This is a genomic window from Brevundimonas fluminis, assembly GCF_003934285.1.
In the GTDB taxonomy this organism is placed as follows: domain Bacteria; phylum Pseudomonadota; class Alphaproteobacteria; order Caulobacterales; family Caulobacteraceae; genus Brevundimonas; species Brevundimonas fluminis.
The window spans coordinates 53,289-106,549 of the sequence record NZ_RQWJ01000004.1 but is presented as its reverse complement, the minus strand read 5'-3'; the positions used below and the strand labels follow the sequence as shown (position 1 = coordinate 106,549).

Below are 53,261 nucleotides of genomic sequence, written 5' to 3'. Positions count from 1 at the left end.
GGAAGCGGCGAACCCTTTCAGGGCCGCGCCGTGCCGGTGCAGCTGGCCCGTTCGCGGTCGGGCGGGCTGGAGACGGTCTATCTGGACTTCATCTACCAGCCTCTTCGGGACATGGACGGCTCCGTCGCCGGCGTGTTCGTCCAGGGCCACGACGTGACCGACGCCGTGCTTGCGGACAGACGGCAACGGCTGATGATCGACGAGCTGAACCACCGGGTGAAGAACACTCTCGCCACGGTGCAGTCCATCGCCATGCAGACGGCGCGATCGCACGCCCAGCCGGAACGGTTCGCCGAAAGCTTCCAGGCGCGCCTGCTGGCCTTGTCGCACACGCACGACCTCCTGACCCGGAGCCATTGGGAAGGGGCCGACCTGCATGAGGTGCTCGAGCACGAGACCGAGGCGCACGGCCGGACGCGCGTGCTGCTGAACGGTCCGCACGTCGCGCTGAAGCCGTCGGCGGCCCTTTCGCTCGGCATGGTGTTCCACGAACTGGCGACCAACGCCGCCAAGTACGGCGCCCTTTCGGCGCCCGACGGGCGGGTCACGGTCGACTGGAGTCTGGACGAGGACGGACGGATGCGCGTCGTCTGGCGCGAGGGAGGCGGGCCGCCGGCGTCTCCTCCGGAACGCCGGGGCTTCGGCAGCCGCCTGATCGAGCGCTCCGTGCGTCACGATCTGGGCGGGAACATCACCATGGACTATGGCGAGGAAGGTCTGACCGCGGTCATGATCTTTCCAGTGAACTCGGGGCGGAACTGATGACGGCGTTGACGGGACGGCGCGTGCTGATCGTCGAGGACGAATCCCTCGTGGCCATGCTGCTGGAAACGATGCTGGAAGACCTCGGCTGCGTGGCCGTGGGCCCCGCCTCCTCGGTGGACGAGGGGCTGCGGCTGGCCAAGGAGGATGGCGTCGACGTCGCCCTGCTGGACGTCAACGTCGCCGGAACCCAGGTGTTTCCGGTGGCCGAGGCGCTGGAGGCGAAAGGCGTGCCGCTGGTCTTCTCCACAGGCTATGGCGAGGGCGGTCTGCCCGAGCACTGGCGCGGACGGCCGACCGTGCAGAAGCCCTTCACCGAGGCGGTGATCCGCGACGCCCTGATGAAGGCGCTGGGCGTCGCGAACGCCTGACTCCGCGCTCAGGGGTTGGGCAGGTCCTCGCCGAGGATCGCCATCTCGAACATGAAGGAGCCGTCGCCGTCCTCGTCCTCGAAGACGACGCCGACGAATTCGTCGTCGACGTAGACCTCGGCCGAATCCGCCTGCTTGCGCGCGCGGACCTGGATCCCGCCGTGGTTGAACGTGCGCTTCAGGTGCGTTTCCAGACGCTTGATGTCGGTGTCTTTCACGGGCGGTCGCCTTCTTCGGAAATCAGGGGTGCGATTGGCCGCGGACCCTAGAGAAAGGCGTCGGGCGGCGAAACCCCGTCAGATCACGAAGTCGTAGACGACGTCCGCCAGCGTGTGGTCCATGGTGCGCGCGGGGGCGGCCTCGGTCGGGCAGTTGACCAGCCGCGCGGGGACGCCGGCGACCGTGCAGCCAGCGGGCACCGGCTTCAGAACCACCGAGCCCGAGGCGACTTTGGCGTAGTCGCCGACGGTGATGTTTCCCAGCACCTTGGCCCCCGCGCCCAGCAGAACCCCCTTGCCGATCTTGGGATGGCGGTCGCCGCGCTGGGCGCCGGTGCCGCCCAGCGTCACGGCGTGCAGCATGGAGACGTCGTCCCCGACCACGGCGGTCTCGCCGATCACCACGCCGGTGCCGTGGTCGATGAAGATGCCCCGGCCCATCCGCGCGGCCGGATGAACGTCGACCTGGAACAGCTCGGACATGCGGCTCTGGATGTGGAAGGCCAGCGTCGTGCGGTCCTGGCTCCACAGCCAGTTGGCCACGCGCCAGGCCTGCAGAGCCTGATAGCCCTTGAAGTACAGGAACGGCTGCAGCAGCGAACGGATGGCGGGATCGCGCTCCTCCACCGCCAGCAGGTCGGCCTCGGCGGCGTCGACCAGATCGGGGCGGTCGGCGTAGGCGGCGAGACAGACCTCGCGCACCGTCATGGCGTTAAGTTCCTGATCGCCCAGCTTGCGCGCCACCTGGAAGCTCAGCGCGCCCGCCAGATCCTCGTGCGACAGGACGACGGCGTTCATCTGGGACGCGAGCCCGGGTTCCCGCCGGGCCGCCTCGGACGCGGCGTCGCGCAACCGGGCCCACACTCCGGGAGCGGCGGGGACGACTTCCAGCTTGGCCATGACGTCCTCCCTGACGCTCATCGCGGTCGGCCCAGCATGACGTGCGACAGCCAGCCGGGCAATTGCGAGGTGACGGCCATATGGTGGGCCCGCAGGGCCGTCGCCACCGTGAAGGCGTCGCGCACCGCTCCCATGCCGACGGCGTCGATCAGGTCGAGGAACGGCACGCGCGCGACCCGGAAGGCCTCCGTCGGGTCCGGCGCGGTCGGCGCCGGGTCCAGGTCCCAGGCCAGGAAGGCGACCGCCCGCTCGTCGGTGACGCTGTTGGACATGTCCATGCGCAGAACCTCGCGCCACGACCGTGCGGCGAGCCCCGCCTCCTCGGCCAGCTCGCGGGCGGCGGCGGCCTGCGGATCCTCGTCCGGACGGGCGCCGCCCTCCGGCATCTCCCACGACCAGTTCATCAGGACGAAACGGTGCTGGCCGACGAGGGTCACCGTGCCGTCGCCATGCAGCGGCAGCACGCCGACGGCCAGCGAGGCGGGACGCATGACGACGTAATCGGCGGGCGCGCCCGTCGGCGCCGTCGCCCTGTGCTCGGTCAGCCGCATCCACGGGTTCTCGAAGAGCAGGCGCTCGCCGTGGTCCTGCCACGCGGGCGGCCGACCGGAGCCGTCGTCCCAAAGGGGATCGGGTCGCACGTCGTCTTCGCGGCCGCTCATGGGGCCGGTATGGCGGATCGCGCGCCCGGCGACTAGGTGAGGCGCATGACAGACCTCGGGACCCCCCTGCCCCACCCGACCCGCGACGACGCCCTGATCGAGCGCCTGCGCGACCGTCGCTCCGCGCCCGCGCAGGGCCTGGCCGGGCCGGGGCCGTCCGCGACGGAGCTGGAGACCATTCTGGAGATCGGCCTGCGGTCGCCGGACCATGGCAAGCTGTTCCCGTGGCGCGTCGTGGTGATCGGCCCGGAAACGCGGTCGCGCTGGGTCGCACGACTGGAAGCGATGGCGGCCTCGGACAGGGACCGCGCGGCGTTGCGCAAGCTGGCGTCGCCGCCGGTGACGGCGATGGTGATCTCGGCGCCGGTCGAGAGCCCGAAGGCGCCCCTGTGGGAGCAGCAGCTGTCGGCGGGCGCGGTCTGCATGAACCTGGCGCACGCGGCGAACGCGCACGGCTATGCGGCCAGCTGGATCACCGACTGGTACGCCTACGATCGTCGCGCCCGCGCGCTGATGGGCGTCGCCGAGGGCGAGACGGTCGCGGGCTTCATCCACATGGGCACGGCGGCCGAGCCGCTGCTGGAACGGCCGAGGCCGGACATGGCCGACAAGGTGGAGCGCCTGCCCTAGGCCTCCCGCTCGGGCGGGCGGACGAACGCCACCAGCGCCACGCTGACCAGCATGAGCAGGTACCAGCTGCCCAGCTTCTGCAGAGACACCATGCGCCAGACGCCGTCCTGATCGGGATAGGTCCAGGCGCGGGCGAAGGTGCCGAGGTTCTCGGCGAACCAGATGAACAGGGCGACCAGCAGCCAGCCGAGCAGCAGCGGCAGGCGCCGGCGCATGCGGTCGGCGACGAAGCTGAAGCTGCCCGGCGCGAACATCACGGCGCTGGCAGCGAACAGGGCGAGCCGCACGTCGGGCAGCCAGTGGTGGGCGAAGAAGTTGACGTAGATCGCCGCCGCCAGCAGCCACAAGCTCCACAGCGGCGGAAAGCGCCGCACCCGGATGTGGAAGATGCGCTGCACCCGAGCGATGTAGCTGCCCACCGCCGCGTACATGAAGCCCGAGAACAGGGGCACGTCGCCGATGCGCAACAGGCTTGGCTCCGGGTAGATCCAGCTGCCCTGCGCCGTCTTGAACAGTTCCATCACCGTTCCGGCGAGGTGGAACAGGAAGATCACGCGCGCCTCGGCCCAGGTCTCCAGCCTGAAGGCCAGCATGGCGGCCTGGATGGTCAGGGCGCCGAGCACGAGAAAATCATAGCGGGCGATCGCCGCGTCGGCGGGCCACAGGAGGTGCGTCGCGAGGATCAGCGCCAGCAGCAGTCCGCCGAACAGGCAGGCCCAGCCCTGCTTGAGACCGAACCAGAGAAACTCGAAGGCGGCGGCGCGCCATGGCCTCCGGTCGGCCCACGCCTGCGCCTCGGTCAGCCAGCGACGGCCGAGGGATTCGAGCGGGAGCGGGCGCGCGTCGGTCATGCGCCGAGCTCAGCAGGCGGAACGGATCAACTCATGAGCCGAGCATGAGGAAACGGCGAAAAGCGCCCCTACCCCCGCCCGCGGTAGGTCGGCACGCCGGGGTCGGGGAGCCACAGGCCCTCGGGCGGGAGGCCCGACTGCCAGAAGACGTCGATGGGGATGCCGCCGCGCGGATACCAGTATCCGCCGATGCGCAGCCAGCGCGGCTGGAGCAGGGCGTTCAGGCGCAGGCCGATGGAGACGGTGCAGTCCTCGTGGAAGGCGCCGTGGTTGCGGAAGCTGGTCAGGTAGAGCTTCAGCGACTTCGACTCCACCAGCCAGTCCTTGGGCGCGTAGTCGATGACGAGGTGGGCGAAGTCCGGCTGGCCGGTGACGGGGCACAGGCTGGTGAACTCCGGCGCCGTGAAGCGGGCCAGATACAGGGCGTCCGGATGCGGATTGGGCACCCGCTCCAAGGCCGCCTGTTCGGGCGAAGCGGGGATGGGCGTGCGCGCGCCCAGCTGGGAGAGGCCGGAGACGTCGGTGGTCATGGTGGTGTAGGCTTTCGCGGTTCGCAGCGGAGATACGGTCATGCGGTGGAAAGTCCAAGGTCTGGCGCTCCTTGCCATGATTTCCGCAGGTGGGACGGTTGAGGCCCAAGAAGCGGGCGGCCAACCGATGCTCTATGACGACAGCGGAGCGCTGATCGATGAACTCCCGCGACACTGGGAGGTGCGCCCTACACCGAGGACATCGGATTTCACCCGCGAGTTTCTGTCATCAGGCTGGCCGGGATCGGCGCGTCTGGCGTGCGCTGTGCAGGCCGATGGCTCGCTGACGCAGTGCCGCGCTGAGGCACAGTCTCCGCGCGGTTACGGCGTAGGACGGTCAGCGGCGACGATCGCGCAGCGCGGCAGACTTGTGGGCTCTTTCGCGGCGACCACCGACGGCAAGCGCCCGATCGTACGCTTCACAATCAACTTCCCTGTGGCGCGATGACCTACAGCGCACGCCGCCATTTGCCTTCCGCAGCGGCGCCGTCCTATCCGTAGCGAAACGCAACGGGGTGAACGTCCATGGCCATTCCTGAGAGCCTGAAGTCCGGGCTGACGCTGCCGGTGATCGCGGCGCCGATGTTTCTCGTCAGCGGGCCGGACCTGGTGGTGGAGTGCTGCAACGCGGGGGTGATCGGCACCTTCCCCTCGTTGAACCAGCGCACGACCGAGGGCTATCGGGAGTGGCTGCTCGAGATCAAGGCGCGGCGGAAGCCGGGCGCGGCCGCCTTCGGCGTCAACCACATCGTGCACCCGACCAATCCGCGCCTGATGGCCGACATGATGGTGTCGGTCGAGGAGAAGGTGCCGCTGATCATCACCAGCCTGGGCGCCGTGCGCGACGTGGTCGACGCGGTGCACGGCTACGGCGGGGTCGTGTTCCATGACATCGCCAACATCCGCCATGCGCGGAAGGCGGCGGAAGCCGGCGTCGACGGCCTGATCCTGGTCGCCGGCGGCGCGGGCGGGCACGCGGGCGTCATTCATCCCTTCGCCCTGGTGGAGGAGGTGCGCAGCTTCTTCTCCGGCACGATCATCCTGTCGGGCTGCATCTCGACCGGACGGGACGTGGCCGCGACGCGCGCGCTGGGCGCGGACTTCGCCTACATGGGCACGCGCTTCATCGCCACGACCGAGAGCGCGGCGCAGAGCGAATACAAGCAGATGATCGTCGACGCGGGCGCGACCGACGTGACCTACACGCCGGCGGTGTCGGGCATCCCGGCCAATTTCCTGACGAAGTCCCTGGTCGCCAACGGCATCGATCCCAAATCCCTGCCCGAGCACAAACTGGACATGGGCGAGGAGGCCAGGGCCTGGAAGACCGTCTGGTCGGCCGGTCACGGCTCGGGCGCCATCCATGACGTGATCCCGACCGCCGATCTGGTCGCCCGTCTGCAGACGGAGTATCGACAGGCCGTCGCCGGCTTCGCCGAGGAGCCGTGGCGCGCCGGCTGAGCCGGAGACTTCATTTCGCCGCCGACGTGGGCTAGGAGAGCCGCGCCTTTCCTCCGCCCACGGACCGTCATGACCCTGCGCCCGCTCGCCCTCGCCCTGCTCGCCTCGACGTCCGCGCTTCCCGCGCTCGCCCAGGAAGCCGACCCGATGACCGATCAGGTCGTGCAGGCGCCCCGCGGCAGCTGGAGCTTCGGCGCCGGGGTCGACTCCGACAACCGGTCGAAGAACGTGTCCAAGTCGGGCGGCGACGCCTCGGTCTGGGCGCTGGCGGAATACAGCAGCGCGGACGGCGCCTTCTATTTCGGCCCGGCCGCCGAGACGGTGAAGTCGAACGGTTCGGAGCTCGAGGTTTCGCTGGTCGCCGGCTGGCGTCCGCAGGTCATGGGCTTCGATCTGGACCTTTCCGCCGAGCACAAGTGGCTGGTCGACGCCGACCTGACCGACGACGCCGGCGCGTGGGAGTTCACCGCCGACCTGATCCGCTCCATCGGTCCCGTCGAGGGCAAGCTGCGCCTTCAGCACACGCCGGACGGCATCGGCTCGACCGAGGCCTGGACCTGGTACGAGGCGCGCGCCAGCTGGGACCAGTCGCCGACCCTGAGCTGGTCTGCGGGCGTCGGCCAGCGCGAGCAGGAAGTCGGCGTCGACTACGTCGGATGGGACGTCGGCGCGACGTGGCAGCTCACCGATCGGCTGGAGCTGGACGCCCGCTGGCACGACACCGACGCGGACGGTCCGGCCGTGGTCGGCACGGACATCTACGACGGCAAGTTCGTGGTGGGCCTCGCCACCTATTTCTGAGAGCGCACGGGGGTGCGACGCCTGCGGCGGGGCGTCGCTGGGTGCGGCCGGAGGACCGGCGGCGCCGTATCCGGAACGGGTCGACGATGACCCGTCTCAGGAAACAAGAGGCCTCCCCATGAAGAAGACCCCGATGATGCTGAGCGTCGCCGCCGCCCTGGCCGTGGCCGGCGTGACCCCGACCGTCGCCCGTGACTTCGCCGATCCGATCGTCCAGCCCGCCCAGGCGAAGACGGTCGTGGACGTGGCCGTCGGCTCGCCGGACCACACCACTCTGGTGTCGGCCGTGCAGGCCGCCGGTCTGGTCGAGACCCTGTCGGGTCCGGGCCCGTTCACCGTCTTCGCGCCGACCAACGCGGCCTTCGCCAGGGTGCCGGCGGAGACGCTGCAGGCCGCCCTGCGCCCGGAGAACCGCGCCCTGCTGACGGGCGTGCTGACCTATCACGTGGTGCCGGGCAAGGTTCTGGCGGCCGATCTGATCAAGCTGATCCAGGACGGCGGCGGCCAGGCGACGGTCACGACCGTGCAGGGCGCCGCCCTGACGGCCCGCGTCGTGGGCGGCGGCGTGGTGCTGACCGACGGGACCGGCGCCCAGATCCGCGTCACGGCGACCGACCTGACGGCCGACAACGGCGTGGTGCACGTCGTCGACGGCGTGCTGATGCCGAACTGAGGCGAAGGGTCGGGCGGCCGGCCACGGCCGCCCGACGGTCTTTATCCGACGCCCGGCCTTGCCTTGAGGCTTCAAAGCGCCCAATTGATCCTTCGTCGACATCTCGTTTGCGAAACGCTGCTGCCCCTTTGCATCGCGCACCGAGGTTACGCCGATCCCATCCCAGACCCGACAGGCCACCGGAGAATCCTCTTCGTGGCCAATGCCTTATCGGAGGTCATGATATGGCGACCGGCACTGTGAAATGGTACAACTCCACCAAGGGCTACGGCTTCATCCAGCCTGACGACGGCGGCAAGGACGTGTTCGTCCACGCCTCGGCGGTCGAGGTTTCCGACCTGGGCAGCCTGAACGAGAACCAGAAGATCTCGTACGAAGTCGAGCGCGACGCCCGTTCCGGCAAGGAATCGGCGGGACGTCTGAAGGCGGCCGAGTAGGCCGTCTTGCCCGTCGATCCGGGCCGTCCCTCTCCGGCCGGCGCCCCGCGGCCCATCGCCTTCGAAGGCGACGTCGTGGGACTTCTGCCTCTGGGACTGCGCCGGGTCCGCCTGACCAACGGCCACGTCGTCACGGCCCTGCCCGCCCGCGGGAAGGCCGAGGCGCCGTCGCTGGTCGGGGACCGGGTGACCATCGAGATCGCCTTCAATCAGCTGAAGGGCTGGCGTCTTTCCGGACGCCGGCCCTGAGGCCGCCACCTAACAGGAGCTGCCCATGACCCCGCTGAGCGAACGCGTTCCTCTGATGAACGACGACGACCTGAAGATCCTGCGCGCCAACGCCGAACGACTGATCGCGCACGGAACGGGAACCCAGATGACCGCGGCGGCGGAGCTTCTTCCCGTGATCGACGAAGAGCGCGCGCGTCGGGCCGCACTGCCCCCCGTGCCGGTCGTGCGCAAGGCGCCGGTGCGCAAGAAGAAGGAACTGCCGGCGACCGGGCATCAGACCGCTTTGCCGGGCTGACGCCTCAGCCCAGCGCCTGGTCCAGATCGGCGATCAGGTCCTCGACGTCCTCCACGCCGACCGACAGGCGGATCAGATTTTCGGTGACGCCGCCGGCCTCGCGCAGCTCCTTCGGCACGCTGGCGTGGGTCATGATGGCGGGGTGGTTGACCAGGCTTTCGACGCCGCCCAGCGATTCCGCCAGGGTGAAGACCTGCACCCGCTCCAGCACCTGACGCGTGCGGGCCAGGTCGCCGTCGATGATCGCCGTGACCATGCCGCCGAAGCGGCCGTTCATCTGCCGCGCCGCCAGATCGTGCTGGGGGTGGGAGATCAGACCCGGATAGACGACCCGGGCCACGCCCTTGCGGTCTTCCAGCCAGCGGGCGACGGCCAGGGCGTTCTCGTTGTGCGCCTTCATCCGCACGCCCAGGGTCTTCAGACCACGGTTGGCAAGGAAGGCGTCGAACGGCCCCATCACGCCGCCGACGGAATTCTGCAGGAACTTGAGCTGCGTCGCGAGTTCGGCGTTCGCCGTCACCAGGGCCCCGCCGATGACGTCGGAGTGGCCGTTCAGGTATTTGGTCGCCGAGTGCATGACCACGTCGGCGCCCAGCGACAACGGCTGCTGGCTCCACGGCGTGGCGAATGTGTTGTCGACCACCAGGATCAGGCCGTGGGCCCTGGCGATCCTCGACAGGCCCTGAATGTCCGCCAGCTTCATCAGCGGATTGGTCGGCGTCTCGGCCCAGATCATCCTCGTCTTCGGCGTGATGGCGGCTTCGACGGCCGACAGGTCGCTGAAGTCGACGTAGGCGAAGTCCAGCCCCGCCGAGCGCCGCCGCACCCGTTCGAACAGCCGCCAGGAGCCGCCGTACAGGTCGTCGCCGGTGACGATGTGCGAGCCGGCGTCCAGCAACTCCAGCGCCGTGGAGGTCGCCGCCATCCCGGAGGCGAAGCCGAAGGCGTGCGTGCCCCCCTCCAGGTCAGCCAGACAGGCCTCGAACGCCTCGCGCGTCGGGTTCTTGCCGCGCGCGTACTCATAGCCCTTGTTCACGCCCGGACTTTCCTGGGCGTAGGTCGAGGTCGCGTAGATCGGCGTCATGACCGCGCCGGTCGTTGGGTCGGGCCTCTGACCCGCGTGGATGGCGCGGGTCGAAAAGCCCTGACGGTTGCGGATGGTCATCGAATCTCCCGGCCGACGTTCGAGGCGTAGAACTGGGCCGAGACCTGGAAGATTTCCACCCATTCCTGCGGCCGGAACAGGTGACCCGCCCCCACGATCGTGTGTTCGCGCACCGGGACGTCGCGATCGCGGAGGAAGTCGATCCACGCGTCGGTGTTGCGCGGCAGGACATGGGTGTCGTTCTGGGCACGGATCATCAGCACCGGAATCCGCCGACGCGGGGCCCGCGGCGTATAGACGTCGACGCCGCCCGCCAGCCCTATCGCGGCCGCCGCGCGGCTGTTGCCCAGCGCCCCGTCGACGGCGACGTAGGACCCCAGCGAATAGCCGAACATGGCCGTGCGCCGCCGGTCGATCCCGCGGGCGATGAACCAGTCGACCGCGTGCTCGCCGACGTCGCGCCACGCCTCCATCATGGCCGGCGGGCGTATCCCGTCATCCGGCCAGGCGTCGGTGTAGAGCGGCGTCAGGACCTCGTAGCCGTCGCCCGCGAACTGCATGGCCAGATCGTGCCATGGCCCGTCGTTGCGGATGCGGCCGCCCGAGCCGTGCATCATGACGATGGCCGACTTCCGCTCGGCGCCCAGCGGGCGATAGTGGATGGCGCGGATGTCCTTGCCGTGGCTGCGGAAGGTCATCCCCGCATAGGTCAGCAGCGGCTCCTGCGCCGCCGCCGGCGCCGCGCCCAGCGCGACCAGCCCGCCCAGCACGGCGCGTCGTCTCATCGGGGCCTCCTTCAGGCGAGGTGTGGCCGGGCGAAGCGTTCCGCGCGCCCGAAGATCTCGCTCCACTCCGAAGGCTCGAACACATGGTTGCCGGAGTCCAGCACGTGGGTCTCGACGCGGACGCCCGCGTCGCGCATCCGGCGCTGCCAGGCCCGGGTCGAGGCGGGCGGCACGACGGGATCGGCGTCGGCGTAGATCAGCAGCACCGGCGGCCGGTGCGTGATCGCCTCGACCGGCAGGTCCCCGCCCGAGGCGATGCCCACGGCGCAGCGGAAGCCGGGTCGGGTCAGGGCGGTCTCCGTCGCCAGCCAGCCCCCCCGGGAGAACCCCATCAGGGCCACCCTGCCCGCGCCGACGCCGTGCGCGGCGGCCAGCCAGTCGGCGCAGTCGGCGACCAGTTCGGCCCATCGCGCCCGGTTTCGCGGGCTCGGCTCGGGCGTCGCGCCCAGATAGTTGGGCATGACGACGACGTAGCCGCGCTCGGTCATGCGCACGGCGTCGCGCCAGAAGCGCGGCAGGTCGTTGTTCGTGCCGCCGCCGCCGTTCAGCAGGATCACGCCCGCCCCGCGCATGGCCCCGCCGGGCCGGGTCGGGGTGAAGAGGACGGCCGCCACCTCCTGGCCCGCGCTGACGAAGGCGGTCAGCGCCACGCCGGGCGCCATCTCCTGCGCGCGGGCGGAAGCGGTCCCCGGCAGTGCGGCGGCCAGCGGCAGGCCCGCAAGCACCTCACGGCGGTTCGGCATCATGGCGCGGCGTCCGGCATGGCGGCGTCCAGAAAAGCGGTCGTCTCCGAGAAGATGCCGCACCACGTCGCCCTGTCAAAGAAATGGCCCGACCAGACCAGTTCGTGCACCCGCACGGCGGCGCCCCGCCGCTCCAGCCCGCCCGCCCACTGCCGCGTCGACACCGGCGAGATCACGGGATCCCGCTCGGCGTGAATGAGAAGCAGCGGCGTCCCGCGCCGGTCGCGCAGGGGCTCGCCCACGTCCAGGCCCGCCGCCACGGCGATCCCGGCCGACCAGACCGGCTCCTCCATCGCCGCCTCGACCGCCAGAAAACCCCCGAGGGAGTAGCCCATGACCGCGACCCGGCCCGCCTCCATGCCCGGCCGCCGCCGCAGCCAGCCGGCGCCGTCGTGCGCCACGCGCCGCCAGACCCGCAGATCGCGGCTGGTCCGGCGTTCGGGCGGGTCCAGCGCGTCGTAATAGGCCGGAGCCAGCACGTGCCAGCCTCGCGCCGCCAGCTGCAGGAGATGCGGATCGAACACCGGCGCGTCCTGACGCAGTCCGCCCGCGCCGTGCAGCAGGACCAGCGCCCGGCCGTTCGGCCGGCCGGGGACATAGTGCAGGGCCCGGATCGCGCGCCCGCCGCTGACGTACTCGACCGTCGCCCGCGTCGCGGGACCGGCCATGTCGCCGGGGCAGGAGTCGACCTGGGCGACGGCGGGCGCGGTCCCCACGGCGGTCGTCAGCAGAGCCAGGGCGACCAGCCGGGCCTTCATGGCGCGGTCAGGCCGACGGCGCCGGTAGGAAGTGGGTTTCCAGGAACCGCCGCGTGCGCCCGAAGACGTGGCACCAGGTCGGGGCGTCCAGCTCATGCTGCTGGCGGTCCAGAAGCTCGGTCTCCACCGTCGCCCCGCGCACCGAGAGATTCCTGCCCAGCGCCTCCATGGAGCGGACGCTGACCGACCGGTCCGATCGCCCGTGCATCAGCAGGATCGGGATCGGCCGCGAGCCGCGGGAGGCGTGCTCGAAGATGTCCGTTCCCGCCGAAACCCCGATGGCCCCCGCCGCCGCGCCGTAGTCGGTCAGCGAGCCGTCGGTGGCCAGGTAGCCGCCCAGCGAATACCCCCACAGGACGACCTTCTGCGGATCGACGCCGGGCTGCGACGCCAGGAAGCGGACGGCCTCGCCCGAGGCCTGGGACCACTCCTTCATGTCGTCCCCGTTGAACCGCTGTCGCCAGGGTCGGGCGTCGAAGTAGCTGGGCATCAGAACGGTGTAGCCGCGCGAGGCCAGCTGGATGGCGTGGGGGTCGAACAGCGGTCCGTGCCCGCCCAGACCCATGAAGCCGTGCAGCAGCACGATGCCGACGCCGTTCTCCGTCCCAGGACGCGGCTTGTAGAAGAGGGCCGGGATGGCCTTGCCCCGATACTGGTAGGTGATGGAGTCGCGGGTCGCATTGTGCCGGACGTCGTCGGCGCAACCGGCCATGGACGCGGGCGCCTGGGCCAAGGCCGCGCCGGCGCCGAAGAGCGCCGCCGCAGCGGCGAAGGATGCGAGAAAACGGGAAGTCGTCATGTCGGCCTGCCCCACCATTCACGAAAGGCCGACAGGCTTCACCACAATTTCGCCCTAGTCCAGCAAGTTCGCCGCAAAGTCGCCACGAATGGCGACGGCGGTCGTGTCAGTCGCCGGCCGAGAGGCGCGATCTGTCGAAATGGGCACGCGAATGGTCGAAGACCGCGCACCATTCCGCCCCGGCCCAGCTTTCCCACGGAACTCCAATGCGGATTTCCTCGACCACGCCCCCGTCCTCACGGATCGCATCGGCCATGGCCCGCCCCTGCGCGGCCGGAAACAGGGCGTCAGGCGCGTAGATCAGAAGGAAGGGGCGGCCCAGACCTTCAGCGGAATCCTGCGGCCTGCCGCCGATCTGGACGGCGATCGCCCCGCCGACCGGGCTGCCCCGTTCCAGCGCCGCGGCGACCGCGACGCCGCCCCCTCGCGTGTGTCCCCAAAGATGCACCTGACGCTGGGACACGCCCCGCTCCGCCGCCAGAGCCTCGGCGGCGTCCAGCGCCACCCGTCGCCACGTCCGATGCGCCGCCCGGGCTCGAGCCGGCTCGGGGTCCCGTCCATCGTCGGCCGCCAGATAGAAGGGCAGCAGCACCGAGACGCCCCGGGACGCCAACTGGAGGGCGTGATCGTCCAGATAGATCATCTCGCCCGCGACGTCGCGGCCATGAAGGATGACCACCGCCGTCGAGGCGTGCGGCACGCCCTGCGGCTCGTACAGGATCGCCGGAATGTCCTTGCCGCCGCTGGCGAAGGTGATGCTCGCGCGCGTGGCGGCCAGAGGCACGTCCTGACCGCAGCCGGGCATACCGACCGGGGTCGTCCGCGTCGGCGGGATCGACTGGGCGTGCGCGGGGGCCGCCAGGTGCAGAGCCGCGGTCGCGGCGAAGAATGCGAGGAAACGGGAAGTCGTCATGTCGGCCTGCCCCACCGTTCAGGAGAGGGGGACAGGCTTCACCGCAATTTCGCCCCAGTCCAGCCGGTTCGCCGCAAGGTCGCCACGAATGGCGACGGGTTCCGGCTCATCGGTTCAGGCTGAGGTGGTTGATGAGATCCGTGCGGGTGATCAGGCCGACGAACCGCTCGCCATCCAGCACGATGGCCACGCGGTCCCGATCGAACAGGGGGATCAGGGCGTCCAGCGGCTCATTGACCTGAACCGTGTCCAGATCTCGGGTCATGGCCGAGGAGACGGGCTTGGCGAAACGCTCCTTGCGCGTGATCTCGTCCGTGTCGAGCACGTGGACGATGTCGCTCTCGTCCAGGATGCCGACCAGCCGTCCGTCCTGAAGCACGGGCAGCTGCGACACGTCCGAGCCGCGCATGCGCTTGAACGCGGTGTCCAGCGTGTCGTCGGGACCGACCACGACCACTCCGCCCTCCTCCGGCCGCCGGGTGATCAGGTCGCTGAGGTCGCCGTGGATCGGCCGGTCGGTCAGCCCCTGATCGGCCAGCCAGGCGTCGTTGTAGACCTTGGAAAGGTATTTGGCGCCGGTATCGCAGACGAAGGTGACGCACGTCTTCGGCTCGGTCTGTTCGCGGCACCAGCGCAGGGCCGCGGCGATCAGCGTGCCCGACGACGAGCCCGCCAGGATGCCTTCCTTCAGCAGCAGTTCGCGCACGGTGGCGATCGCCTCGGCGTCCGGGATGGAATAGGCCTTGTCGATCAGGGTGACGTCCGCCGTGTCGGGGACGAAGTTCTGGCCGATGCCCTCGACCGTGTAGCTGCCCTCAGGCCCGGGCACCCCCTCGTTGACGATCCCGGCCAGGGTTGAGCCGACGGGGTCGGCGAGGATGATCTCCGCGTCCGAGCCCACCGACTTCAGATAGCGGGCGATGCCGGTGATGGTGCCGCCGGAGCCGATGCCGGCCACCAGCGCGCCGACGTCACCGCCCGTCTGGGCCCAGATCTCGGGGCCCGTGGTCTCGAAATGGGCGGCGGAGTTGGCGTCGTTGGCGAACTGGTTGACGTAGAAGCCGCCGGGAATCTGCTGGGCCAGCCGTTCGGCCATGTCGGTGTAGTATTCCGGGTGCCCGTGCGGCACGTCCGAGCGGGTCAGCCGCACGTCGGCGCCCATGGCGCGCAGGTGCTGGATCTTCTCCTTCGACATCTTGTCGGGGATGACCAGCAGGACCTTGTAGCCCTTGGCCTGCCCCACCAGCGCAAGCGCCAGGCCGGTGTTGCCGGCGGTCGCCTCGACAATCGTGCCGCCGGGCTTCAGGAAGCCTTCGCGCTCGGCCGCGGCGATCATCGACAGGGCGATGCGGTCCTTGATCGAGCCGCCCGGGTTCTGGGATTCCAGCTTCAGGAACAGGCGGCATTTGCCCGTGTCCAGCCGCGTCGCCTCGACCATGGGCGTGGCGCCGATGAGGTCGAGCAGCGAGCCGGACGGCGCGCTGACGGTCGGGGCGGCGGTGGGCATGGGACGGGCGACTCCGGTTGACGAACGCGCGCGAGGCTGGGCGCGCGCCGTCCCGGGGTCAAGCCGCCGGGCGGGTCAGATGGCGCTCATGTAGCGCTGCAGGCAGGGATCGAGCTCGCGACCCACGACGGCCTCGGAGTCGGGCAGGCTGGCCTCCAGCCAGACGTTCAGAGCCTGTCCGCTGGCGTCGACCGCGATTCCCTCGCGGCGCGCGGCGGCCAGCCGATCGTCGTCGGCGGCCTTCATCAGGCGCCCGGCGGCGGCGGCGGTCTCCTGGTTCTCGGGGGTGGGATCCGCCTCGGCCGCCTGGGTCATCAGGATGTTGGCGAACAGGAAGACGCCCGTGCAGGTCACGGCCTGCTCGTGCGTCACGGGATCCTGCGGCGCCAGCAGGGCGGCGGTCAGGGCGAGGGCGACTAAGGACATGACGGGCTCCGGATGACGTCGGAGCAGGATGGCCAAGTCGGCCCTTCGCCACAATCCGATCAAAGCTGACGACGCGGACGGCCGAAGCGCGTTATGTCGGGACGATGAGCAAACCCCCGAAACGCCCCGCCGCCGGACTGCCGGACAAGGAGACGCTGCTGGCCTTCCTGCGCGAGGCGGGGTCGGCCGAGAGGACGGACATCGCGAAGCATTTCGGCCTGAAGGGCGGCGAACGGCGGGCCCTGCGCGAGATGATCCGCGAGCTGGAGGCCGAAGGTGCGCTGGGCAAGCGCGGCCGCAAGGGATTCTCGCCCGCCGGCGACCTGCCCCCCGTGGGCGTCGCCGACGTGGTCGAGCGCGACGTGGACGGCGAGTTCTACGTACGGCTGGTCGACGCGTCCGACGACGCGCCGCGCGCGCTCCTGATGCCCGACAGGACGGGCAAGACCGGCCCGGCGCCCGGCATGGGCGACCGGCTGCTGGTCCGGTTCTCAAGGGCGGAGGACGGCTGGGAGGCGCGGCTGATCAAGCGCCTGGACTCCGGAGCCAACAAGGTCTTGGGCGTGGTCCGCAAGTCGAACCGCGAGGTGCGGGTCGAGCCGGTGGACCGGCGGTCGAAGGACGTCCTGCTCATCCCGCCCCTGCTGGCCGAGGGGCTGAAGGACGGCGATCTGGTCGTGGCCGCCATCGAGAAGGGCGAGCACCGCTATGGCCCGAAGCGCGGCAAGGTGCTGGAGACCATCGGCCGCGAGGACGATCCCCGCGCCGCCAGCCTCATCGCCATCGCCGCCCACAACGTGCCGATGGGCTTCTCCGAAGCGGTCGAGCGCGAGGCGGAAGATCAGGAGCTGCCCTCCCTGAAGGGCCGCGAGGACCTGCGCGAGCTGCCTCTGATCACCATTGATCCGGTGGACGCCCGCGACCATGACGACGCCGTCTACGCTCACCGCGACGAGGATCCGAAGAATCCCAACGGCTGGGTCGTCTGGGTCGCCATCGCCGACGTCGCCGCCTACGTCCGGCCCGGCTCGGCGCTGGACCGGGAGGCGCGCGACAAGGGCAATTCGACCTATTTCCCGGACCGCGTCGAGCCGATGCTCCCGGAGGTGCTGTCGAACGGCCTGTGCAGCCTCAAGGCCGGCGAGAACCGCGCCTGCATGGCGGTGCGCATGGTCTTCGACGAAAACGGCCGGAAGACCGGCCATCGCTTCGTCCGCGGACTGATGAGATCGCACGCCAAGCTGTCTTACGAGCAGGCGCAGGCGGCCATCGACGGGCAGACGGACGACGCGACCGGCCCGATCATGGAGGCGATCCTCTACCCGCTGTGGAACGCCTATCGCTGCATGCTGAGGGGCCGGCTGAAGCGCAGCCCGCTGCAGATCGAGAGTCAGGAGCGGCGCATCCGCATGGCCCCCGACGGCGGCATCGCCTCCATCGAGGCGCGGGTGTCGCTGGAGGCGCACCGGCTGATCGAGGAGATGATGGTGCAGGCCAACGTCTGCGCCGCCGAGACGCTGGAGCAGAAGAAGACGCCGCTGATCTATCGCGTCCACGACGCGCCCAGCCAGGAGAAGCTGTTCAACCTGGCCGACTTCCTGCAGACCCTGGGCATCCCCTGGACCAAGGGCGAGCCGGCGACGACCAGACGGTTCAACAAGCTGCTGGACCAGACGCGCGAGGGGCCGCATGCGGAGGTCGTCAACGAGGTGGTGCTGCGCACCCAGATGCAGGCGATCTATTCGCCCGAGAACGTGGGCCATTTCGGTCTGAACCTCGATCGCTACGCCCACTTCACCTCGCCGATCCGGCGCTACTCCGACCTGATCGTGCATCGGGGACTGATCCGCGCGCTGGGCTTCGGCAAGGACGGGCTGACGGACCGCGAGATCGCCGAGCTGGCGTCGATCGCCGAGCAGGTGACCACGACCGAGCGCCGCTCGATGGCGGCCGAGCGCGACGCCATGGACCGCTACGTCGCCGCCTTCCTGCAGGATCGGGTCGGCTCGATGTTCCGTGGGCGGATCACCGGGGTGACGCGCTTCGGCCTGTTCGTGCGCCTGGAGGAGACGGGCGCCGACGGACTGGTGCCCGTGTCGTCGCTGGGCGGGGAGTACTTCACCCACGACGACCGAACCCATGCCCTGGTCGGCGGCCGGACCGGGGTGCGCTGGACGCTGGGCAAGCCGGTCGAGGTCAGGCTGGTGGAGGCCACGCCGGTGACGGGCGGGCTGCTGTTCGAGATGCTGTCCGACCCCGACCCCCGCGATCCCAATGCGCCCGCTCCGCGACTGGGCATGAGGGGCCGGGGCGGGGACGGCCCGCCGACGCGCGGCAAGGGACGGCCGGGCGGACCCAAACCGCGCGCGGGCGGCAGGCCGTCAGGCGGGCTGAAGGGGGTTCGCAAGGGCAAGCGGCGGTGACGCAGCCCTTCGACGCCGATCAGGATCTGAGAGACGCGCCACGGACGGGCGGACGGATGCGGCCGCGAGACGCGGCGACGCTGATCCTGACGCGTGGCACCGGCGTCCGGGCCGAGGTGCTTATGGGTCGCCGCGCGGCCGGCCACGTCTTCATGGCCGGCAAATGGGTGTTCCCCGGCGGGCGGGTGGACCGGGCCGACGGACGCGCCGCGTCGGCGTCCGATCCGACCGGCGAGACGCGGGCGCGGCTGGAGACGGAGGTCGGCGCGTACCGGGCGCGGGCCCTGATGCTGGCCGCCGTGCGCGAGACCTTCGAGGAGACGGGACTGAGGCTGGCCCGGCCCGCGCCGCCAGCCGGCGTCGCCGGCCCCTGGCGGGAGTTCCGGGCCGGCGGCGCCCTGCCCGACCTCGCGGCCATGAGCTACGTCGCCCGGGCCATCACCCCGCCGGGACGCAGCCGTCGCTTCGACGCCCGGTTCTTCCGTGCCGACGCTTCGGCGCTGATGGACGATCGCCCGCGCCCTGCGGCGGACGAGCTGGAGGACGTCGCCTGGCTGAAAGCGGACGACGCCCTGTCGCGCGATCTGGCGGCGATCACGCGCTTCGTGCTGAACGCCGCGCTGGACGACCGCGCCGAGGGTCTGCCGTTCGTCAGGCAGGTGCGGGGACAGCACCGGATCGAACGTCTTTGACCCTGCCCGCCCCGGCCGGTATCCGTTCGGAATGAAGCTCAAGGCTCCCTTCATCAAACTGCCCTTCACCTTCGACGTGGAGCGGCTGAGGGCCGAGGTGCTGGCCTTCCCGGCCGAGGCCTGGGCGCCGCACCCGAACAACATTCCCGGCAACAGCGCCCTGCGCCTGATCACCGTCGGCGGGACCGAGAACGACGACGTCGCCGGGGCCATGGCGCCGACGCCGCACCTGCTGGCCGCGCCCTATCTGCAGCAGGTGCTCAGCCACTTCGGCGTGGTGTGGAGCCGGTCGCGCCTGATGAAGCTGGGCCCGGGGTCCGAGGTGCCGACGCATACGGACGTGAACTATCACTGGTTCCACCGGGTGCGGATGCACATCCCCATCGTCACCACGCCGGACGTGAAATTCCATTGCGACGACCAGGTGGTGAACATGGCCGCGGGGGAGTCGTGGATCTTCGACAACTGGCGCACGCACCGCGTCGTCAACGGCTCGGACGTCGAGCGCATCCATCTGGTGGCGGACACCACCGGCAACGCCCGGTTCTGGGACATGGCGGACGCGGCGGCCGACGGCCCCCTCGGGGCGCGGCTGGTGCCGTATCGGCCGGGCGAGAAGGCGCCGCTGGCCTTCGAGCGCTTCAACGTCCACCGCGTCATGCCGCCGTCCGAGATCGACCAGCTGCTGTCTGACCTGGTCTCCGAGACGGTCTCGGTGAAGGGCGGGGCAGCCGGCGAGGCGGAGGTGCGGGCGCTGGAGCGGGCCTGCTGGGGCTTCCGTCAGGACTGGCGCCAGCTCTGGTCCCTGTTCGCCGACGAGGACCGGGGGGTCCCCCACTACCGCAAGCGCATCGACGCCTTCCTGCAGCAGGTGCGGGGCCTTGGCGAGGATCTTCGCGTCGGGCCCAACGACATGCCGGTGCTGCGCGTCGCCGGCGCGCGGGTGGCCGCCTACGCCGTCAACGACGGGGCGCGGGGACAGGCGGCGGCGGCCGTGCCGGGACAGACCCCGGCGGGCGCGGCCGGGCCGGGGCCGTCGGTGCGCACCGTGCCGACCTATGACCGGCCGATCATCATCGTGGCGGCGCCGCGGTCGGGATCGACCGCCCTTTTCGAGACGCTGGCGGTGACGCCGCAGCTGCACACCGTGGGCGGCGAGGCGCACTGGCTGGCCGAGGGCTTTCCCCGGCTGCGTCCCGGCGCGCCGGGCGTCGACTCCAACCGGCTGACGGCGGCGCAGTTCGATCCGCAGATCGGCTTGGCCATGCACGCGCGCGTGGCCGAGAAGCTGGTGGACGGCGCGGGCGCGCCTTTCGCCAACCGGCCGTCGGTGCGGTTCCTGGAAAAAACGCCCAAGAACGCCCTGCGCATCCCCTTCTTCGACAAGGTGTTTCCGGACGCCCTCTACGTCTTCCTGTGGCGTGAGCCCGAGGAGAACGTCTCGAGCATCATCGACGCCTGGCGCTCGGGCGGCTGGGTCACCTATCCGCAGCTGCAGGGCTGGGACGGGCCGTGGTCGCTGCTGCTGCCGCAGGGCTGGCAGGGCCTGAAGGGCAAACCGGTCGAGGAGATCGCCGCGCATCAGTGGGCGGTCACCAACACGACCATCATGGACGATCTGGAAGCCCTGCCGGCCGGGCGGCGGCACGTGGTGCGCTATGCCGATTTCGTCGCCGCTCCGGGCAAGGTGATCGCCGGGATCGCGGCTTTCGCCGGCATCGAAATCGATGCGGCGCTGACGGAGCGGACCGGCGGCCCCCTGCCCGACTCGCGTCATACGCTTGAGCCGCCGCGGCCCGACAAGTGGAAGAAGAACGCCGACGAGATCGGCCGCGTCCTGCCGGGCCTGGAGGCCGTGCGCGAGAGGCTGCGGGCCTTCCGGTGACGGAGATCCGGGTCAGGCTGACCATCGACGATCCCGTCCCGGGCGTGCGCTACAGCCTGCAGAAGGACGACATGCCGTTCGAGCCGGTGACCGCCGGGGACGGCCCGCTCAGCTTCGACGTCCCGATCACCCTTCACGACGACGGGCGGTTGACCGGTCCGTTCGTGCGGCGCGAGGGCAAGGCGCGGCGGTTCGTCTACATCCGGATCGGCCAGTCGGCGGGGGACCACGCCACGCCGCTGAGCCGCCGGGCCAAGATCGACGTCCACGACATTCCGCCGACCCTGCTGGATCAGGCGCGCGCGGGCGCGGTGCTGGAGGTCGGACTTCCCGGCCGGGGCCGGGACGGCACGCCCGCCTGCGCCACCGTGCGCCCGATCAGGGGTTGGCGACCGGTCGACTGAGGTCGAAGGCGACGCGGAACAGGCGGCCGCCGGGACGGGCCAGTTCGTAGACGTATTCGCTGCCCGGCCGGATCTCGATCGCCCAGACGTTGGTGTTCGACACGGTCCGCCCCTCCCGCGTGAACAGGGCGATCGATTCGGCGTCGACGGGGAATTCCTGACGCTCCGCCGTGCCCGGCGTCGCCGTGTCGCCGCCGTACCAGGTCAGGACGTCGGGCGTGCCGTCGGCGTGGCGGTGGTCGTGCTTCAGGCGGAGGCCCGCGCCGGTCCGGGTGATCACCCAGGTGCGGGAATGATCCTCGCCGACGTGGAAGGGAATGCGGATCTCGGTGGCCGAACAGTCGCGCACGTGCATGACCAGCGCCTTGCCGGCGAAGTTCGGGTCGTTGGTGTCGTCGGCGGCGACGCGGCCGTGGAAGGTCCGGCCGCACAGCTCGGTCAGACGGGCGAAGAAGGCGTCCTGCGGCGTCTGAACGGGCGCGCTGGCGCAGGCGGACAGGGCCAGGAGGGCGGCGGGGATGAGGGCGATCAGGGCTTTCATGCGCTCACGCTAGCACGGCCGCGCCCCGGCGTTGACTTCCCGACGCGCCTGAGTATGTTCCGCGCCTCTCGTTTCCAGCGGCTTTCGCCGTCGCAAAGGTAATTCCCGATGGCCAAGCCCGCCTCGATCAAGATCCGCCTGAACTCGACCGCCGACACCGGCTTCTTCTACGTCACCAAGAAGAACGCCCGCACCATGACCGAGAAGATGGTCGTGAAGAAGTACGACCCCGTCGTGCGCAAGCACGTCGAATTCAAGGAAGGCAAGATCAAGTAAGGCGAAACGCCTCGCTGGTTTTCGAACGCCCGGTCAGCGATGGCCGGGCGTTTTTTGTTGCCGCTCGATGGCCGCTCTAAGTGTCACGCACCCGCGCCGACACCGCCCGATCTCCCCGCCAACCGACTTCCAGGATGTAGATGTCCATGAAGCTCGGGCACAGGTGCCAGTGGCTTACGGTCGGATCGTCGTCCTCATCCTCAGCCGGGCCAAGCATCCGTTCGAGTTCCGCACGCGTCTTCCCGACGATGCCCACCCGTTCGGTGAGGTCCCACAGCATGGCGCAGCGCCTGTTGCCGCCCGCATCGGCGGCCTGCCACCGGCCCGCATGGAACCGTTCCGGGACCGCCTTCTGATAAGGACCGCCGAAGATCGAGAACCAGCCGACGGCCAGCCCCACGATCAGGAGCAGGATGACCACGAAATAGCCGGCCGCGCCTGAGCCTTTGCGATCTTTCGCCATGTCGCCTCCCACGCGGCCGGGCGATCGAACGCTGGATCAGATCGGACCGCAAGACGCTGACTTCAGACCATGAGGCTTGACGCGCCGCCACCTTCAACCTCCACTTCGAGGTGCAATCGACGATTTCAGCAACCGGAGTGAGTGATCCCATGCGCATCCTGCCCGCCGCCGCCCTCACCGCCGCCGCCCTGCTCGCCCTCGGCGCCTGCGCCCCCCTGACCGACGCCAGCGACCTGACGGCGGACCAGATCGCCTTGATCTGCGACGGCTCGACGCGCGGCAGGGTCGTCGCGACGGGCCTGCAAACGGGCGACGTCCAGCAGGACTATCAGTGCCGGAGCCGGAACCCCGGCGGCATCTTCGATCGCGCGGACCGCAACGTGCAGGGCGACGGCGCCGCCCGAAGCCAGGCGATCGACAAGTCCATGAGAGGCGGGCGCTAGTCCGCTCGTCCGCTCGTCCGGGCGGTCAGGCCGCCCGCGCCACCACCTGATCGCGGCCGCGCGCCTTGGCTTCGTACACCCCGTCGTCGGCACGCTTGAGCAGGGCCTCGGGGGTGTCGTCGGGGCCCGCGACCGTCGCCACGCCGATGGAGACGGTGACGTCCAGCGCGGCCTCGCCGTCCAGCACGCGGAAGGGGACCTCGGCCACGTCGCGGCGGATGCGGTCGGCGACGCGGACGGCGGCCTCGATCGGCGCGCCGGGCATGACGACCACGAATTCCTCCCCGCCCATGCGACATGGCAGGTCAACGGCGCGGACGTTGGTGGCGACGCGCACGGCGAACTCGCGCAGCACCTCGTCGCCGGCGTCGTGGCCGAAGCCGTCGTTGACGGCCTTGAAGTGGTCGATGTCGAGGACGAGGATCGACACGGTCTCGCCGCCCTGCGCCGCGCGGCCCACCAGCGCCTGCAGCTGGCCCGCCATGTAGCGCCGGTTGTGCAGGCCGGTCAGGGCGTCGGTGACCGCCATTTCCAGGCTGTAGTCCAGCTTCTGGCGGAGGAAGTCGGCATAGCGCTTGCGGCGGATCAGGGTGCGGGCGCGGGCCTGCAGCTCCTCGACGTCCACCGGGCGCATCAGAATGTCGTTGGCGCCCAGCTCCAGCGCCTTGACCATGCGCGGACGATCGATCGGGTCGACCACCGCCAGGACGGGCGTGCGGCGCGCGGCCTCGGTCGAGCGGGCCTGAGCGATCAGGCGCAGGCCGTCGAACTCGGCGGCCTGCAGGTTCACGATCATCAGGTCCAGCCCGCCCTTCGCCGCCTCCAGCGCGACGGCGGGATCCGACTCGATGGCCGGACGGTGCTCTTCCGACAGGCGCTCCAGCATCTTTGCGGCCTGACGCTCGGAGTGGTCGACGATCAGCACCCGGCCGCCCGTCGCGCGCAGGCGCCCGGCGGCGTCGGCGTCGACGCCCAGACGGCGGCTGCTCTCCTCGCGATCGTGCAGTTCGTCGACGATGGCCTTCAGCCGCGTCAGCGAGCGGACCCGCGCCATCAGCACCAGATCGTCGATCGGCTTGGTGACGAAGTCGTCGGCCCCCGCCTCCAGTCCTCGGATCCGGTCCTCGCGTCCGTCAAGGGCGGTCACCAGCACCACAGGCACATGGCGCAGCTCCGGAATGGCTTTCAGCCGCCGGCAGGTCTCGAACCCGTCCATGCCGGGCATCATGACGTCCAGCAGGATCAGGTCCGGTCTTTCCCGCGACGCGACCTCCAGCGCCGTCGGACCGTCGGTGGCGGTCAGGACCTCATAGTATTCCAGCGTCAGCTTGGCCTCGAGCAGGCGGACGTTGGGTTCGACGTCGTCGACGACGAGGATCCGGGCGGTCATCGGCGCGGCCTCACGCCGCCACGACGCCCAAATGGCGCCGGACGACTTCAAGGAAATGCAGGACCGAGATCGGCTTGGAGATGTAGGCCTCGCAGCCGCCCTGGCGGATGCGTTCCTCATCGCCCTTCATGGCGAAGGCCGTCACCGCGATGACGGGGATGTGCGCCAGATCGGGATCGTCCTTCAGCCACTTGGTGACCTCCAGCCCCGAGATCTCGGGCAGCTGGATGTCCATCAGGATCAGGTCGGGGCGATGCTCGCGCGCGATCGCCAGCGCCGAGAGGCCGTCGCGCGTCTGCAGGGTGCGGAAGCCCTGGGAATCGAGCAGATCATGAAAGAGCTTCATGTTCAGCTCGTTATCCTCGACGATGAGGACGGTCTTGGTCATCGACACCTGAGATCGGCATGCGTCCGCACGGTCGCGGGCGATTTCCGCCGAGTTCGGATGCAACCGTGACCCATCGGTCTTAAGTTGGGGTAAGCGCGACCTTTCCGAGTCCTTAGCCTTGGGCCACCCCGCAAGCATCTGCCGCGACTGCCTGGCCACAGCGGAATCCGCGCGGCGCACGTGCCGAAACTGCGGCTCGTTGCGGGTGCTCGACCACCCGGAATTGACGACTCACGCCATCGCCCATCTGGACTGCGACGCCTTCTACGCCTCGGTGGAGAAGCGCGACAGGCCCGAGCTGCGCGACAGGCCAGTCATCGTCGGCGGCGGCGTGAGGGGCGTGGTCTCGACCGCCTGCTACGTGGCGCGGCTGTACGGCGTCGGCTCCGCCATGCCCATGTTCAAGGCGCTGAAGGCGTGCCCGGACGCCGTGGTGATCAAGCCCGACTTCACGAAGTACGTCGCCGAGAGCAAACGCATCTTCGACAAGGTGCGGGCCCTGACGCCGCTGGTGCAGACGCTGTCCCTGGACGAGGCGTGGATGGACCTGAAGGGCACCGAGCGGCTGAACGGCGGCCCGCCGATCCTTCAGCTGGTGCGGCTGCAGAAGGAGATCGAGGACGAGACCGGTCTGACGGTCTCCATCGGCCTGGCGCCCAACCGCTTCCTCGCCAAGGTGGCGTCGGAGATGGACAAGCCGCGCGGCTTCACCGTGCTGGGGACGGAGGCGGCGGCGACGCTGGCCCCTCGGCCCGTGACCATCCTGCCGGGGGTCGGGCCGGTGTTCGCGAAGACGCTGCGCAGCGACGGCTTCAGCACCGTCGGCGACCTGGCGAAGGCGGATCTGCGCGATCTGGCGAAGCGCTATGGCGAATGGGGTCTGCGGCTTCACGATCTGGCGAACGGCAAGGACGCCCGCGCCGTGAACCCGGAGCGCGACCGCAAGGGCATGAGCGCCGAGACCACCTTCAACCACGACCTGACCGACCGCGAGGCGCTGGAGGCCGAGCTGTGGCCGTTGTGCGAGAAGCTGGCGTCCAAGGCGCGGCGCGACGGCGTGGCGGGACGGTCGATCGTGCTGAAGCTGCGGCGAACGGACTTCCGGATCATCACGCGGCGCACCACGCCCGCCGAGCCGGTGCAGACGGCGCGCGGTCTGTTCGCCGAGGGACGGCGGCTGCTGGGGCCGGAACTTGGCATTCCGTATCGCCTGATCGGCATCGGCCTGGCGGACGTCGAGGACGCCGTCGACGCTCCGGCCGCCCTGTTCGAGACCGAGGCCGCGCGCACCTTGAAGACCGAGACGGCCGTCGACGCCCTGCGCGCGAAGTTCGGCCCGGGCGCCGTGGTGGCCGGCCGGGCGCTGAAGGGGCGCTCAACCCGGTCTTAAGCCCCCTGCCCTAGCGTCGGCGGGATGCAGGCCTTCGTCGACAAGATGCGCCGCCGGGCCGGACGGTGGCTGGACCGCCGTCCGGTGCGCGTGCGCGCGCCCGGCGGCATGCTGAGCCTCAGCTTCGACGACTTTCCCGAGACGGCGTGGACCGAGGCGGGACCGGTGCTGGCCCAGCACGGGGTCAAGGCCACCTACTACGTCTGCGGCGGACTGGAGCGCGGCGAGAATCTGGGCCTGCCCCAGTTCACAGCAGACCACATGCGGGAGCTGTTCTTCGCCGGGCACGAGGTGGGCTGCCACACCTATGAGCACGTCTCGACCCTGACCCTCTCTCCGGCGGAGCTGGGCCGCAGTCTGGCCCGCAATGCCCTGTGGGTCGCCGACCGGCTGGACGGACACGTGATGGAAACCTTCGCCTATCCCTTCGGCGACGTGGCGCTGGGGGCGAAATCGATCATTGATTTGCGGTTCGCGCTCGGGCGCGGCGTGCGGAACGGCGTCAACGCCGGGACGGAGGATCGCAACGCCCTGAAGGCCATAGGTCTGGAGAGCCGCCGCCTGCCCGGATACGACCTCGACGCCCTCTGCGCCGAGGCCGCGGCCAGGGACGGCTGGCTGATCGCCTACGGCCATGACGTGTCGGACGCGCCGACGCCCTATGGCTGCACCGCCCGCGATCTGGAGCGGCTGGTCCTCGCGGCGAAGTCGGCCGGGCTGACGATCGTGCCGGTGGCCGAGGGATGGCGTCGCCTCGCGGCCTAGGCGCCGCGCGCGTTCGCCCAGGCGATCAGCGCCTTGCGCGGCCAGGCGACCAGCCAGCTGCGCGGCAGATATTCCCCGCTCTCGATCAGGGCGCGGCGACTGCCGGGGCTCGCGGCGGCGCGTTCGGTGTGGATCTCGCCCGGCCCCTGATGAACCATCCAGGCGCCGCCCTTCAGCGGGTTCAGCCGCAGGTGGGCCAGACGCGGGCTGATGGTCTCCAGCGGCGGATCGTAGAACCAGCTGGAGCCGATCATGCCGGCCAGCTCGGGCCGGACCTTGCAGATCTCAGCCGCGGTGGCCCAGGCGCGGTTCCACCCCTCCTCGGTGAAGTCCTCCAGATGCCGGCTCTCGGTGTGCACCTGCAGCCAGGGCCGGTTCGCGCCGTGGCGGACGTAGTTGATCAACGGGCCGATCCCGCGCCCGGACAGGGCGTGGCGGACGCTCTCGCCGGGTCCCATCGGCGAGGACAGGTCGATGATCTGCGTCTTTGCCCCCGGCACCGACAGGGCCAGGGCGAAGCGCACGTCCTTGGCCCAGAAGTCGCGGTCATAGGGGCCCGTGTCGCCGGCCAGAAACTCGGCCGTCTTCTCGATCCAGTAGGGATACAGCTCCATCACCGCCGGCGGCATGCCGGCCGCACTGGCACGTTCCATGACGCCCAGCGTCCAGGCCGCGATCAGGCCGCGGCGGGCGTCGTCGGTGGCGCCTTGACCCAAGACGGCGTCGACCTCCTGCGCCGGCAGATCGAAATTCCAGTGGGTGGCCGCGGCGGCGGCGCGGGCGGCTGCGGGTTCGACGGCGGCGTCGACGCGGGCGCGGTCGGCGTCGCTCATCCGGGCGATGACGGCGCGCAGCGACGCCTCGACGGGGTTCGGTCGCATATCCATGGTCGACAGACTGCCGCATCCGGGTGAGCGTTCCCTTAAGGGCCGTGACGCGGCGCACGGGCCTCGCTAAACAGCGGCCGAAGCAACTCCGGAGCCCCGCATGTCCGTCGCCGCCCGCCTGTCCGATCTCGGCATCGTCCTGCCCGAACCCGCGAAGGCCGTGGCCAACTATGTGCCGTGGGTGCGCAGCGGGAACCTGGTCCACATCTCGGGCCAGCTGTCCAACGACGCGGCCGGCGGCGTGCTGGGCACCGTGGGCGTGGACGTGACGCCGGAGCGGGCGAAGGAGGCGGCGCGCCTGTGCGGCGTCAACCTGCTGGCCCAGATGTCGGCGGCGCTGGACGGCGATCTGGAGCGCGTCGAGCGCATCGTGAAACTGGGCGGCTTCGTCCAGGCGGGCCCGGACTTCTCGGCCATTCCGGCGGTGATCAACGGCTGTTCGGACCTGATGGTCGAGGTTTTCGGCGACAAGGGGCGTCACGCCCGCTCGGCCGTCGGGGTCTATCGCCTGCCGCTGAACTTCGCCGTCGAGATCGACGCGATCGTCGAGGTGCGGTGAGCCTCACCGCCCTCGTCCATCAGACCGTCGCCGAGATCGGGCGCGAGGCCTGGGACGCCCTCGCCGCGCCGACGGGCGATCCGTTCGTCTCGTTCGACTTCCTCGACGCCTGCGAGGCGTCGGGCAGCGCCGTGCCGCGGCAGGGCTGGGCGGGACGGCATCTGACCCTTGAGGACGAAGGCCGGCTGATCGGCGCCCTGCCCCTGTGGCTGAAGGGGCATTCCCAGGGCGAGTACGTCTTCGACCACGCCTGGGCCGACGCCTTCCAGCGGGCGGGCGGGGAGTACTATCCCAAGCTGCTCTCGGCCGTGCCCTTCACGCCGGTCACGGGGCCGCGTCTGCTCGTCGCGCCGGGCGAGGACGCAGACGCCGTGCGGGCGGGTCTCCTGGAGGCGGCGATCGGACTGGGGGAGAGGCTGGGCGTCTCCTCCCTGCACGTGAACTTCCCGACGACGGCGGAGTGGGACTGGCTGGGCGACGCCGGCCTGCTCAAACGTCAGGACCTGCAGTTCGTCTGGCGCGACCGGGGCTATGGGGACTTCGAGGGGTTTCTGGCCGCCCTCTCTTCCGGGCGGCGCAAGTCGATCCGGCGCGAGCGGCGTGAGGCACAGCGGGGTCTCGACATTCGCGTCTTGACCGGAAAGGCCGTTCGATCATCGCATTGGGATGCGTTCTTCGCCTTCTACATGGATACCGGCGGGCGAAAGTGGGGCCGCCCCTACCTGACGCGCGACTTCTTCGCCCGCATCGGCGAGACCATGGCCGACCGCGTCGCCCTGATCCTGGCGTTCGACGACGGCGCCCCCGTCGCGGGCGCCCTGAACTTCATCGGGCGCGACGCCCTCTACGGCCGCCAGTGGGGCACGCTGGTCGAAAGACCCTTCCTGCACTTCGAGCTCTGCTACTACCGGGCGATCGAGCTGGCGCTGGAGCTGGGTCTGTCCCGCGTCGAGGCGGGCGCGCAGGGCGAGCACAAGCTGGGGCGCGGCTATCTGCCCGAGCGGGTGCATTCGGCGCACTGGATCGCGCACCCCGGCCTGAGGCGCGCCGTCGCCGACCATCTTGAAGGCGAGCGCGCGGCCGTGGACGCCGAGATTTCGATGTTGCGCCGGGAAGGCTCGCCCTATCGCGAGACCTGAGGCGTCAGATGTTCCGACCGGCGATCAGGGTGTTGCGCACCCGGCGCCCCAGCGGATCGCGGGCCGTCCAGGTCTGGCCGACCTCGGCCTCGACCATGCGGCTGCAGAAGCGCGGGATCAGCATGCTGGGCCGGATGTGGGTCAGGCAAACGTTGTGGCCCTCGACGCGCCAGCGCGCGGTGATGCGCCGGCCGTCGCTGAAGTGGGCGGTGTAGGCGCCGTCGGGGTTGAACCAGTGCTTCACCCAGCCGCCGTCCGGATAGTTCGACACGATCGTGTTGCCGAACGCCGACGACATCCCCGACTGGGCCGCGACCGGCGCGGCGACGCCCCCCAATCCCAGAACCACGCACCCGAACAGCCACGCCCTCACGCGCATTCAACCCCTCCAACCAGTCCGTCCCCGGCGGCAATCTTACCGAATGTTCACGAAAGGCAAGAGGTTTCGCGCGAGGTGCGCGATCCCGCGAATACTTGACTCCCACGTGGGGAAAAGCCATATGCGCCGGCACGTTCGGGACAGGATGGCGATCCGCGCCGCCCGCACGCCCATGAGGGGCGGTTCCGCAGACGTCACGCCCTGAAACGTTCAGGGCCATCACCCTGTCGCCGCCCCGCCCCTCCCTGATCCGGGAACTGGGCCGGGCGGTTTTCCTGCAAGGACCGAATGACCGAATTCTCACAGCTGGGCCTCTCGCCCACCACGCTGAGCGCCGTCGCCGCGACGGGCTACACCACCGCCACGCCGATCCAGGAACAGGCCATCCCCGTGGCCCTGGCCGGACGCGACGTGCTGGGCATCGCCCAGACCGGCACCGGCAAGACCGCCGCCTTCACCCTTCCGCTGATCGAGCGGCTGGCCACCGGCCGGGCCCGCGCCCGCATGCCGCGGGCCCTGGTTCTGGCCCCGACCCGCGAACTGGCCGACCAGGTCGCCGAAAGCTTCGCCAAATACGCCAAGGGCACCAAGCTGAGCTGGGCCCTGCTGATCGGCGGCGTCTCCATGGCCGATCAGGTCGCCGCCCTGACCAAGGGCGTGGACGTCCTGATCGCCACGCCCGGCCGCCTGATCGACCTGTTCGAGCGCGGCAAGATGCTGCTGACCGGCGTCGAGGTGATGGTCGTCGACGAAGCCGACCGCATGCTGGACATGGGCTTCATCCCGGACATCGAGAAGATCTTCAAACTGACGCCGCCGCGGCGCCAGACCCTGTTCTTCTCGGCCACCATGCCGCCCGAGATCACCCGGCTGACGACGCAGTTCCTCAAGGATCCGACGCGGATCGAGGCCAGCCGCCCGGCCATGACGGCCGAGACCATCACCCAGTACACGGTGCGGCTGAGGACCAGCGATCCGAAGGCCAAGCGCGACGCCCTGCGCAAACTGGTGGCGCGCGACGACGTGAAGAACGGCATCGTGTTCTGCAACCGCAAGTCCGAAGTCGACGTCGTCGCCAAGTCGCTGAAGAAGCACGGCTTCGACGCCGCGCCGATCCACGGCGACCTGGACCAGAGCCTGCGCATGAAGACGCTGGCGGCGTTCCGGGCCGGGGATCTGAAGCTGCTGGTGGCGTCGGACGTCGCGGCGCGCGGCCTGGACATTCCGGACGTCAGCCACGTGTTCAACTACGACGTCGCGCACCATGCCGACGACTATGTGCACCGGATCGGCCGGACCGGCCGCGCCGGACGCAAGGGCCAGACCTTCATGATCGTGACGCCGTCGGACGACAAGGCGTTGGACAAGGTCCTGAAGCTGATCAAGATGACGCCCGAGGAGCTGGTGCTGGACGGCCCGGCCGAACGCGCCCCGCGAGCAGAAGTGCCCGCCGCCGCCGAGGGCGACGCTCCCCGCCCCGCCCGCTCGCGCAGCCGCCGTCGCACCGGCGACCGGGCCGTCGAGGCCGAGGCCGCGACCGAGGCCGCGCCCGTTCCGGATCTCTCCGCCGTGGCGGAGGCCGTCGAGGCGCCCGTCCTGACCGGGGCGCCTGAAGTCGCCGCCGACGAGCCTCGCGGCGACCGCCCGCGTCGCGACCGCGGCGGGCGCGGCCGGGGCCGCGATCGGGACCGCGCTCCGCGTGCGGCGTCGGAAGCGACCGAGGACGCCCCCGCCCCGCGCGGCCGTCCCTTCGGCGACGCCGACATCCCCGCCTTCCTGCGCCGGCCAGTCGTCATCGGCGCTTGAAGCCGTTCCCGAATCCGCGATCTTCCAGCCGCGCTTAACCCGCCGTTACGCTTCGGGGGCTAGGCTCGGGGAACCAAGAATGCGGGGGAACGCATGGCCAAGGTCGTAGAAACGACCCTGCGCGGTCCGGAGGCCTATGGCCTCGCGCGGCGCGTGCTGGACGAGATGGAAGCCGCGGGCGTCTGGCCGACGCCGGTCAATTTCGAGCTGTGGCTGCACCACCTCGGCGAGCCTGAGGGCCCTCTGGGTCAGGAGATCCGCCGCATCCTGGCCGCCGGCGAACCCTTCACCGAGGCCGTGTCCGACATGCTGGCGGCGGAGTACCTGCCGCGCGGCCGCCTGTCGGAAGAAATTCGCGACGCCGGCCGGGTGCTGGACCGCGAACTGACCAGCGTCGCCACCGCCATCGCCAAGGCGCACAAGAACCAGTCGGAGTACGGCCAGGTGCTGGCCGGCGCCTCGGCCGACATGGAAGGCGCCGCTTCGCCCGAGAGCCTGCGCACCGTCGTCGACGGCCTGGCCACGGCGACCCGCAAGGTGCAGAAGCAGAACGCCGACCTCGAGAAGCGCCTCGACGCCTCGACCCGCGAGGTCGCCAGGCTGCGTGAGCACCTGGAGCAGGTGCGCCGCGACGCCATGACGGACGCCCTGACCAATCTGGCGAACCGCAAGGCCTTCGACGAGCATCTGGAAGCCTGCGTCGAAGCCGCCCACCGAGACGGCCGCGACCTGGTGCTGGCCGTCGTCGACATCGATCATTTCAAGCGGTTCAACGACACCTGGGGGCACCAGACGGGCGACCAGGTCATCCGCTACGTGGCCAGCGTGCTGGGCCGGCTGGCGCGCACGCCGCGCATGGCCGCCCGCTACGGCGGCGAGGAGTTCGCCGTCATCTTCCCCAACGAGGACTCAGCCACCGTCGAGGCCGCGCTGGAGGACGTCCGCACCGAGATCGCCTCGCGCAGCCTGCGCCGTCGGTCGACCGACGACGAGTTGGGCGCGGTCACCATCTCGGCCGGCCATGCCCGGCTGGCCCGCGGCGAGACGGCGGCCGCCCTGCTGGGACGCGCGGACGAAGCCCTGTACGCCTCCAAGCACGGCGGCCGGAACCGCGTCACCTGCGCCGAGAGCGCGCAGAGGGCCGCCGCCTGAAGCTTCGCCTTGAACCGGCCACGTCGCCCCTCATGATGGCCGCATGATCCGCAGCTTCGCCTTCGCCGCCGCCTACTGGTCGCTGTCGATCGCCTACACATTGGCGGCGGTGATCGCGGCGCTGCTGCCTGGGCGCGCGGCGACGGGCTGGATCATCCGCCGCTACGTCCGCCGCATGGTTCAGGCGATGCGCGTTCTGGCCGCAATCAAAGTGGACGTGCGCGGCCGCGAGCGCCTGCCCGACGGCGCCTTCATCATCGCGGCCAAACACCAGAGCTGGGGGGACGGATTCTGCGTCTATGACCAGTTCGACGACCTGGCCTTCGTGACGGGCGACCACCTGGAGAAATTTCCGCTGATGGCCACGGTGCTGCGCAAGCTGGGGGCCATCGTCGTCGACAACTGCGGGGGCCGCGAAGCGCGCGACTCGCTGAAGCAGCGCGGCGCCGACGCCCATCGGGAGGGACGGAAGATCCTGATCTATCCGGAGGGCAATCTGGCGAAGGTCGGCGAGAAGTTCCGCTATCGGTCCGGCGTCTGGCACATGTACCGCGACTTCGACATGCCGGTGGTCCCGCTGGCGACGAACCTCGGCCTGTTCTGGCCGCAGGAGGCGTTCGAGAAGCGTCCGGGGACGGCGACGATCGAGTTTCTGCAGCCGATCCCGACCGGCCTGCCCAAGGAAGAATTCATGGCGCGACTTGAGGCGGCGGTCGAGAACCGCACGGCAGAACTGATCGCCGAGGCGACGGGTGGCCCGGTCACACCAGCGGTGCAGGTGCCGACGCCGGATGAGGTGAAGAAGGCGGCTCAAGGAGCAGCGAGGTGAATATCCTCCTCGCCGTTTTGGTCCTGCTCGGCGCCTCTACGGCCCGCCAAGAACCTCCGCCGTCGCCCCCCAACCGCATCGAGTGGGTTCGAACGCCGTCGAGTGAGGAGCTCGCAGACTGTGCGGCAGTCACCGAACTTCCCGCCGCCGGGACAGCAGAGTTGTCATGTCAGGCGGGCGCGGAGGGAGAGCTGACGTCCTGTAAAGCCCGGGCGTCTCATCCGATACTTGAGAGAGTGGCGCGATGCACCGCCCCACACTTCAAGGCGCATCCCCGCCATTCACATCAGACAGTGACGTTTACGATCGAGTTTCGCAGCAGCGACGAGTGAGCCTCAACCCGTCGCCGGCGTGATCGTCACGCTCTCGCCGCAGCCGCAGGCGTCGGTCTGGTTCGGGTTGCGGAAGACGAATTTCGAGGCCAGCGGCGTGACCTCCCAGTCGATCTCGGTGCCGATCAGATACAGGATCGCCTTCCCCTCAATCACCACACGCGCGCCGTCGAAGTCGACCGCCTCGTCGAACGAGCTGACCACGTCCGTCAGGCTGAAGACGTATTCCTGACCGGCGCAGCCGCCGTTCTTGACGCCGATCTTCAGCCCGACCTTGTCGGGATTGGCGGCCAGAAGCGCGCGCACGCGGTCGGCGGCGGCCGGCGTCAGGGTGACGACCGAGGGGCGCGGGCGGCGCGGGGCGGGGGTGACGACGGGTTCGCTCATCAGAACATGTTCAGCTGCAGCTTGGCCTCGTCGCTCATGCGCGAGGGGTCCCACGGGGGATCGAAGACCAAGTTCGCCTTCGCCGATTTCACGCCCTCGACCTTGGCCACGGCGTCCTCGATCCAGCCCGGCATCTCGCCGGCGACGGGACAGCCGGGGGCGGTCAGCGTCATCTCGATGTCGACGTCGCGGTCGTCGGACAGGTCGACCTTGTAGATCAGGCCCAGCTCATAGACGTCGACCGGGATTTCCGGGTCGAACACGGTCTTCAGCGCCGCCACGATGTCGTCGGTCAGGCGCGCGATCTCGTCCTGCGACAGGGCGCTGGCCTGAGGCTCGTCCCAGGCGGCGGCGAAGTCGGCGTTGTCGGAGATGGGCGCGCTCATACGAAGAAGTCTCTGGCCTTGATCAGGGCGTCGGCGAAGGCGTCGGCCTCCTCCAGGGTGTTATATAGGGCGAAGCTGGCGCGTCCGCTCGACGTCAGGCCGAAACGCTGCGCCAGCGGCTCGGCGCAGTGCAGGCCGGCGCGGATCGCCACGCCGTAGCGGTCCATGATCTGGGCCACGTCGTGGGCGTGCGCCCCCTCCACGGTGAAGGCGAAGATGGCGCCCTTGCCCGGCGCCGTGCCGATCTCGGTCAGCCAGTTCACGCCCGACAGCCGCTCCCGCACCCGCTCCAGCAGAGCCGCCTCATGGGCCCGCACGGCGGCGGGGTCGAAGGCGGCGTACCAGTCGATCGCCGCGCCCAGTCCGATCGCCTCCAGGATCGGCGGCGTGCCCGCCTCGAACCGGTGCGGCGGCTTGGCATAGGTGACGCGGTCCATCGCCACCGTCTCGATCATCTCGCCCCCGCCCTGGAACGGCGGCAGAGCCTCCAGCGCGCCCTCGGTCCCGATCAGGGCGCCGATGCCGGTGGGCCCGAACAGCTTGTGCCCGGTGAGGACGTAGAAGTCGCAGCCGATGGCGGCCACGTCCGGCGCGCAGTGCACCGCGCCCTGGCAGCCGTCGATCAGCACCTGGGCCCCCGCCGCGTGCGCCAGCCGCGTGATCTCGGCCACCGGGTTCACCGTGCCCAGCACGTTGGACATGTGGGTGACCGCCACCATCCGCGTCCTCGGCCCCAGCAGGTCGGCATAGGCGGCCATGTCCAGCGAACCGTCGTCCAGCACCGGGATCCATTTCAGCACCGCCCCGTGCCGCTCGCGCAGCAGGTGCCAGGGCACGATGTTGGAGTGATGCTCCATCTGGCTGACGACGATCTCGTCGCCCGGTCGGAGGCTCTGACCCAGCCCGGCCGCCACCAGATTGATCGCCTCGGTGCCGCCCTTGGTGAAGACCACGCGCTCGGGCGCCTCGGCCCCCACGAAGCGCGCGACGCTCTCGCGCGCGGCCTCGAAGGCCTCGGTGGTCTCGTTGGCGAGCGTGTGCAGGCCGCGATGGACGTTGGCGTAGCTGCCCTCCATCGCCCGCGTCATCGCCTCGATCACCGCGCGCGGCTTCTGCGCGCTGGCGGCGGAGTCCAGATAGACCAGCGGCCGCCCGTTCACCTGCCGCGACAGGATCGGGAACCGGGCGCGGACGGAGGCCACGTCGAGGGGGGTCACAGTCGCGCCGTCAGCCATTCCCGCACCCCCTCGCGCGCGCCGTCGTGCTCGATGCGGTCGACGACCTCGAACAGAAACGCCTGGGTCAGAAGCGCCCTCGCCTCCTCCGCCGGCAGGCCGCGCTGCTGCATGTAGAACAGGGCGCTCTCGTCCAGCGTGCCGACGGTGTTGCCGTGCGCGCACTGCACGTCGTCGGCATAGATGATCAGCTCCGGCTTGGCATCGACCTCGCCGCGTTCGGACAGGATCAGGGCGTTGTGGGCCATGCGGGCGTCGGTCCCGTCGGCGCCGCGCTCCACCACGATCTTGCCCTGGAACACCCCGCGCGCCGTGTCGCGCACGACGCCCTTGACCAGCTGGCTGGTCTGGCCGTCGAGCCCGGCGTGGGTGACCACGCTGGTCAGGTCGGCGTGCCGCTCGCCGGACAGTGCATAAAGCCCGTCCATGCGGACGGAGGCGCCCTGGCCCGGGTGGCTGACGTGGGTCTCGAAGCGCTGGAGCCTGGCGCCGTCCGTCGCCGTGACCTGCTCGAACGTGGCGCCGGGCGAAAGGGTCACCTCGGCCCTGACGAAGGCGAGAGCGTCCGCCGCGTCCTCGCCCAGCACGATCCGCGTCAGGGAGGCGCCCTCGCCCACGGAAATCTTGAGCCGCGTGTTGGCGACGTAGCCGGCGGCGCGCCCCTCGTGGCTCTCCAGCAGGACCAGCCGGGACCCGGCCGTCACCTCGATCGCCGCCTCCGGCTGATGTCCGGCGCCGTCGGCGGTCGAGACGAAGCGAAGGCGCATCGGCGCCTCACCCCGGCCCTTGGCGACGATCCCCGGAAACCCTTCGCAGCGGCCGTTGACGAAGGCCAACTCCTCGCCGCCCAGCGCCGCGAACGGCCCGCCCGGCGCAACCTCGGCCTCCGGAGACGCCGGCGGCGTGTCCCGCAGCAGACGGCGCACGTCGGTGTACTTCCACGCCTCGACGCGCCGCGACGGGAAGGACGACGGATCGCGAAGATCGAGCCGCTGCGCCGTCACGCCGCCCCCTGAAGCGCTTCTGGCGCGTACTTGTCGTAGCCCTCGGCCTCCAGCTGCAGGGCCAGCTCCGGGCCGCCCGAGGCGACGATCCGACCCGCCGCCAGCACGTGCACCCGGTCCGGCCGGATGTAGTCCAGCAGGCGCTGGTAGTGGGTGATGACCAGCATCGACCGCTCCGGCGACCGCAGGGCGTTCACGCCGTCGGCGACGATGCGCAGGGCGTCGATGTCGAGGCCGGAATCCGTCTCGTCGAGGATCAGCAGCGACGGCTCCAGCAGGACCATCTGCAGGATTTCCATCCGCTTCTTCTCGCCGCCCGAGAAGCCGACGTTCAGGGGCCGCTTCAGCATGTCGAAATTCATCTTCAGGCGGGTCGACGCGGCGCGGACCAGCTTCAGGAAGTCCGGCGCCGACACCTCGGCCTCGCCCCGCGCGCGCTTCTGGGCGTTCAGCGCCGTGCGGATGAAGGTCATGGCCGGCACGCCGGGGATCTCCAGCGGATACTGGAACGACAGGAAGACGCCCTTCGCGGCGCGCTCGGCCGGGTCCAGCGCCAGCAGGTCCTCGCCGTCCCACGACGCCGATCCGGCGGTCGCCTCATATCCCGGCCGTCCGGTCAGGGCGTAGCCCAGCGTCGACTTGCCGGCCCCGTTCGGCCCCATGACGGCGTGCACCTCGCCCGCCGGGACGTCGAGCGTCAGCCCGTTGAGGATCGGCTTGTCGCCGACGGTGACGTGGAGGTTGAAGATGGAGAGCATTCTGGTCAGTTCAGGAATTGAGGGTGAAAGGTCGCCGTCGCTCCTTCGGAGCGCACGACGATCTTGTAGGGGCAGTCTTCGTCGGCCCCGCAGTCCTGACGGTCGACGGTCGGCTCGGCCGCGAACAGGGCCAAAAGGGCGCGCTGGACCGCGACGTCGCGATCGTCGCAGGTCGGCTGGGCGCCTGACGTCTTCATCACGGCCGGGTTCTCCCGCGTCGGCAGATGGCCCGTCGCCTCACCGCAGCCCCGCAGGCTGTAGGTCGTTCGCGAAATGGACAGCATCTGCCCGGGCACGGAGTCGAAGCCGGTGAGGGACTGCAGCCGCCAGATCCCGTCCGACGGGCTGCGGTTCGCGGCGTCGATGCGGGTGGCCTCGGCCGCAGCGTCCGGTTCGGGTGCTTGGCATCCGGCGGCCAGAAGGGCCATGACGAAGAGCGCGGCGCGCCTCATCCCACGCTCCCTTCCAGACTGATCGCGACCAGCTTCTGCGCCTCGACGGCGAACTCCATCGGCAGCTCCTGCAGCACGTCGCGGACGAAGCCGTTGACCAGCAAGGCCACGGCCTCCTCCTCCGACAGGCCGCGCTGCTGGGCGTAGAACAGCTGGTCCTCCGACAAGCGCGTCGTCGTCGCCTCATGCTCCAGCTGGGCCGAGCCGTTGCGGGCCTCGATGTAGGGGATGGTGTGGCTGCCGCACTCCTTGCCGATCAGCAGGCTGTCGCACTGGGTGAAGTTGCGCACGCCCGTGGCCTTGGGGTGCACCGAGACCAGGCCGCGATAGGTCGAATCCGACCGCCCCGCCGACACCGCCTTGGCGATGATCCGCGACTTCGAGTTCTTGCCCAGGTGCACCATCTTGGTGCCCGTGTCCGCCTGCTGCCGGCCGTTGGTGATGGCGATGGAATAGAACTCGCCCGAGCTCTCCTCGCCCTTCAGCAGGCAGGACGGGTACTTCCAGGTGACGGCCGAGCCGGTCTCCACCTGCGTCCACGACACCTTCGACCGGTCGCCGCGGCAGTCGGCGCGCTTGGTGACGAAGTTGTAGATGCCGCCCCTGCCCTCGGCGTCGCCGGGGTACCAGTTCTGGACGGTCGAATATTTGATCTCGGCGTCGTCCAGCGCGACCAGCTCGACCACCGCGGCGTGCAGCTGGTTCTCGTCGCGCATGGGGGCGGTGCAGCCCTCCAGATAGGAGACGTAGCTGCCCTTGTCGGCGATGATCAGCGTCCGCTCGAACTGGCCGGTCTGGCTGGCGTTGATGCGGAAATAGGTCGACAGCTCCATCGGGCAGCGCACGCCCGGCGGGACATAGACGAACGAGCCGTCGCTGAAGACCGCGCTGTTCAGGGCCGCGAAATAGTTGTCGCTGACCGGCACGACGGTGCCGAGATATTGCCGCACCAGCTCAGGATGTTCCCGCAAGGCCTCGGAAATGGGCATGAAAATCACGCCCGCCTTCGCCAGCTCGGCCTTGAAGGTGGTGACCACGCTGACGCTGTCGAACACGGCGTCCACCGCCACCTTCGGCGCGCCCTGCACGCCCGCCAGCACCTCCTGCTCCTTCAGCGGGATGCCCAGCTTGCGATAGACCTCGAGCAGCTCGGGATCGACCTCGTCGAGCGACTTCGGCCCCTCCTTCTGCTTCGGCGCGGCGTAGTAATGGAGGTCCTGATAGTCGACGGGTTCGTACCGGACCGAAGCCCAGGTGGGCTCCTCCATCGCGAGCCAGCGCTCATAGGCGGCCAGACGCCACTCCAGCATCCACTGCGGCTCGCCCTTCTTCTCCGAGATGAAGCGCACGATGTCGGCGTTGAGGCCCTTCGGCGCGAACTCGGTGTCGACGTCCGAGGTGAAGCCGTACTTGTAGCGTTCCAGCTCCACGACGGCGTCGACGGTTTCCTTGACGGCGGCCATCAGGCGACCTCCGCCTGTCTGGCCCTGGCCTGACGTTTCGCCCAGGCCTCCAGCCAGGCGTCGGCGAAGCGGACCCAGTCGGCCTCGGTCGTGCCCCAGCCGCCCGAGATGCGGATGCCGTTGGTGGCCAGCGAGGTGCGGCCGGTGGCCAGAATGGCGCGCGACGGCTTGATCTTGCCCGACGAGCAGGCGCTGCCGCCCGACACCATGACGCCCATCAGATCCAGCGTGATCAGCTGCTGCGGGCTGTCCCATCCGGGCGCGGCCATGAACAGGGTGTTGGGCAGGCGCGGCGCGCCCTCGGCGATGATGACGGCGCCGGCGGCCTTCACCCGTGCCTCGGCGGCGTCGCGCCACGCCTTGTGCGCCTCCGCCAGCGGCAGGTCGCGCGCGGCGCAATCGGCGGCCGTGCCGAAGCCGGCGATGCCCGGCACGTTCTCGGTGCCGGCGCGCAGGCCGCGCTCCTGCCCCGCGCCGTGCAGGATGCGCACGGCCTCGCGGCCGTCCTTCAGCACCAGCGCGCCCACGCCCTGCGGCCCGCCCAGCTTGTGCGCGGACAGGGTCAGGGAGTCGGCGCCGAGATCGCGCAGGTTCACCGGGATCTTGCCCGCCGACTGGATGGCGTCGACGTGCAGCCAGCCGCCCGCCGCGCGCACCAGCTTCGCCGCCTCGGCCATCGGCTGGATCGCGCCGCTCTCGTTGTTGCCGTGGTGGATCGCCACCACCGCCTTGCCCGGCAGGGCCAGCAGCTGCTGCAGCTTCTTGAGGTCGACCACGCCGTCGCGATCGACCGGCAGCATCTTGACCGGCTTGCCCGACGCCGTCGCCGCCTCGGCCACGCAGGGGTGCTCGGTGGCCCCGACGATCAGCCGCTCGCAGCCCGCCGCGATGGCGCTGACGATGGCCTGGGCATTGGATTCCGTGCCGCCGGACGAGAAGACCACCGCCGTCGGATCGGCCCCGACCAGATCGGCGACCTGCGCCCGCGCGGTTTCGATCCGCGCCCGCGCGCGGCGTCCGGCGGCGTGCACCGCGGACGGATTGCCGTTGTCCGCCAGCGCCTTGGCCATGACCTCCTGAACTTCGGGGCGAACCAGACCGGAGGCGTTGTAGTCGAGATAGACGGGGCTCTTCGCGGTCACGCCGCCGCTCCTTCAGTCAGCACGGGCGCGGCACGACGGCGCAGTCCGGTGCGCTTCATCACCACGTCCTCCAGCGAAACGGCCGCCAGATAGGCGTGGATCTCGGCGCCCAGGTCCTCCCACAGCCAGTGGGTGATGCAGCGCTCGCCGCCGGCCATGCAGCCGCGCGGCGTGCCCTGAACGGCGCACCGGACGGCACGGATCGGCTCGTCGACGGCCAGCACGATGTCGGCCACGGCCGTCTCGGCCGGGGTGCGCGCCAGCCGATAGCCGCCGCCGGGTCCGCGGACGCTCAGGACCAGCCCGGCCTTTCTCAGGCGGGCGAACAGCTGCTCCAGATAGCTGAGCGAAATCTCCTGCCGCGCGGCGATCTCGGCCAGCGACACGGCGCGCGCGTCACCGGCCTCGGCCCGGCCGTTGCGGGCCAGATCGGCCATCGCCATGACGGCGTAGCGTCCCTTGGTCGACAGGCGCATTCGGGTCCTCAAAAATCGCGCGCATTCACGGGGCTCTGTGCTAGAACCCGCGCCCTTGAGAGGGCCGCGCGCCGTGCCGGGGACTTAGAAAGTCCTACCCCCGCGGTCAAGTATTGCGCCTGGCCGAAACGACGATTGAGACGGAAAACGATGCCTGAAGTCATCCTGCCCGGCGCCTCGGGCCGCATCGAGGGTCGCTATTCGCCGGGCAAGCGCCCCAACGCCCCCATCGCCCTGATCCTGCACCCGCACCCCAAGGCGGGCGGGCACATGAACAATCCGGTGGCGGTGACGCTGTTCCAGCTGTTCCAGAAGCGGGGCTTCGCGACGCTGCGCTACAACAGCCGCGGCGTCGGCAAGTCGCAGGGCGAGTTCGACAGCGGCATCGGCGAACTGGCCGACGCGGCCACCGCTCTGGACTGGCTGCAGGCCAACAATCCGGCGGCGTCGCAGACCTGGGTCGCCGGCTATCAGTTCGGGGCCTACATCGGCATGCAGCTGCTGATGCGCCGGCCCGAGACGGACGGCTTCATCTCCGTCTCGCCGCCCTCGAACATCTACGACTTCAGCTTCCTGGCCCCCTGCCCGGCCTCGGGCCTGTTCCTGCACGGCACGGCCGACACCATCGTGCCGCCGGTCGAGGTCGAGCGCGTGGTCAACAAGCTGCGCACCCAGAAGGGCATCGTCATCGACTATGAGCTGGAAGAGGGCGCGACCCACTTCTGGCAGGATCACGTCGACGCCGTGGAGCGCCGGGTCGGCGCCTATCTGGACAAGCGGCTGGAAGAGAACCCGGCCTGACGCCCGCGCTGGACCTTGTGCAGTCGAAGTCCACCGGATTGTCCAAGGTTGTGCAGCGACTTCAGTAAAGCAGGAACGCCCTGCGCCCTTCCTCCCACGCCCGCTCGTCCGGCTCGGCGACCGCGTCCAGATCGCCGGCCTGCGCTTCCGCGTCGTCGACCCATTCCCGCAACTGCGGCCCGCCGTTGATGACGTCGATGGCCAGCCTGTCGAACACGTACTCGTACGGAAAGTCGCGCCACAGGTCGTAGTCGGGGCGCAGTCGGCGGATGGCCTTGAACGCCAGCGCCTGCACCCGCCAGGGTCGGAAGGCGGCGTGGTCGTAGCTCGGGTCGTCGACGTGGATCTGGACCCCGTTGCACAACAGGCCCGCGTGCTTGTGGAAGGTCGGCTGGAACCAGACGTCGCGCAGGCGGCACCCGTTCAGCCACTGCGGCGCGAAGGCCTGCATTTCGGCGATGATGGCGCGGGCGTCGAGATCCGGCGCGCCGAACAGCTCCAGCGGGCGGGTCGTGCCGCGCCCCTCGGACAGGGTCGTGCCCTCCAGCATCACCGTGCCGGCATAGGCGCGGGCCATCGAGACGTTGGGCGCGTTGGGGCTGGGGTTGATCCAGCTGCGCTCGTTCAGGGGCCAGCCCCATCCGGGGCCTTCGTCGGGCCGCCAGCCCTCCATCTCGATGACGCGATAGTCGACCTCGAGGTTGAAGGTCCTGATGAACCACCGGCCCATCTCGCCCAGCGTCATGCCGTGGCGCATCGGCATAGGACCCGCGCCGACGAAGCTCTCCCAGCCGGGGCGGAGGGTCGTTCCCTCCACCGGGCGACCCGCCGGGTTGGGCCGGTCCAGGACCCAGACGGACTTGCCGTGCTCGGCCGCCGCCTCCAGCACGTAAAGCAGGGTCGTCACGAAGGTGTAGATGCGACAGCCGAGGTCCTGCATGTCGATCAGGATCACGTCGAAGGTCCCCATCGACTGCCCCGTCGGCCGCCGCACCTCGCCGTAGAGGCTGAAGACCGGGATGCCGAGCACCGGATCCGTCTCGTCCGGCGACTCCATCATGTTGTCCTGCAGGTCGCCCTTCATCCCGTGCTGCGGCCCGAAGGCGGCCGTCAGCTGGATGTCCGGGCAGGCCGCCAGCGCGTCGAGGCTGTGGGTCAGACCCGCCGTGACCGAGGCCGGATGACCCAGCAGCGCGACGCGGCGTCCGCGCAGGTCGCGGCGCAGATCGGGATCGGACAGCAGGCGGTCGACGCCGAACTTCATGGCAGCTCCAGAACGAAGGAGTCGGGATGATGGAAGTCGGGCTTATCCGACGGATGCGCCAGCGCCCAATAGGAGATCGTGCCGTCGGTCGCCTCGATCACCGCGGAGAGGCCCAGGCGTCGGGCGCCGGACGGCAGCGTCAGCCGCGCCGCCAGCGCCACGGAGTCCGACGTGGCGTCCATCCGGAGCGACATGGGCGTCTCAACGGCGTTTCGCATGCCCTGCCGCGGCGCGTCGAACCGATAGCTCGCCCACTGGCCGGAGGGGGACAGGTTGAACTCGACATAGCCGCCATTGGCCTGGACGAAGGCCTCGAAGCAGGTGCGCCGCCAAAGCTCGTCGACGCGTCCATCCGCGGGCTCCGGCCACGCCACGTCGTCGATCCGACCCTCCACGACGAACCGAAGCCGAAGCGCCGCGTCGTCGTGATCGATCACGACCGTCAGCGCGGCGATCGGGCTGGGCGGAGACGTCGGATGGGGCCTGAGGCTGACCTGCATTCGCCACCGATAGCGGCTGGTTGACGGGGGTCAACGGCGCGTGCGAGGGAGCCGGCATGATCGCCCCGCGTCCCCTGACCGGCCTTTATTGCCGCCCCTCGATCTGATCGAGCGGCCCGCGATCCCCTGCGCCGCACCCCGCCGGCGCAGCTCCCCTCAAGACGGCCGCCGGCTTCCCTGCTAACGGAGCCGACATGACCGACACCGCCTTCCAGTCCGACTTCCTGAAGACGCTGCGCGACCGCGGCTACATTCATCAGATCACCCATCCGGCGGAGCTGGACGCGGCGGCGACCGCGGGGGTGGTGTCGGGCTACATCGGCTTCGACGCCACGGCGCCCAGCCTGCACGTCGGCAGCCTGATCCAGATCATGCTGCTGCGCCGGCTTCAGAAGGCGGGGCATCGGCCCGTCGTCCTGATGGGCGGCGGCACCACGCGCGTGGGGGATCCGACCGGCAAGGACGCCAGCCGGCCGCAGCTGACCGACGAGACGATCGCGGCGAACATCGCCGGCATCAAACAGGTTTTCGGCCGGTTCCTGACCTTCGGCGACGGCCCGACGGACGCGATCATGCTGGACAACGACGCCTGGCTGTCGGGCTACGGCTACGTCCAGTTCCTTCGCGAGTTCGGAACCCACTTCTCCATCAACCGAATGCTGGCTTTCGACAGCGTCAGGCTCCGCCTCGAGCGCGAGCAGCCGATGACCTTCCTCGAGTTCAACTACATGCTGATGCAGTCGGTGGACTTTCTGGAGCTGAATCGCAGCCATGGGGTCACCCTGCAGATGGGCGGGTCGGACCAGTGGGGGAACATCACCTCGGGGGTCGATCTGGTTCGGCGCGTGGATCACAAGGCCGCCTTCGGCCTGACCACGCCGCTGCTGACCACGGCGTCGGGCGGCAAGATGGGCAAGACCGCCCAAGGGGCGATCTGGCTGAACGCCGACCAGTTGTCGCCCTACGACTACTGGCAGTTCTGGCGGAACGTCGACGACGCCGACGTGGGCCGCTTCCTGCGCCTGTTCACCGACCTGCCGCTGGATGAGGTCGCCCGGCTGGAGGGGCTGCAGGGCGCGGAGATCAACGAGGCGAAGAAGGTGCTGGCCCACGAGGCGACCACGATGTTGCACGGCGAGACCGAAGCCTTCGCAGCGGCGACGACCGCAAAGCTGGCGTTTGAGGAGGGCAAGACCGCCGCTGGTCTGCCCACCGTCGAACTGCCGCGCGACGAGGTGGTCGGCGGCATGATCGCCGCGGTGGCGACGAAGGCCGGGCTGACGCAGTCGAACGGCGAAGCCCGTCGCCTGGCCCAGGGCGGGGGTCTGCGGCTGAACGACGCGAGCGTGACGGACGGGGCTGCGCTGATCGGGGCCGCCGATCTAAACGCCGACGGCGTGCTGAAGCTGGCGGCCGGCAAGAAGAAGATCGTGCTGGTCCGCCCCGTCTGAGAGGACATGACATGACCGGGATCATCGAGGGGGCCGGGGCCCCCGCCATCGACCTGCCGACCGACGGCGGCGGACGCTTCCGGCTGACGGACGGCTCGGGTCAGTCGACGGTGGTGTTCTTCTATCCCAAGGCCGACACGCCGGGCTGCACCAACGAGGCGAAGGATTTCTCCGCGCTGATAGACGACTTCGCCGCCGCCGGCGCCCGGGTGATCGGCGTCTCGCGCGACCCGTTGCGGGCTCTGGACCGGTTCAAGGCCAGGCACGACCTGAAGATCGTCCTGGGCTCCGATGAGGCCGGCGCGGTGACCGAGGCGTTCGGTGTCTGGGGTGAGAAGTCGATGTACGGGCGGACCTACATGGGAATCGAGCGGTCGACCTTCCTGATCGGGCCGGACGGCGTCGTCCGTCGCGTGTGGCGATCGGTGAAGGTGAAGGGCCATGCCGCGGAGGTTCTGGCGGCCGTCGAAGGGAACTGACCCGCAGATTCGTCTGTGGACGGTCGAAGATCCGCGTTAGAAACGGGAGACGGGGCCGTCTCGCCCGCGAGGCGAATTTCAGTCTTCGGGACGGGCGTTATTCGCCTCGAAGCGCGCCAACATGGTTAAGATTGCGTGAACGGTCTTGAACGACGGTTTCCGGGCGATGCATAACCCCTGACCGACGTGGGGGCGTTGCGTATGACCGACGACGACGAGGCCAAGAAGCCTTCCTGGTTCAAGAAGCGGTTTCCGGTCCGCTATCTCTATCTGCGCACCGGCGACGACGTGCGCGCGGTGGCGCTGAAGCCCTGGCACCAGTTCGTCGGGACCTGCGGGGTCGCGGTGCTGGCGCTGTGGACCGTGGTCGCCTCGGCCGGCTTCGCCCTGGACCTGATGCAGATCGGCGGCGCCGACCGCGCCATCGAACGCGCCCGGGCGGCCTCGGAGCGCGCCAACGCCGATCTGCGTGCCCGGCTGGACACCGCCGTCGTGCGCATGACGGCCACCTCCGGCTCGCTGGACGAACTGGCGCACATGGTCGAACGTCGGCACGTGGCCCTGACGCAGGTCATGACCATGTTCCAGGGCGTCGAAGGGGCGCAGGAACTGCTTGTCCCGACCGTCTCCGACCCCGACGCGCCGCTGTCGCCGACCCAGCGCATCGTCGGCGTGCGGATGGATCAGGAGACGCTGATCGACCGCGCGGAAAACCTCGCGCGGAACCGCGCGGAGCGGCTGCGGCTGGCCTTCCGGCTGGCCGGCCTGAACCCGGCCGCCTACGCCGTCGGCGGCGCCGGGCTCGGCGGGCCGCTGGTCACGGCCGACGATCCCCGCGCCCTTGCGGCCATTCTGGACGTCGACGAGGCCTTCGCCGCGCGCATCCTGAACGCCTCCACCGACCTGTCGGACATGCGCAGCCTGACGGCGGTCTCGGCCGCCCTTCCTTTCGCCCGCCCGACGGACGCGCGGGTGACCTCGGGCTTCGGCCTGCGCTTCGATCCGTTCAACGCCCGGCCGGCCTATCATCAGGGCCAGGACTTCGCCGGCCCGCTCAACACGGCGATCCTGTCGACCGCTCCCGGAATCGTGTCTTTCGTCGGCGTGCGTTCAGGCTATGGCAACACCGTCGAGATAGACCATGGTCGCGGTTTCAAGACGCGCTACGCCCATCTGAACTCCACCGCGGTCACGGTGGGGCAGCGGGTGGCCGTGGGCCAGAGGATCGGCGCCATGGGAACCACCGGCCGCTCGACCGGCGTGCATCTGCACTACGAGGTGTGGATGAACGGCCGACCGCAGAACCCCGCCCGCTTCATGAGAGCTGGAGATCATCTTGTTCAATAAGTCGAAGTCGCCCTCCCCGGCCGATGCGAAATCCACCGCCATCCCGCCGCTGCCGGACATTCCGGCGCCCGCCGCCCCGCGCGCGGCCCAGCCGTCGGCTCCGGCGCCCGCCGCGGCAACCCCCGGCCGAGGCCTGTCGACCCTGTCGGCCGACCTCAATTTCGAAGGCAACGTCTCGGGCGGCGGCGACCTGCAGATCGACGGCCAGATCAAGGGCGACGTGCGCGTGGGTCGCCTGATCGTCGGCGAGACCGGCGCCGTCGACGGCAACGTGTCGGCCGACTACATCGAGATCCGCGGCCGGGTTCAGGGGGCCGTGACCGGCAAGCAGGTGAAGCTGGTGTCAACCGCCTATGTCGACGGCGACATCACCGCCGAGCAGCTGTCGATCGACGTCGGCGCCTACTTCCAGGGCCGCTGCATCCAGGGACGCCGCGATGCGGCCCCGGCCCCCAAGCCGGCGCCGGCCGCTCAGCCCGCCGCCGCTCCGACGCAGCCCGCGCCGACCCAACCGGCGACCCAAACCATCTCGATGTCGAACTGAAGCTGAGCTCCCCGCCTTGCGGGCGGGGAGGTTGGCTCATTCCACCGTCGACCCGCGGGTCTCGCCCACGCGCGCGGCGAGCGCCGCGCCCATGAACTGGTCGAGGTCGCCGTCCAGCACGCCCTGGGTGTCGGACGTCTCCACGTTGGTCCGCAGGTCCTTCACCATCTGGTACGGCTGCAGGACGTATGATCGGATCTGGTGACCCCAGCCGATGTCGGTCTTGGCGTCGGCCAGGGCCTGGGCCGCGGCCTCCCGCTTCTGCAGCTCCAGCTCGTACAGGCGCGCGCGCAGCATCTTCCAGGCCTGCTCGCGGTTCTGGTGCTGCGACCGGCCCGCCTGACAGGCGACGACGGTGTTCGTGGGAACGTGCGTCAGACGCACGGCCGAGTCCGTCTTGTTGATGTGCTGACCGCCGGCTCCGGACGCCCGATAGGTGTCGGTGCGCACGTCGGCCGGGTTGATGTCGATCTCGATCGCGTCGTCGACCACCGGCGAGACCCCGATCGAGGCGAAGCTGGTGTGGCGCTTGGCGGCGGCGTCGTAGGGGCTGATCCGCACCAGTCGGTGCACGCCAGATTCCGATTTCAGCCAGCCGTACGCGTTGGGTCCCTTCACCTGGATGGTGGCAGACTTGATGCCGGCCTGCTCGCCGCCCTCCTCCGCCTCGACCTCGACCTCATAGCCGTGGGCGCGGGCCCAGCGGGTGTACATGCGCAGCAGCATGCCGGCCCAGTCGTTCGACTCGGTGCCCCCGGCGCCGGAGTTCACTTCCAGATAGGCGTCGTTGCCGTCGGCCTCGCCGGACAGCAGTGCCTCCAGCTCGGCGCGCGCCGCGCGTTCCTTGATGGCGCGAAGGTCGGCGCGGGCCCCTTCCAGGGCCTCCTCATCGCCCTCCTCGTCGGCCATCTCGGACAGCATGACGGCGTCCTCGACGCCCTGCTCCATCTCGCGGACGGCGTTTATCTGGGCCTCGAGCCGCGAGCGGTCGCGGCTGACGGCCTGGGCCTGTTCGGGGTCGTCCCACAGGGTCGGGTCTTCGACCCGGGCGTTCAGCTCGTCGAGCTTTCTTAGAGCGGCATCCCAGTCAAAGACGCCTCCTGAGCAGAGCGACGCTCTGCTCGATGTCGGCCTTCATGGCCTCGACATCCGGTCTCATCGCAAACTCCGCGATCAAAATGGTGAGGCGCGGAGATAGAGGGGTCCGCCGCCCGGGGGAAGCCCCCGCGTCAGAACAGTCCGCTCAAGTCTTCCGGCGGATCCTGCTTCTTCGGCGGCGGCGGGGCCGTGGGCGGCGGCGCCGCACCTTCCTGCGCGGCCTGGGCCTCGCGCTCGCGGCGGATCAGGTCGTCGTAGAGCTGGGGACCCGTCGGAGTTTGCGGCTCGGGCGCCGGCGCTTCCTCACGGCGGCGCTCGGTGCCGGGGCGGAAGGCCTCCTCGATGCCGTTGACGGTCCGGAACACGGCGTTCTTCGGCCGGACGAAAGGCCGCGCGGGCCGGGCCTTCAGCGCGGTCTGCATGAACTCGGTGAAGATCGGCACGGGGGTGGTGGCGCCGGTCTCGCCCGAGCCCATCGGCCGGTTGTCGTCGAAGCCGATGAAGACGCCGACCACGATGTCCGAGGAGAAGCCGACGAACCAGGCCGAGCGGTACTCGTTGGTGGTGCCCGTCTTGCCGCCGACCCAGCGGCCGAGGCCCCGGGCGCTGGCGGCCGTGCCCCGCTGGACCACGCCCTCCAGCATGGAAGAGACCTGATAGGCGGTGATCGGGTCGATGACCTGAACGCCGCGTTCGGGCAGGCGCGGCGATTCCTGGCCGGAGAATCCCCGCCCGCATTCGCGGCAGTTGCGCTGGTCCGCGCGCCAGGTGATCTCGCCGGTGCGGTCCTGCACGTATTCGATCAGATAGGGTTCGACCCGCCGGCCGCCGTTGACGAAGGCGGAATAGGCGGCGGTCAGGCGCAGGGGCGTGGTCTCGCCGGCGCCCAGCGACACCGACAGGTTCGGCTCCAGCTTGCCGACGCCCATCTTGTCGGCGAGGTCCACCACGTTGCGCATGCCGATGTCCTGGGCCAGGCGCACGGTCATGACGTTGCGCGAGAGCTCCAGTCCGCGACGCAGGGTCTGCGGTCCATAGTACTGACGGCTGTAGTTCTCGGGCGTCCAGCGCGTGCCGTTCGGCCCGCCGGCGAAGCTGATCGGCGCGTCGAGCACGATCGAGGCGGGAGTGTAGTCGCCCTCCAGCGCCGCGGCGTAGACGAAGGGCTTGAAGGCCGAGCCGGGCTGGCGCTCGGCCTGGGTGGCGCGGTTGAAGCTGCTGAGGGCGTAGGAATAGCCGCCGACCATGGCCAGCACCCGGCCGGTGTGCGGGTCGATGGCCACGAGGGCGCCGTTGACCGCGGGGATCTGCTTCAGAGCGAACTGGCCGTCGCGCGGTTCGACGAAGATCAGGTCGCCGCGCCGGAGCTGCCTGTTGGCGTTGGCCCAGGCGGCGTCGGACGCGATCAGGCTGCCGGCGCGATCGTCGGCCGCCAGTCGGACGCGGACGTTGTTGCCCGAGACGCTCTCGACGGCGGCGGCGCGCCATGCCCGCCGTTCCGGCGGCGCGGTTCTCTTCAGGGCCTGGGCCTGCCAACCCTCGGCGAAGTCGGTCGTGCCCCATGGCCCACGCCAGCCGTGGCGGCGGTCGTAGTTCTCCAGCCCCGTCATCAGCGCCGAGCGCGCCGCGGACTGCAGCGCCGGGTCCAGGGTGGTGCGCAGGTACAGACCCCCGGCGTTGACCGGGCGGTCGCCGAAGCGGGAGATCGCCTGACGGCGCGCCTCTTCGACGAAGAAGTCCGCGTCCGCGTACTGCGCCCTGCGGGGCGCATCCTGGGTGGTCAGGGGCCGGGCGACCGCGGCGGCGACCTGGGCGTCGGTCAGGAAGCCGTTGTCGCCCATCTCGCCGATGACCCAGTCTCGCCGGGCCTTGGCCTGCTCCGGGCGTCGCTTGGGATGATAGTTGTTCGGGCCCTTGGGCAGGGCGGCGAGGAAGGCGGCCTCGTCCGGCGTCAGCTGGGTCAGTGACTTGCCGAAATAGTTGTAGGCGGCCGAAGCCACGCCGTAGGAGCGATACCCGAGGAAGATCTCGTTCAGATACAGCTCGATGATCTGTTCCTTCGAAAGCGTCCCTTCCAGACGGCTGGCGAGGACGGCCTCCTTGAGCTTGCGGTTCAGGCTGCTCTCGGACGTCAGCAGGACGTTCTTGGCCACCTGCTGGGTGATGGTCGAGCCGCCCTCGAGCCGCCGCCCGGTGGCGACGTTGAAGACGTTCTTGAACATGGCCCGGCCGATGCCGGACACGTCGATGCCGCCGTGCCGGAAGAAGTTGCGGTCCTCCGCGGCCAGGAAGGCCTGGATCACCACCGGCGGGATCTGGTCGTAAGAGACGTAGATGCGGCGCTCTTCCGAGAACTCGCCGATCAGGGTGCCGTCGGCGGCGTAGACGCGCGTCGCCGTCGGCGGGCGGTAGTCGGCCAGTTCGGCCGCGTCGGGCAGGTCGTGGAACAGCCACGCCGCATAGATCGTGACCACCAGTCCCGCCAGGGCGATGGCCCCCAGCAGGCCGACGCCCGCCATCACGATCCAACGTTCCGCGATCTTCACCAGATACTCCGAGCGACGCCCGGCGTTTGTGTAGCCCGCGTCGGCGACGGGATCAAAGGGTCAGGGGCGTCCGGCGGCGTTCCCGGTCGACGCGTGGCGCAGAGGTTCGGCGTCGAGGAAGAAGGCGTCGATGCCCCGGACCACCGCCCGCATCAGGCGGCGACGTCCGGACTGGCTGCCCATCGCCCGGGCGTCGTCGGGATTGGTGATGAAGCCCATTTCGAGCAGGACGGCGGGCACGTCGGGGGCCAGCAGGACGGCCAGGCCGGCGTCGCGGTGGCTGCGCCGCAGCATGGGGTGGCCGGCGCCTTCGATCTCGCCCAGCAGGCCGCGGGCGAAGCGGGCGGACTGATTCTGGGTCGACCGCTGGGTGATGTCCAGCAGGATGCGGTCCACGCCGGGATCCCGACCCGGGAGGTCCAGTTCGCGCGTCCAGTCGTCGCGTCCGGTGAACTCGCGCACGGCGCGGCCGGCCCCCTGTTCGGACAGGGTGTAGACGCTGGCGCCGCGCGTGGCCGGGTCGGCCGACGAATCGAGATGCAGCGAGATGAACAGATCGGCGCCCGCGCGGCGCGCGATCTCGACCCGACGCTGCAGCGGCACGTAGACGTCCCGGTCGCGCGTCAGCATCACGCGATAGCGACCGGTCCGCTCCAGCTCGGACTTCAGGTCGAGCGCGGCGGCCAGCGCCAGTTCGCTCTCGCGGTGAGAGGCGCCCAGGGAGCCGGGATCCCGGCCGCCATGCCCGGCGTCGATGACGATCAGGGGCTTCTCGCGCCGTGCCGAGGGGCGCGGCTCGGCGGCGGCCGCGGCGGCCGGACGCCCGTCGGCGGCGAGGTCGACGACGTAGCGGTGATGCTCCACGCCGTCGCCCGGCGGGAGCAGGAAGCGGCGCTCGATGCGGGCGCCGGCGGCGAGGGTCAGCTCCACGCGCGATCCGCCGGACTCCGAGGCCACGCGCCACCGGCGGACCAGCCCCCTGCCCTCGCCTTCCAGCGGCGAGCGCGCGCGGGCGCCGCGCAGGGCGACGACCACGCGGCCGTCGCGGCCGGCTTCGACCACCGAACCCTCGACCGCGCCGTCCAGATCGACGACCACGCGCGTGGCCTGGGCGTCGCCGCCGAGGCGCAGGCGGAGCACGTCGCCGCCGAAAGCGGCCAGCCCGCGGCCCGCCGTCAGGCCGACGACGCACACGACCACGAAGGCCAACGCCGTCAGGGCCCAGTCGCGAGGACGCCAGCCTGCGGTCGGAAACGAGAAGGAAGCACGCATTCTGACGGTCTTCGCGGACGAAACGTGGATACGGCGGCCATCCTGCGGCATCGTCCTGTGGATTCCGTTAAGCGGGGACGTGCTTTCAATTCGCGGTGGGCGCCCCTATGTTCGGCCGTCCGCGTCTGATCGCGCCGAAGGAATCTCCTGACCGGCGCGCCCTCCCCGCGGCACCCCTACGCCATCCGGGCCGGCCATGCGCCGCCCGACAGAGGGGGCGGACGTCGCTGGACGGCCGATCCCCGGATGAACCGAACCCATGGGCTTGCACGCCTTGGCCAACCCGCGGTCCGACCGGACCCTGACGCCGCCGCCCCAAGGGCGACGCGGCGCGACGGCCCATCCGTGCGCCCCTCATTCCATTCGGCGAGCCGTCGCGGCGACCGGGCAAGGCCCCGGAGCGGACGACCGAGCGCGCCAGAGAGAGACTTTTGATGTCAAAGACCATGTTGATCGACGCGGCGCACGCGGAAGAAACCCGCGTCGCCATCGTCCAGGGCCGTCAGGTCGAGGAATTCGACTTTGAATCCAAGGCGCGGCGCCAGCTGCGCGGGAACATCTACCTCGCCAAGGTGACCCGGGTCGAACCCAGCCTGCAGGCGGCGTTCGTGGAATACGGCGGCAACCGCCACGGCTTCCTGGCCTTCAACGAAAT

The 53,261-nt window shown here is 70.1% G+C and carries 61 protein-coding genes (2 of these 61 cut by a window edge); 28 read left to right on the top strand and 33 right to left on the bottom strand.

What is annotated here, in order from left to right; all coding sequences use genetic code 11:
- Together EFJ44_RS09385 and EFJ44_RS09380 are read left to right on the top strand one after the other, a co-directional pair.
- Positions 1-762, top strand: the 3' portion of a protein-coding gene (locus tag EFJ44_RS09385) for a sensor histidine kinase (RefSeq protein ID WP_241209740.1). The gene continues 750 nt to the left of window position 1, outside the view; 762 of the gene's 1,512 nt are visible here — the last part of the coding sequence; its start codon lies off the left edge, out of view; it ends in the stop codon at positions 760-762.
- Positions 762-1,133: a response regulator gene (locus EFJ44_RS09380; protein ID WP_125256963.1), complete on the top strand. Its 372-nt coding sequence runs from the start codon at positions 762-764 to the stop codon at positions 1,131-1,133. Before EFJ44_RS09385 ends, EFJ44_RS09380 begins: the two co-directional genes overlap by 1 nt.
- 8 nt (positions 1,134-1,141) lie before the next feature.
- Here EFJ44_RS09380 and EFJ44_RS09375 read toward each other — a convergent pair whose 3' ends face one another.
- From EFJ44_RS09375 to EFJ44_RS09365, 3 genes are all read right to left on the bottom strand, one after another.
- The gene (locus EFJ44_RS09375; RefSeq protein ID WP_125256962.1) at positions 1,142-1,351 is read right to left on the bottom strand and encodes a DUF3126 family protein; all 210 of its coding nucleotides are present in this window, start codon (positions 1,349-1,351) and stop codon (positions 1,142-1,144) included.
- Positions 1,352-1,429: 78 nt separating this feature from the next.
- Positions 1,430-2,251: a serine O-acetyltransferase gene (gene cysE, locus EFJ44_RS09370; RefSeq protein WP_125256961.1), complete on the bottom strand. Its 822-nt coding sequence runs from the start codon at positions 2,249-2,251 to the stop codon at positions 1,430-1,432.
- A gap of 17 nt (positions 2,252-2,268) precedes the next feature.
- Complete coding sequence (locus EFJ44_RS09365; protein WP_125256960.1) at positions 2,269-2,913, bottom strand: NUDIX domain-containing protein; 645 nt, start codon at positions 2,911-2,913, stop codon at positions 2,269-2,271.
- A 45-nt stretch (positions 2,914-2,958) separates the two neighbouring features.
- On the opposite strand from EFJ44_RS09365, the gene EFJ44_RS09360 reads away from it, so the two are divergent.
- Positions 2,959-3,543 (top strand): nitroreductase family protein, encoded by a 585-nt coding sequence (locus EFJ44_RS09360; protein WP_125256959.1) that lies wholly within the window; start codon positions 2,959-2,961, stop codon positions 3,541-3,543.
- Here the strand turns inward: EFJ44_RS09360 and EFJ44_RS09355 are convergent.
- Positions 3,540-4,394 (bottom strand): DUF817 domain-containing protein, encoded by an 855-nt coding sequence (locus EFJ44_RS09355; RefSeq protein WP_125256958.1) that lies wholly within the window; start codon positions 4,392-4,394, stop codon positions 3,540-3,542. The two genes, EFJ44_RS09360 and EFJ44_RS09355, sit on opposite strands and share 4 nt — an antisense overlap.
- Positions 4,395-4,462: 68 nt before the next feature.
- Positions 4,463-4,924, bottom strand: coding sequence for a preQ(1) synthase (queF, locus tag EFJ44_RS09350; RefSeq protein ID WP_125257447.1), 462 nt, complete (start codon positions 4,922-4,924; stop codon positions 4,463-4,465).
- A gap of 525 nt (positions 4,925-5,449) precedes the next feature.
- Here queF and EFJ44_RS09345 point away from each other — a divergent pair.
- The 6 genes from EFJ44_RS09345 to EFJ44_RS09325 all read left to right on the top strand — a co-directional run bounded on the left by EFJ44_RS09345 (position 5,450) and on the right by EFJ44_RS09325 (position 8,822).
- Positions 5,450-6,385, top strand: coding sequence for an NAD(P)H-dependent flavin oxidoreductase (locus tag EFJ44_RS09345; protein ID WP_125256957.1), 936 nt, complete (start codon positions 5,450-5,452; stop codon positions 6,383-6,385).
- Positions 6,386-6,454: 69 nt separating this feature from the next.
- Positions 6,455-7,186 (top strand): TorF family putative porin, encoded by a 732-nt coding sequence (locus EFJ44_RS09340; RefSeq protein WP_125256956.1) that lies wholly within the window; start codon positions 6,455-6,457, stop codon positions 7,184-7,186.
- 118 nt (positions 7,187-7,304) lie between these two features.
- Positions 7,305-7,859, top strand: a complete 555-nt coding sequence (locus tag EFJ44_RS09335) for a fasciclin domain-containing protein (RefSeq protein WP_125256955.1) — start codon at positions 7,305-7,307, stop codon at positions 7,857-7,859.
- A gap of 224 nt (positions 7,860-8,083) precedes the next feature.
- Complete coding sequence (locus EFJ44_RS09330; protein WP_125256954.1) at positions 8,084-8,296, top strand: cold-shock protein; 213 nt, start codon at positions 8,084-8,086, stop codon at positions 8,294-8,296.
- 6 nt (positions 8,297-8,302) lie between these two features.
- A complete protein-coding gene (locus EFJ44_RS13855; protein ID WP_164511897.1) occupies positions 8,303-8,545 on the top strand; it encodes a translation initiation factor IF-1 in 243 nt (80 codons plus the stop codon).
- 25 nt (positions 8,546-8,570) lie between these two features.
- Positions 8,571-8,822 carry a hypothetical protein gene (locus EFJ44_RS09325; protein ID WP_125256953.1) on the top strand — a complete coding sequence of 84 codons (252 nt, stop codon included), beginning with the start codon at positions 8,571-8,573 and terminating at the stop codon, positions 8,820-8,822.
- Positions 8,823-8,826: 4 nt separating this feature from the next.
- Here EFJ44_RS09325 and EFJ44_RS09320 read toward each other — a convergent pair whose 3' ends face one another.
- The 8 genes from EFJ44_RS09320 to EFJ44_RS09285 all read right to left on the bottom strand — a co-directional run bounded on the left by EFJ44_RS09320 (position 8,827) and on the right by EFJ44_RS09285 (position 15,858).
- Positions 8,827-9,987 (bottom strand): cystathionine gamma-synthase, encoded by a 1,161-nt coding sequence (locus EFJ44_RS09320; RefSeq protein WP_125256952.1) that lies wholly within the window; start codon positions 9,985-9,987, stop codon positions 8,827-8,829.
- Positions 9,984-10,712 (bottom strand): alpha/beta hydrolase family protein, encoded by a 729-nt coding sequence (locus tag EFJ44_RS09315; protein ID WP_125256951.1) that lies wholly within the window; start codon positions 10,710-10,712, stop codon positions 9,984-9,986. The genes EFJ44_RS09320 and EFJ44_RS09315 overlap by 4 nt, the downstream gene beginning before the upstream one ends.
- Positions 10,713-10,723: 11 nt before the next feature.
- A complete protein-coding gene (locus EFJ44_RS09310; RefSeq protein WP_125256950.1) occupies positions 10,724-11,458 on the bottom strand; it encodes a dienelactone hydrolase family protein in 735 nt (244 codons plus the stop codon).
- Positions 11,455-12,213 carry a dienelactone hydrolase family protein gene (locus tag EFJ44_RS09305; RefSeq protein ID WP_164511896.1) on the bottom strand — a complete coding sequence of 253 codons (759 nt, stop codon included), beginning with the start codon at positions 12,211-12,213 and terminating at the stop codon, positions 11,455-11,457. The genes EFJ44_RS09310 and EFJ44_RS09305 overlap by 4 nt, the downstream gene beginning before the upstream one ends.
- Positions 12,214-12,220: 7 nt before the next feature.
- Positions 12,221-13,012 carry an alpha/beta hydrolase family protein gene (locus tag EFJ44_RS09300; RefSeq protein WP_164511895.1) on the bottom strand — a complete coding sequence of 264 codons (792 nt, stop codon included), beginning with the start codon at positions 13,010-13,012 and terminating at the stop codon, positions 12,221-12,223.
- Between the two features lie 106 nt (positions 13,013-13,118).
- Positions 13,119-13,925 (bottom strand): alpha/beta fold hydrolase, encoded by an 807-nt coding sequence (locus EFJ44_RS09295; RefSeq protein ID WP_125256947.1) that lies wholly within the window; start codon positions 13,923-13,925, stop codon positions 13,119-13,121.
- Positions 13,926-14,031: 106 nt separating this feature from the next.
- Complete coding sequence (locus EFJ44_RS09290) at positions 14,032-15,432, bottom strand: pyridoxal-phosphate dependent enzyme (RefSeq protein WP_125256946.1); 1,401 nt, start codon at positions 15,430-15,432, stop codon at positions 14,032-14,034.
- Between the two features lie 75 nt (positions 15,433-15,507).
- Positions 15,508-15,858: a hypothetical protein gene (locus EFJ44_RS09285; RefSeq protein ID WP_125256945.1), complete on the bottom strand. Its 351-nt coding sequence runs from the start codon at positions 15,856-15,858 to the stop codon at positions 15,508-15,510.
- A 104-nt stretch (positions 15,859-15,962) separates the two neighbouring features.
- On the opposite strand from EFJ44_RS09285, the gene rnr reads away from it, so the two are divergent.
- Genes rnr through EFJ44_RS09265 form a run of 4 tightly spaced genes read left to right on the top strand, consistent with a single transcriptional unit; the run spans position 15,963 to position 21,262 of the window.
- Positions 15,963-18,281 carry a ribonuclease R gene (gene rnr / locus EFJ44_RS09280; protein ID WP_125256944.1) on the top strand — a complete coding sequence of 773 codons (2,319 nt, stop codon included), beginning with the start codon at positions 15,963-15,965 and terminating at the stop codon, positions 18,279-18,281.
- 56 nt (positions 18,282-18,337) lie between these two features.
- Positions 18,338-18,973 carry an NUDIX hydrolase gene (locus EFJ44_RS09275; protein ID WP_125256943.1) on the top strand — a complete coding sequence of 212 codons (636 nt, stop codon included), beginning with the start codon at positions 18,338-18,340 and terminating at the stop codon, positions 18,971-18,973.
- 31 nt (positions 18,974-19,004) lie between these two features.
- Positions 19,005-20,858 (top strand): sulfotransferase, encoded by a 1,854-nt coding sequence (locus EFJ44_RS09270; protein ID WP_125256942.1) that lies wholly within the window; start codon positions 19,005-19,007, stop codon positions 20,856-20,858.
- The gene (locus EFJ44_RS09265) at positions 20,855-21,262 is read left to right on the top strand and encodes a DUF5990 family protein (RefSeq protein ID WP_125256941.1); all 408 of its coding nucleotides are present in this window, start codon (positions 20,855-20,857) and stop codon (positions 21,260-21,262) included. Before EFJ44_RS09270 ends, EFJ44_RS09265 begins: the two co-directional genes overlap by 4 nt.
- On the opposite strand, the gene EFJ44_RS09260 is transcribed toward EFJ44_RS09265, so the two are convergent.
- Entirely contained in the window at positions 21,237-21,803 is a 567-nt protein-coding gene (locus EFJ44_RS09260; RefSeq protein ID WP_125256940.1) for a hypothetical protein, read from the bottom strand. The two genes, EFJ44_RS09265 and EFJ44_RS09260, sit on opposite strands and share 26 nt — an antisense overlap.
- A 108-nt stretch (positions 21,804-21,911) precedes the next feature.
- Here EFJ44_RS09260 and rpmG point away from each other — a divergent pair, with 108 nt between their 5' ends.
- A complete protein-coding gene (gene rpmG, locus EFJ44_RS09255) occupies positions 21,912-22,079 on the top strand; it encodes a 50S ribosomal protein L33 (RefSeq protein ID WP_003164451.1) in 168 nt (55 codons plus the stop codon).
- Between the two features lie 76 nt (positions 22,080-22,155).
- On the opposite strand, the gene EFJ44_RS09250 is transcribed toward rpmG, so the two are convergent.
- The gene (locus EFJ44_RS09250) at positions 22,156-22,542 is read right to left on the bottom strand and encodes a hypothetical protein (RefSeq protein WP_125256939.1); all 387 of its coding nucleotides are present in this window, start codon (positions 22,540-22,542) and stop codon (positions 22,156-22,158) included.
- Between the two features lie 149 nt (positions 22,543-22,691).
- On the opposite strand from EFJ44_RS09250, the gene EFJ44_RS09245 reads away from it, so the two are divergent.
- Entirely contained in the window at positions 22,692-22,985 is a 294-nt protein-coding gene (locus EFJ44_RS09245) for a hypothetical protein (protein WP_125256938.1), read from the top strand.
- 25 nt (positions 22,986-23,010) lie between these two features.
- Here EFJ44_RS09245 and EFJ44_RS09240 read toward each other — a convergent pair whose 3' ends face one another.
- Positions 23,011-24,375, bottom strand: a complete 1,365-nt coding sequence (locus EFJ44_RS09240) for a PleD family two-component system response regulator (RefSeq protein WP_125256937.1) — start codon at positions 24,373-24,375, stop codon at positions 23,011-23,013.
- 10 nt (positions 24,376-24,385) lie between these two features.
- Positions 24,386-24,763 (bottom strand): response regulator, encoded by a 378-nt coding sequence (locus EFJ44_RS09235; RefSeq protein WP_125256936.1) that lies wholly within the window; start codon positions 24,761-24,763, stop codon positions 24,386-24,388.
- Positions 24,764-24,881: 118 nt separating this feature from the next.
- On the opposite strand from EFJ44_RS09235, the gene EFJ44_RS09230 reads away from it, so the two are divergent.
- Entirely contained in the window at positions 24,882-26,153 is a 1,272-nt protein-coding gene (locus EFJ44_RS09230; RefSeq protein WP_125256935.1) for a DNA polymerase IV, read from the top strand.
- Positions 26,154-26,177: 24 nt separating this feature from the next.
- Positions 26,178-26,918, top strand: a complete 741-nt coding sequence (locus EFJ44_RS09225) for a polysaccharide deacetylase family protein (protein ID WP_125256934.1) — start codon at positions 26,178-26,180, stop codon at positions 26,916-26,918.
- Here the strand turns inward: EFJ44_RS09225 and EFJ44_RS09220 are convergent.
- A complete protein-coding gene (locus EFJ44_RS09220; protein WP_125256933.1) occupies positions 26,915-27,805 on the bottom strand; it encodes a hypothetical protein in 891 nt (296 codons plus the stop codon). The genes EFJ44_RS09225 and EFJ44_RS09220 overlap by 4 nt on opposite strands.
- 100 nt (positions 27,806-27,905) lie before the next feature.
- Here EFJ44_RS09220 and EFJ44_RS09215 point away from each other — a divergent pair, with 100 nt between their 5' ends.
- Entirely contained in the window at positions 27,906-28,364 is a 459-nt protein-coding gene (locus EFJ44_RS09215; RefSeq protein WP_125256932.1) for a RidA family protein, read from the top strand.
- Positions 28,361-29,503: a GNAT family N-acetyltransferase gene (locus EFJ44_RS09210; RefSeq protein ID WP_125256931.1), complete on the top strand. Its 1,143-nt coding sequence runs from the start codon at positions 28,361-28,363 to the stop codon at positions 29,501-29,503. The genes EFJ44_RS09215 and EFJ44_RS09210 overlap by 4 nt, the downstream gene beginning before the upstream one ends.
- Before the next feature lie 4 nt (positions 29,504-29,507).
- On the opposite strand, the gene EFJ44_RS09205 is transcribed toward EFJ44_RS09210, so the two are convergent.
- Positions 29,508-29,882, bottom strand: coding sequence for a hypothetical protein (locus EFJ44_RS09205; RefSeq protein ID WP_125256930.1), 375 nt, complete (start codon positions 29,880-29,882; stop codon positions 29,508-29,510).
- Positions 29,883-30,170: 288 nt separating this feature from the next.
- Here EFJ44_RS09205 and EFJ44_RS09200 point away from each other — a divergent pair, with 288 nt between their 5' ends.
- From EFJ44_RS09200 to EFJ44_RS09190, 3 genes are all read left to right on the top strand, one after another.
- The gene (locus EFJ44_RS09200) at positions 30,171-31,688 is read left to right on the top strand and encodes a DEAD/DEAH box helicase (RefSeq protein ID WP_125256929.1); all 1,518 of its coding nucleotides are present in this window, start codon (positions 30,171-30,173) and stop codon (positions 31,686-31,688) included.
- Between the two features lie 93 nt (positions 31,689-31,781).
- Positions 31,782-32,840, top strand: a complete 1,059-nt coding sequence (locus tag EFJ44_RS09195) for a GGDEF domain-containing protein (protein WP_125256928.1) — start codon at positions 31,782-31,784, stop codon at positions 32,838-32,840.
- Positions 32,841-32,886: 46 nt separating this feature from the next.
- Positions 32,887-33,669, top strand: a complete 783-nt coding sequence (locus tag EFJ44_RS09190; protein ID WP_125257446.1) for a lysophospholipid acyltransferase family protein — start codon at positions 32,887-32,889, stop codon at positions 33,667-33,669.
- Between the two features lie 335 nt (positions 33,670-34,004).
- Here the strand turns inward: EFJ44_RS09190 and EFJ44_RS09185 are convergent, their stop codons facing one another.
- Genes EFJ44_RS09185 through EFJ44_RS09145 form a run of 9 tightly spaced genes read right to left on the bottom strand, consistent with a single transcriptional unit; the run spans position 34,005 to position 41,304 of the window.
- A complete protein-coding gene (locus tag EFJ44_RS09185) occupies positions 34,005-34,388 on the bottom strand; it encodes a HesB/IscA family protein (protein ID WP_125256927.1) in 384 nt (127 codons plus the stop codon).
- A complete protein-coding gene (locus EFJ44_RS09180) occupies positions 34,388-34,774 on the bottom strand; it encodes an SUF system Fe-S cluster assembly protein (RefSeq protein ID WP_125256926.1) in 387 nt (128 codons plus the stop codon). Before EFJ44_RS09180 ends, EFJ44_RS09185 begins: the two co-directional genes overlap by 1 nt.
- Entirely contained in the window at positions 34,771-36,009 is a 1,239-nt protein-coding gene (locus EFJ44_RS09175; protein WP_125256925.1) for an aminotransferase class V-fold PLP-dependent enzyme, read from the bottom strand. Before EFJ44_RS09175 ends, EFJ44_RS09180 begins: the two co-directional genes overlap by 4 nt.
- Positions 35,988-37,013 carry a Fe-S cluster assembly protein SufD gene (gene sufD, locus EFJ44_RS09170; RefSeq protein ID WP_125256924.1) on the bottom strand — a complete coding sequence of 342 codons (1,026 nt, stop codon included), beginning with the start codon at positions 37,011-37,013 and terminating at the stop codon, positions 35,988-35,990. Before sufD ends, EFJ44_RS09175 begins: the two co-directional genes overlap by 22 nt.
- Complete coding sequence (gene sufC, locus EFJ44_RS09165) at positions 37,010-37,771, bottom strand: Fe-S cluster assembly ATPase SufC (RefSeq protein ID WP_125256923.1); 762 nt, start codon at positions 37,769-37,771, stop codon at positions 37,010-37,012. Before sufC ends, sufD begins: the two co-directional genes overlap by 4 nt.
- 5 nt (positions 37,772-37,776) lie before the next feature.
- Positions 37,777-38,223 carry a hypothetical protein gene (locus EFJ44_RS09160; protein WP_125256922.1) on the bottom strand — a complete coding sequence of 149 codons (447 nt, stop codon included), beginning with the start codon at positions 38,221-38,223 and terminating at the stop codon, positions 37,777-37,779.
- Complete coding sequence (gene sufB, locus EFJ44_RS09155) at positions 38,220-39,686, bottom strand: Fe-S cluster assembly protein SufB (RefSeq protein ID WP_125256921.1); 1,467 nt, start codon at positions 39,684-39,686, stop codon at positions 38,220-38,222. Before sufB ends, EFJ44_RS09160 begins: the two co-directional genes overlap by 4 nt.
- The gene (locus EFJ44_RS09150; protein ID WP_125256920.1) at positions 39,686-40,828 is read right to left on the bottom strand and encodes a cysteine desulfurase family protein; all 1,143 of its coding nucleotides are present in this window, start codon (positions 40,826-40,828) and stop codon (positions 39,686-39,688) included. The genes sufB and EFJ44_RS09150 overlap by 1 nt, the downstream gene beginning before the upstream one ends.
- Entirely contained in the window at positions 40,825-41,304 is a 480-nt protein-coding gene (locus EFJ44_RS09145; protein WP_125256919.1) for an Rrf2 family transcriptional regulator, read from the bottom strand. The genes EFJ44_RS09150 and EFJ44_RS09145 overlap by 4 nt, the downstream gene beginning before the upstream one ends.
- A 150-nt stretch (positions 41,305-41,454) precedes the next feature.
- Here EFJ44_RS09145 and EFJ44_RS09140 point away from each other — a divergent pair, with 150 nt between their 5' ends.
- The gene (locus EFJ44_RS09140) at positions 41,455-42,105 is read left to right on the top strand and encodes an alpha/beta hydrolase (RefSeq protein WP_125256918.1); all 651 of its coding nucleotides are present in this window, start codon (positions 41,455-41,457) and stop codon (positions 42,103-42,105) included.
- 61 nt (positions 42,106-42,166) lie between these two features.
- On the opposite strand, the gene EFJ44_RS09135 is transcribed toward EFJ44_RS09140, so the two are convergent.
- Together EFJ44_RS09135 and EFJ44_RS09130 are read right to left on the bottom strand one after the other, a co-directional pair.
- Complete coding sequence (locus EFJ44_RS09135; RefSeq protein ID WP_125256917.1) at positions 42,167-43,369, bottom strand: exo-beta-N-acetylmuramidase NamZ family protein; 1,203 nt, start codon at positions 43,367-43,369, stop codon at positions 42,167-42,169.
- On the bottom strand, positions 43,366-43,869 hold the full coding sequence (locus tag EFJ44_RS09130; protein ID WP_125256916.1) for a DOMON-like domain-containing protein: 504 nt from the start codon (positions 43,867-43,869) through the stop codon (positions 43,366-43,368). The genes EFJ44_RS09135 and EFJ44_RS09130 overlap by 4 nt, the downstream gene beginning before the upstream one ends.
- Positions 43,870-44,063: 194 nt before the next feature.
- On the opposite strand from EFJ44_RS09130, the gene tyrS reads away from it, so the two are divergent.
- From tyrS to EFJ44_RS09110, 4 genes are all read left to right on the top strand, one after another.
- Positions 44,064-45,320 (top strand): tyrosine--tRNA ligase, encoded by a 1,257-nt coding sequence (tyrS, locus tag EFJ44_RS09125; protein WP_125256915.1) that lies wholly within the window; start codon positions 44,064-44,066, stop codon positions 45,318-45,320.
- 11 nt (positions 45,321-45,331) lie between these two features.
- Complete coding sequence (locus EFJ44_RS09120) at positions 45,332-45,799, top strand: peroxiredoxin (protein WP_125256914.1); 468 nt, start codon at positions 45,332-45,334, stop codon at positions 45,797-45,799.
- A gap of 201 nt (positions 45,800-46,000) precedes the next feature.
- A complete protein-coding gene (locus EFJ44_RS09115) occupies positions 46,001-47,146 on the top strand; it encodes a peptidoglycan DD-metalloendopeptidase family protein (RefSeq protein ID WP_125256913.1) in 1,146 nt (381 codons plus the stop codon).
- Complete coding sequence (locus tag EFJ44_RS09110; protein WP_125256912.1) at positions 47,136-47,690, top strand: bactofilin family protein; 555 nt, start codon at positions 47,136-47,138, stop codon at positions 47,688-47,690. Before EFJ44_RS09115 ends, EFJ44_RS09110 begins: the two co-directional genes overlap by 11 nt.
- A 36-nt stretch (positions 47,691-47,726) precedes the next feature.
- Here EFJ44_RS09110 and prfB read toward each other — a convergent pair.
- The 3 genes from prfB to EFJ44_RS09095 form a co-directional block, all read right to left on the bottom strand.
- Positions 47,727-48,849, bottom strand: a protein-coding gene (prfB, locus tag EFJ44_RS09105) for a peptide chain release factor 2 (RefSeq protein ID WP_125256911.1) whose coding sequence is annotated in 2 segments (ribosomal slippage) — positions 47,727-48,779 and positions 48,781-48,849 — 1,122 coding nt in all. Because the reading frame shifts where the segments join, the coding sequence is not laid out codon by codon here.
- Between the two features lie 70 nt (positions 48,850-48,919).
- Positions 48,920-51,307, bottom strand: a complete 2,388-nt coding sequence (locus EFJ44_RS09100) for a penicillin-binding protein 1A (protein WP_164511905.1) — start codon at positions 51,305-51,307, stop codon at positions 48,920-48,922.
- Between the two features lie 87 nt (positions 51,308-51,394).
- Positions 51,395-52,606 carry an N-acetylmuramoyl-L-alanine amidase family protein gene (locus EFJ44_RS09095; RefSeq protein WP_125256909.1) on the bottom strand — a complete coding sequence of 404 codons (1,212 nt, stop codon included), beginning with the start codon at positions 52,604-52,606 and terminating at the stop codon, positions 51,395-51,397.
- 434 nt (positions 52,607-53,040) lie between these two features.
- Between EFJ44_RS09095 and EFJ44_RS09090 the strand changes: the two genes are divergently transcribed.
- On the top strand, positions 53,041-53,261 hold the 5' end (the start) of the coding sequence (locus EFJ44_RS09090) for an Rne/Rng family ribonuclease (protein ID WP_125256908.1). Its footprint extends 2,305 nt past the window's final position; only the first 221 of its 2,526 coding nucleotides appear in the window; it begins with the start codon at positions 53,041-53,043; the stop codon falls past the right edge of the window.

Bases quoted from the DNA above. Each gene is read 5' to 3' on its own strand.
- EFJ44_RS09310 (WP_125256950.1), bottom strand. From the start codon at position 11,458: ATGATGCCGAACCGCCGTGAGGTGCTTGCGGGCCTGCCGCTGGCCGCC.
- EFJ44_RS09380 (WP_125256963.1), top strand. From the start codon at position 762: ATGACGGCGTTGACGGGACGGCGCGTGCTGATCGTCGAGGACGAATCC.
- EFJ44_RS09285 (WP_125256945.1), bottom strand. From the start codon at position 15,858: ATGTCCTTAGTCGCCCTCGCCCTGACCGCCGCCCTGCTGGCGCCGCAG.
- EFJ44_RS09135 (WP_125256917.1), bottom strand. From the start codon at position 43,369: ATGAAGTTCGGCGTCGACCGCCTGCTGTCCGATCCCGATCTGCGCCGC.
- EFJ44_RS09130 (WP_125256916.1), bottom strand. From the start codon at position 43,869: ATGCAGGTCAGCCTCAGGCCCCATCCGACGTCTCCGCCCAGCCCGATC.
- EFJ44_RS09290 (WP_125256946.1), bottom strand. From the start codon at position 15,432: ATGCCCACCGCCGCCCCGACCGTCAGCGCGCCGTCCGGCTCGCTGCTC.
- EFJ44_RS09330 (WP_125256954.1), top strand. From the start codon at position 8,084: ATGGCGACCGGCACTGTGAAATGGTACAACTCCACCAAGGGCTACGGC.
- cysE (WP_125256961.1), bottom strand. From the start codon at position 2,251: ATGGCCAAGCTGGAAGTCGTCCCCGCCGCTCCCGGAGTGTGGGCCCGG.
- EFJ44_RS09195 (WP_125256928.1), top strand. From the start codon at position 31,782: ATGGCCAAGGTCGTAGAAACGACCCTGCGCGGTCCGGAGGCCTATGGC.
- EFJ44_RS09360 (WP_125256959.1), top strand. From the start codon at position 2,959: ATGACAGACCTCGGGACCCCCCTGCCCCACCCGACCCGCGACGACGCC.
- queF (WP_125257447.1), bottom strand. From the start codon at position 4,924: ATGACCACCGACGTCTCCGGCCTCTCCCAGCTGGGCGCGCGCACGCCC.
- rpmG (WP_003164451.1), top strand. From the start codon at position 21,912: ATGGCCAAGCCCGCCTCGATCAAGATCCGCCTGAACTCGACCGCCGAC.
- EFJ44_RS09140 (WP_125256918.1), top strand. From the start codon at position 41,455: ATGCCTGAAGTCATCCTGCCCGGCGCCTCGGGCCGCATCGAGGGTCGC.
- sufB (WP_125256921.1), bottom strand. From the start codon at position 39,686: ATGGCCGCCGTCAAGGAAACCGTCGACGCCGTCGTGGAGCTGGAACGC.
- EFJ44_RS09305 (WP_164511896.1), bottom strand. From the start codon at position 12,213: ATGAAGGCCCGGCTGGTCGCCCTGGCTCTGCTGACGACCGCCGTGGGG.
- EFJ44_RS09365 (WP_125256960.1), bottom strand. From the start codon at position 2,913: ATGAGCGGCCGCGAAGACGACGTGCGACCCGATCCCCTTTGGGACGAC.
- EFJ44_RS09300 (WP_164511895.1), bottom strand. From the start codon at position 13,012: ATGACGACTTCCCGTTTTCTCGCATCCTTCGCCGCTGCGGCGGCGCTC.
- EFJ44_RS09245 (WP_125256938.1), top strand. From the start codon at position 22,692: ATGCGCATCCTGCCCGCCGCCGCCCTCACCGCCGCCGCCCTGCTCGCC.
- EFJ44_RS09320 (WP_125256952.1), bottom strand. From the start codon at position 9,987: ATGACCATCCGCAACCGTCAGGGCTTTTCGACCCGCGCCATCCACGCG.
- sufC (WP_125256923.1), bottom strand. From the start codon at position 37,771: ATGCTCTCCATCTTCAACCTCCACGTCACCGTCGGCGACAAGCCGATC.
- EFJ44_RS09340 (WP_125256956.1), top strand. From the start codon at position 6,455: ATGACCCTGCGCCCGCTCGCCCTCGCCCTGCTCGCCTCGACGTCCGCG.
- EFJ44_RS09345 (WP_125256957.1), top strand. From the start codon at position 5,450: ATGGCCATTCCTGAGAGCCTGAAGTCCGGGCTGACGCTGCCGGTGATC.
- EFJ44_RS09215 (WP_125256932.1), top strand. From the start codon at position 27,906: ATGTCCGTCGCCGCCCGCCTGTCCGATCTCGGCATCGTCCTGCCCGAA.
- EFJ44_RS09145 (WP_125256919.1), bottom strand. From the start codon at position 41,304: ATGCGCCTGTCGACCAAGGGACGCTACGCCGTCATGGCGATGGCCGAT.
- EFJ44_RS09295 (WP_125256947.1), bottom strand. From the start codon at position 13,925: ATGACGACTTCCCGTTTCCTCGCATTCTTCGCCGCGACCGCGGCTCTG.
- EFJ44_RS09205 (WP_125256930.1), bottom strand. From the start codon at position 29,882: ATGCGCGTGAGGGCGTGGCTGTTCGGGTGCGTGGTTCTGGGATTGGGG.
- EFJ44_RS09270 (WP_125256942.1), top strand. From the start codon at position 19,005: ATGAAGCTCAAGGCTCCCTTCATCAAACTGCCCTTCACCTTCGACGTG.
- EFJ44_RS09115 (WP_125256913.1), top strand. From the start codon at position 46,001: ATGACCGACGACGACGAGGCCAAGAAGCCTTCCTGGTTCAAGAAGCGG.
- EFJ44_RS09220 (WP_125256933.1), bottom strand. From the start codon at position 27,805: ATGGATATGCGACCGAACCCCGTCGAGGCGTCGCTGCGCGCCGTCATC.
- tyrS (WP_125256915.1), top strand. From the start codon at position 44,064: ATGACCGACACCGCCTTCCAGTCCGACTTCCTGAAGACGCTGCGCGAC.
- EFJ44_RS09335 (WP_125256955.1), top strand. From the start codon at position 7,305: ATGAAGAAGACCCCGATGATGCTGAGCGTCGCCGCCGCCCTGGCCGTG.
- EFJ44_RS09175 (WP_125256925.1), bottom strand. From the start codon at position 36,009: ATGGCTGACGGCGCGACTGTGACCCCCCTCGACGTGGCCTCCGTCCGC.
- EFJ44_RS09250 (WP_125256939.1), bottom strand. From the start codon at position 22,542: ATGGCGAAAGATCGCAAAGGCTCAGGCGCGGCCGGCTATTTCGTGGTC.
- EFJ44_RS09260 (WP_125256940.1), bottom strand. From the start codon at position 21,803: ATGAAAGCCCTGATCGCCCTCATCCCCGCCGCCCTCCTGGCCCTGTCC.
- rnr (WP_125256944.1), top strand. From the start codon at position 15,963: ATGAGCAAACCCCCGAAACGCCCCGCCGCCGGACTGCCGGACAAGGAG.
- EFJ44_RS09315 (WP_125256951.1), bottom strand. From the start codon at position 10,712: ATGAGACGACGCGCCGTGCTGGGCGGGCTGGTCGCGCTGGGCGCGGCG.
- EFJ44_RS09200 (WP_125256929.1), top strand. From the start codon at position 30,171: ATGACCGAATTCTCACAGCTGGGCCTCTCGCCCACCACGCTGAGCGCC.
- EFJ44_RS09355 (WP_125256958.1), bottom strand. From the start codon at position 4,394: ATGACCGACGCGCGCCCGCTCCCGCTCGAATCCCTCGGCCGTCGCTGG.
- EFJ44_RS09235 (WP_125256936.1), bottom strand. From the start codon at position 24,763: ATGACCAAGACCGTCCTCATCGTCGAGGATAACGAGCTGAACATGAAG.
- EFJ44_RS09185 (WP_125256927.1), bottom strand. From the start codon at position 34,388: ATGAGCGAACCCGTCGTCACCCCCGCCCCGCGCCGCCCGCGCCCCTCG.
- EFJ44_RS09180 (WP_125256926.1), bottom strand. From the start codon at position 34,774: ATGAGCGCGCCCATCTCCGACAACGCCGACTTCGCCGCCGCCTGGGAC.
- EFJ44_RS09095 (WP_125256909.1), bottom strand. From the start codon at position 52,606: ATGCGTGCTTCCTTCTCGTTTCCGACCGCAGGCTGGCGTCCTCGCGAC.
- EFJ44_RS09120 (WP_125256914.1), top strand. From the start codon at position 45,332: ATGACCGGGATCATCGAGGGGGCCGGGGCCCCCGCCATCGACCTGCCG.
- EFJ44_RS09275 (WP_125256943.1), top strand. From the start codon at position 18,338: ATGCGGCCGCGAGACGCGGCGACGCTGATCCTGACGCGTGGCACCGGC.
- EFJ44_RS09160 (WP_125256922.1), bottom strand. From the start codon at position 38,223: ATGAGGCGCGCCGCGCTCTTCGTCATGGCCCTTCTGGCCGCCGGATGC.
- EFJ44_RS09325 (WP_125256953.1), top strand. From the start codon at position 8,571: ATGACCCCGCTGAGCGAACGCGTTCCTCTGATGAACGACGACGACCTG.
- EFJ44_RS09225 (WP_125256934.1), top strand. From the start codon at position 26,178: ATGCAGGCCTTCGTCGACAAGATGCGCCGCCGGGCCGGACGGTGGCTG.
- EFJ44_RS09240 (WP_125256937.1), bottom strand. From the start codon at position 24,375: ATGACCGCCCGGATCCTCGTCGTCGACGACGTCGAACCCAACGTCCGC.
- EFJ44_RS09100 (WP_164511905.1), bottom strand. From the start codon at position 51,307: ATGGCGGGCGTCGGCCTGCTGGGGGCCATCGCCCTGGCGGGACTGGTG.